Origin of the sequence: Collinsella sp. An268, assembly GCF_002159765.1 — a bacterium.
GTDB lineage: Bacteria > Actinomycetota > Coriobacteriia > Coriobacteriales > Coriobacteriaceae > Coprousia.
On record NZ_NFJH01000014.1, the window covers coordinates 1 to 45488 of the forward strand.

30 protein-coding genes and 4 tRNA genes are annotated in these 45488 nt (G+C 62.1%); 22 read left to right on the forward strand and 12 right to left on the reverse strand.

The features are described from left to right. Window positions 1-60: 60 nt before the first annotated feature. Window positions 61-1221, reverse strand: coding sequence for an IS256 family transposase (locus B5F70_RS09525; RefSeq protein ID WP_087205338.1), 1161 nt, complete (start codon window positions 1219-1221; stop codon window positions 61-63). A gap of 286 nt (window positions 1222-1507) precedes the next feature. After that, a complete protein-coding gene (locus tag B5F70_RS09530) occupies window positions 1508-2767 on the reverse strand; it encodes a hypothetical protein (RefSeq protein WP_143753969.1) in 1260 nt (419 codons plus the stop codon). A gap of 214 nt (window positions 2768-2981) precedes the next feature. Between B5F70_RS09530 and B5F70_RS09535 the strand changes: the two genes are divergently transcribed. The 3 genes from B5F70_RS09535 (at window position 2982) to B5F70_RS09550 (ending at window position 8622) form a co-directional block, all read left to right on the forward strand. Further along, window positions 2982-3776 (forward strand): glycosyltransferase, encoded by a 795-nt coding sequence (locus B5F70_RS09535; protein ID WP_087205340.1) that lies wholly within the window; start codon window positions 2982-2984, stop codon window positions 3774-3776. Between the two features lie 1534 nt (window positions 3777-5310). Then, window positions 5311-6879 (forward strand): DUF2142 domain-containing protein, encoded by a 1569-nt coding sequence (locus B5F70_RS09545; RefSeq protein ID WP_158094981.1) that lies wholly within the window; start codon window positions 5311-5313, stop codon window positions 6877-6879. 582 nt (window positions 6880-7461) lie between these two features. Then, window positions 7462-8622 carry an IS256 family transposase gene (locus tag B5F70_RS09550; RefSeq protein WP_087205343.1) on the forward strand — a complete coding sequence of 387 codons (1161 nt, stop codon included), beginning with the start codon at window positions 7462-7464 and terminating at the stop codon, window positions 8620-8622. A gap of 373 nt (window positions 8623-8995) precedes the next feature. On the opposite strand, the gene B5F70_RS09555 is transcribed toward B5F70_RS09550, so the two are convergent. Further along, a complete protein-coding gene (locus B5F70_RS09555; protein WP_087205344.1) occupies window positions 8996-11419 on the reverse strand; it encodes a glycosyltransferase family 2 protein in 2424 nt (807 codons plus the stop codon). Window positions 11420-11673: 254 nt separating this feature from the next. Here B5F70_RS09555 and rfbA point away from each other — a divergent pair, with 254 nt between their 5' ends. The 4 genes from rfbA (at window position 11674) to B5F70_RS09575 (ending at window position 17373) form a co-directional block, all read left to right on the forward strand. Further along, window positions 11674-12573, forward strand: coding sequence for a glucose-1-phosphate thymidylyltransferase RfbA (rfbA, locus tag B5F70_RS09560; RefSeq protein ID WP_087205345.1), 900 nt, complete (start codon window positions 11674-11676; stop codon window positions 12571-12573). Between the two features lie 220 nt (window positions 12574-12793). Next, window positions 12794-13813, forward strand: a complete 1020-nt coding sequence (gene rfbB, locus B5F70_RS09565) for a dTDP-glucose 4,6-dehydratase (RefSeq protein ID WP_087205346.1) — start codon at window positions 12794-12796, stop codon at window positions 13811-13813. A gap of 116 nt (window positions 13814-13929) precedes the next feature. After that, window positions 13930-15414, forward strand: coding sequence for a sugar nucleotide-binding protein (locus B5F70_RS09570; RefSeq protein WP_087205347.1), 1485 nt, complete (start codon window positions 13930-13932; stop codon window positions 15412-15414). A 66-nt stretch (window positions 15415-15480) separates the two neighbouring features. Next, the gene (locus tag B5F70_RS09575) at window positions 15481-17373 is read left to right on the forward strand and encodes a rhamnan synthesis F family protein (protein WP_087205348.1); all 1893 of its coding nucleotides are present in this window, start codon (window positions 15481-15483) and stop codon (window positions 17371-17373) included. 8 nt (window positions 17374-17381) lie between these two features. Here B5F70_RS09575 and B5F70_RS09580 read toward each other — a convergent pair whose 3' ends face one another. Beyond that, a complete protein-coding gene (locus B5F70_RS09580) occupies window positions 17382-18452 on the reverse strand; it encodes a glycosyltransferase (protein ID WP_206383552.1) in 1071 nt (356 codons plus the stop codon). A gap of 178 nt (window positions 18453-18630) precedes the next feature. Between B5F70_RS09580 and B5F70_RS09585 the strand changes: the two genes are divergently transcribed. From B5F70_RS09585 to B5F70_RS09655, 15 genes are all read left to right on the forward strand, one after another. Further along, window positions 18631-20772: an LTA synthase family protein gene (locus B5F70_RS09585; RefSeq protein WP_087205350.1), complete on the forward strand. Its 2142-nt coding sequence runs from the start codon at window positions 18631-18633 to the stop codon at window positions 20770-20772. Between the two features lie 186 nt (window positions 20773-20958). Next, window positions 20959-21035, forward strand: a tRNA-Arg gene (locus B5F70_RS09590). Between the two features lie 213 nt (window positions 21036-21248). After that, complete coding sequence (locus B5F70_RS09595) at window positions 21249-21512, forward strand: HPr family phosphocarrier protein (RefSeq protein WP_087205351.1); 264 nt, start codon at window positions 21249-21251, stop codon at window positions 21510-21512. Window positions 21513-21638: 126 nt separating this feature from the next. Continuing rightward, window positions 21639-23342 carry a phosphoenolpyruvate--protein phosphotransferase gene (gene ptsP / locus B5F70_RS09600; RefSeq protein ID WP_087205352.1) on the forward strand — a complete coding sequence of 568 codons (1704 nt, stop codon included), beginning with the start codon at window positions 21639-21641 and terminating at the stop codon, window positions 23340-23342. A 159-nt stretch (window positions 23343-23501) separates the two neighbouring features. Then, window positions 23502-24434, forward strand: a complete 933-nt coding sequence (locus B5F70_RS09605; RefSeq protein WP_087205353.1) for a hexose kinase — start codon at window positions 23502-23504, stop codon at window positions 24432-24434. 110 nt (window positions 24435-24544) lie between these two features. Then, a complete protein-coding gene (locus tag B5F70_RS09610) occupies window positions 24545-25960 on the forward strand; it encodes an HD domain-containing protein (protein WP_087205354.1) in 1416 nt (471 codons plus the stop codon). A 420-nt stretch (window positions 25961-26380) separates the two neighbouring features. Then, the gene (locus tag B5F70_RS09615; RefSeq protein WP_087205355.1) at window positions 26381-28069 is read left to right on the forward strand and encodes an ABC transporter substrate-binding protein; all 1689 of its coding nucleotides are present in this window, start codon (window positions 26381-26383) and stop codon (window positions 28067-28069) included. 107 nt (window positions 28070-28176) lie between these two features. Then, entirely contained in the window at window positions 28177-29142 is a 966-nt protein-coding gene (locus B5F70_RS09620; protein ID WP_241145968.1) for an ABC transporter permease, read from the forward strand. Further along, complete coding sequence (locus B5F70_RS09625) at window positions 29129-30031, forward strand: ABC transporter permease (RefSeq protein WP_087205357.1); 903 nt, start codon at window positions 29129-29131, stop codon at window positions 30029-30031. The genes B5F70_RS09620 and B5F70_RS09625 overlap by 14 nt, the downstream gene beginning before the upstream one ends. Further along, window positions 30028-30978, forward strand: a complete 951-nt coding sequence (locus B5F70_RS09630) for an ATP-binding cassette domain-containing protein (RefSeq protein ID WP_087205358.1) — start codon at window positions 30028-30030, stop codon at window positions 30976-30978. The genes B5F70_RS09625 and B5F70_RS09630 overlap by 4 nt, the downstream gene beginning before the upstream one ends. Beyond that, entirely contained in the window at window positions 30975-31643 is a 669-nt protein-coding gene (locus tag B5F70_RS09635) for an ATP-binding cassette domain-containing protein (protein WP_087205359.1), read from the forward strand. Before B5F70_RS09630 ends, B5F70_RS09635 begins: the two co-directional genes overlap by 4 nt. 134 nt (window positions 31644-31777) lie before the next feature. Beyond that, window positions 31778-31854, forward strand: a tRNA-Glu gene (locus tag B5F70_RS09640). 235 nt (window positions 31855-32089) lie between these two features. Continuing rightward, a tRNA-Gln gene (locus tag B5F70_RS09645) sits at window positions 32090-32163 on the forward strand. Between the two features lie 9 nt (window positions 32164-32172). Beyond that, window positions 32173-32249, forward strand: a tRNA-Glu gene (locus B5F70_RS09650). Between the two features lie 601 nt (window positions 32250-32850). Continuing rightward, window positions 32851-34299 (forward strand): lysylphosphatidylglycerol synthase transmembrane domain-containing protein, encoded by a 1449-nt coding sequence (locus B5F70_RS09655; RefSeq protein WP_087205360.1) that lies wholly within the window; start codon window positions 32851-32853, stop codon window positions 34297-34299. A gap of 36 nt (window positions 34300-34335) precedes the next feature. Here the strand turns inward: B5F70_RS09655 and B5F70_RS09660 are convergent, their stop codons facing one another. From B5F70_RS09660 to B5F70_RS09695, 8 genes are all read right to left on the reverse strand, one after another. Then, window positions 34336-35577, reverse strand: a complete 1242-nt coding sequence (locus B5F70_RS09660; RefSeq protein ID WP_087205361.1) for an ABC transporter permease — start codon at window positions 35575-35577, stop codon at window positions 34336-34338. Then, the gene (locus B5F70_RS09665) at window positions 35574-36299 is read right to left on the reverse strand and encodes an ABC transporter ATP-binding protein (RefSeq protein ID WP_087205362.1); all 726 of its coding nucleotides are present in this window, start codon (window positions 36297-36299) and stop codon (window positions 35574-35576) included. Before B5F70_RS09665 ends, B5F70_RS09660 begins: the two co-directional genes overlap by 4 nt. Then, the gene (locus tag B5F70_RS09670) at window positions 36296-37708 is read right to left on the reverse strand and encodes an efflux RND transporter periplasmic adaptor subunit (RefSeq protein WP_087205363.1); all 1413 of its coding nucleotides are present in this window, start codon (window positions 37706-37708) and stop codon (window positions 36296-36298) included. The genes B5F70_RS09665 and B5F70_RS09670 overlap by 4 nt, the downstream gene beginning before the upstream one ends. A 508-nt stretch (window positions 37709-38216) precedes the next feature. After that, window positions 38217-41099: an ABC transporter permease gene (locus tag B5F70_RS09675; RefSeq protein ID WP_087205364.1), complete on the reverse strand. Its 2883-nt coding sequence runs from the start codon at window positions 41097-41099 to the stop codon at window positions 38217-38219. Window position 41100: 1 nt separating this feature from the next. Beyond that, a complete protein-coding gene (locus tag B5F70_RS09680) occupies window positions 41101-41790 on the reverse strand; it encodes an ABC transporter ATP-binding protein (protein ID WP_087205365.1) in 690 nt (229 codons plus the stop codon). 111 nt (window positions 41791-41901) lie between these two features. Further along, complete coding sequence (locus B5F70_RS09685) at window positions 41902-42999, reverse strand: HAMP domain-containing sensor histidine kinase (protein WP_241145969.1); 1098 nt, start codon at window positions 42997-42999, stop codon at window positions 41902-41904. Between the two features lie 6 nt (window positions 43000-43005). After that, the gene (locus B5F70_RS09690; RefSeq protein WP_087205366.1) at window positions 43006-43713 is read right to left on the reverse strand and encodes a response regulator transcription factor; all 708 of its coding nucleotides are present in this window, start codon (window positions 43711-43713) and stop codon (window positions 43006-43008) included. Between the two features lie 32 nt (window positions 43714-43745). After that, a partial coding sequence (locus tag B5F70_RS09695) for a L,D-transpeptidase family protein (protein ID WP_087205367.1) occupies window positions 43746-45488 on the reverse strand: 1743 nt, incomplete at its 5' end.

Genomic DNA, 45488 nt, shown 5'->3' on the forward strand with positions numbered 1-45488 from the left:
GGTACCGTCAAGAATCTTGCGCACTTTCCGACAGTCCCATAGGCCCGCCGTCCGGTGCGGCTACCCCTCCAGCAGAGTCACGTCCAGGTAGCGCCTCGAACCCCACTCGCTCTCGGCTACGTACTTGAGCCTGGCGGTCACGAGCATGAGGGCCGAGTTGCCGTCGGGAAAGGTGCCCACCACCCTCGTCCTGCGGCGGATCTCGCGGTTCAGCCTCTCGATGGCGTTGTTGGTGCGTATGCGCCGCCAGTGCTCGCGGGGGAACCTCGTGTAGGCCAGGGTCTCGGTGTATCCGTCGCGCACGACCTTGGCCGCCTCCTTGAGCTTGGATTTCTCGAGCTCGGATGCGACCTCGAGGGCCTTGGCCTCGGCAGCCTCGCGGGACTCCATGGCGTGGATGGCCTTGAGCATGGCGGCGACCCTCGGCCTCTTCGATTTCGGAACCTTCGAGAGCACGTTGCGGTAGAAGTGCACGGTGCAGCGCTGGTAGGCCGCGCCGGGAAAGACCTCCGCGATGGAGCCGACCATGCCGGCCGCCTTGTCGCCGGTGAACATCCTCACGCCGCGCAGCCCGCGCGACTTGAGCCACGAGAGGAACTCCCGCCAGCACTCCGCCGACTCCGTGAACCCCTCGGCGGCGCCTATGACCTCGCGGTAGCCGTCGTCGTTGACCCCTATGGCGACCATCACGGCCACGTTCTCGTAGGAGCCTCCCCAGGACCTCTTGAGGTATATCCCGTCGACGTAGACGTAGGGGTAGGCGCGCTCGAGGGGTCGGTTACGCCACTCCTCGACCGAAGTGAACGCCTTCTCGTTCAGGTTCGAGACGGTGGCCGCGGACACGCTCGAGCCCCAGAGGATCTCGGAGACGTCCTCGATGCGCCTGGTGGAGACGCCCGCGAGGTACATCTCGATCATGGCCTCCTCGACCGAGGCCTCGCGGCGCCGGTAGCGCTCGATGATCGCCGTGGTGAACCGCATCCCCTTGAGCTTGGGCATGTGCAGCGTGACCTCGCCGGCGCTCGTGGCCAGGCTGCGCTCGTAGTGGCCGGAGCGGTACGCCTCGCGCTCTGCGGTGCGCTCGTACCGCTCGGCGCCGACGAGGTCCCCCGCCTCCTCCTCGAGAAGGCCGTTCAGGGTGTCCTCGACGGTCCTCCTCACCAGCTCGCGCAGGTCGGTCTTCAGCGATTCCTCGTTCAATGTTACGATTGGCTCGGGCATGGTCTACCTCCAGCATGTTTCTTTTCTCGACAATCAGAATCATACCGGGGCGGGCCGTGCCCTCCTTCCTATCTGGACGCTATTCCGCTGTCAAAGTGCGCAAGAAATTGTACGTTACCACTTCATGGGGTACCTGAGGGGGAAGAGCTCGCTGCTCATGTTCGACCGGCCCGCCACGAGTCAAGGGGCTATCGGGCCTGAACGAAAGTTCAGGCCAGGGGCTTGAGCCCCTGGCCTGGGACCCTAGGGTTATACCCTAAGAGCAGACCACGCGCTATGCGGGCGGTCATGATTGCATGTCAGTTTTTTTCCGATTAACTGCAATGAGTGGAAGAGAGCATATCACAGCGATGAGAGAGCCTCCGATTACAGAAAAGTTGATTCCGTTCATGCCGAAATGTTGTGTGAAGGGGAGTGCGAGCAAAAGAGCTGTCACTAGCGCGATAAGATTGCAGACGAGCATCGCCTTCGCTTTGCGTAGGACCACTAGCACATCGTTGGTGTAGAACAATATTCCTACGCATCCCGTTGCGACAAGAACGTAGGGGAATAGGTAGGTGTGTGGAGCGATAGAGGGGCCAAAGACGAGCTGCAGGGCGAAATCTCCAACGATGCTTAACCCAACAATGAACAGAGACAGCACACCTATTATTAGTACGAGAATCTTGATGAACTCTCGCATGAAGGCATGTGCGCCGGAGTCGTTGAGCGTCTTTGCAAGTGAGCCAATCATGGGACTATATAAATAGGTTGCAGATACCTGAATAAGCACCGCGGGAGTTGCCACGCTGGCATAGATGCCAAGAGCCTCACTTCCATACAAGATGCCAAAATACTGTCTCACTAGTGAGACGATTCCGTTTGCGCATAAGCTGCCAATCATCGCCAGAAAGCAGGCTTTTGCAAGTGATAACATTTTATCTTTTTCAAAGTCTGGTCGAATAGATCCAAAGAGCTTGGCGTGCGGTAAGTCATAGAACAGCGTGATGGCAATGCATGATGCTGCCATGCCTAAAATACCAACAACCAAACTGTCGAAAACATACAACGGCACTGCAAATCCAACAAGTGAAAGCACTCCTCGCATAAGTTGTGATTTGCCGATGTAGTCCATTCTATAGGCCTTTTGGTCAATACCGTAAAGGACATCAGAGAAGACCTCATCTGATTTGAAGAGTAAATATGTAATAGAGGCGAGCAGAAGCTGTGAATCAGATGAGCAGGTGAGGGGAAGATAGACAGCGCACCAGAGCAAGCCCAGTCCAATGCTGACAAAACGAAAAGCGATGTAGTTCTGAGGCGAATACTCGTCGTTAAGATCCGAAACCTGGAAGGTACGGATTTTGTAGAGTCCAATGGATGCGAAGATGATACCATTCGCCATTGCGAAGGCGAGTGCGCCAGAGTTCTCGTAGTTTGTTGAGAGTCGAACAACGAGTACCGTTGTGAGCCATTGGCAACCTAAATAAAAGAGGCAGCCAAAGGCATTCCATAGGGCGTTGGCACGTAGCGTCAATGGACGCATATCTTTTGGTAGAGTCTTCATGATTTCAATTCTAAGCTATAGCCAGATTCTTGGCATCAACAATTGATGTCCTCAGAACCATCTTATGCATATTAGTAAGATGCCGCCAATAGACAACATCAGTTTGAGTATGACAATCTGTTTGTTAACGGGTTCTTCAGGTCACCCAGCTGTTCCCAAGGTGTGTCGATTACAATGGCTCTGGTAGTCAAGCAGTCCAAAGGAGCCTTGCATTTTGTTTACCAAAGACGATCATACCTTTGCGGTCTGTGCGTATGGCGAGTCCCCGTACCTCGAGCAGTGCCTTTATTCTTTGCGTGAGCAAGAGTTGCATACTAACGTGATTATCTCCACGTCCACGCCCAATGATGCAATCAGGCGGTTGGCAAAGCGATACAAAGCCCCCCTATTCATTAACGAGGGCGAACCTGGTATCGGACATGATTGGAATTGTGCGATTAGCCATTGTCAAACACCTTTAGTTACCATTGCCCATCAGGATGATATCTATCTTCCTGCTTATGCAAAGATCATGCTGTCGATGATGAATGAGGAGGAGAAGCCGTTAATCTGGTTCTCTGATTATGGAGAGCTTCGTGGCGATGTTCCTTGCGACGACAGTCGATTGCTTGCTATAAAGCGCCTGTTGCTAAACCCGCTAAAGAGAGTTTCTTCTAGACAGTCTGTTTTTGTTCGGCGGAGGGCGTTATCGTTAGGGTCTTCAATATGCTGCCCGGCCGTAACATACTGCAGGCCAAATTTACCGGATCCTGTTTTCCTCGAGAATATGAAATGCGATCTTGATTGGCAGGCGTGGGAACGCTTTTCCCGTCTAGAAGGTTCCTATATTTATGCGCCGCAGGTTCTTATGAGACACCGTATCCATGAGGGCTCAGAGACAACTGCTCTGATAAAAGATGATACACGAACAAAAGAAGACCTTGTTATGCTGAGAAAGTTTTGGCCAGCACCTATCGCTAGGTTTATTAACGGGTTTTACTCAAAAAGCCAAGCGAGCAATCAAGGTTAACTCTCTCGATCTCCGATGGGTATTTCTTGGCTGATTTACGGCATCAGTGAGATCTGAAGATGAATGAGGAGGAGGGGCGCCTGCTTTGGTTTTACACTCTTTTCATCGAGGGGCGGTACCGCTTTTGTAGAAAGCCCGTACAAAACTGCGTGCAGTCATTGGGATAATCGTTTTCTGCATAGGTTGGGAATGAATATGACGTCGGTGTCTATAGTACGGTTGTGGCTTCTATAATAAACAAGCCTACGGGCTTCGAGCATATGACCATATAAACATAGAATTGCATCTATCTTCCCATGTGATCCGGATGACCGGCTGTGATTTGCTCGTGTCAAGGAGACGTCGATCTTGTTGCCGTGAACGCTTTGAGGAAAACCGAAGAAGGGGATCGGTTTATCACGTTCGATCCAATCTATATTTCTTCCGATGACAAGGAGATTCGCCGTGTGACACTGAGGACCGACCCTATTGACTTTTCGCAGATGGTTGAGATGTTTGCGCGTGTATAAAGCGCTCATGAAAGGCTTTGTCATGAAGTAGATGATTGCAAGTGTAAGCTTGTAAGACATCGATATCTTGCAGCTAAGGAAATAATCTCGAATGCTGACACCACAATCATTTGTTAGGGAAACGCTGATTTATTAGTCGATGGCTGCTCGGGGCCTTCCCGCGGGGGCTCTTCGTACCGGTCTCCCCGCCCGACGGCCGCCGCCCCGGGCGGCCGGCAACACCGAAGCCGGCCTCCTCCCGGAGCCTCCTCTCGGCGACGGCGTCGTGCAGGAGCTCAAGCTCACCGGCGGACAGGCCGTCGACGAGCCCCGAGTAGGGGTTCGGGCGTCTCATGGCGGTCTTCCCATCCGCCCGAACGCCCACCCGGAGGGAATGTCGCCAAACATAGATCCGGGTGGGCGCTCGGGCAAATTCTATGCTTGGCTGGGAAGAGGATACCACGGGGCCGGCGGCGGCCCGATTCCATCCTCCAAGTTCTAGACTGTTAGAATTCCTACACTGTTAGAAATCGAAAAAACCAGCTGATTGGAGTCGTTGAGAACGTTGAGCTAGGAATACACATCTGAGTTTAAGGGCGTCGATAGGAGACGCGTATCTCTCAAATCGCTACATCGATGTATAATTAAGACATCCAGAAGACGTAAGGTTCGCATTCCAAGAGCTAGAGTTAGCTTAGCAGCAAGTAAAATACTCTTCGGGATATTCGGGATGACGCTGCAAGCATAATCATCGTACATTTACTGCTCATCCGTAAGTTCGTGGCTAACCTAATTGACTTGACAGGTCCACGGTGAAGGGTATTGCCTGATAACTATTGACATCTCTCAATTTCTATTCAAGTTAATCAAGCAGAGCCGTCGAAGTGCGCACGCCATACGTCTGGGACCAAAAACCTTTCCTAGCACAATTTACTATGAAGCAGCTTGATTCTTATGCTCTGCACGGGTTGTATTAACTCATGGTAGGATATTCAGTTGATGTTTAATCGTTTGCAGAACGACATACACGTTAAAAGGACGGTATGATGGATATACGACAAAAGACTGAGCCGGCGGTTTGGAGCGCGCTACTAATCTCAGTAGCTTTCTTTTGCGTCCTTCTGGTTAACGTCATCTATTGGTATGCAACTTGTGAATCTACGAAATTCTTCGTATTTGGTTTTCTAGCTTGTATTTTACTGGGCATTATTATCTATGCGTTCAAGATGAATATTATTGACAGGATGACTTCAGAGGTTGTTTTCTTGTCTGCGTTAAGCATTTCATGCATCTTCTTCGTATTCCTATTCCCGCCCTTCTCAGTTCCAGATGAGGGGCATCATTTTCTGTCATCGTATTGGTTAGTAGATTGTATCACTGGAGAATCATCATTGACCGATTCTAGCTCCATACCTTTACGACAGGATGACTATCTATTGTGCACAGAATGGGCTTCTAATGAGATTAGTCTTCATAGCTATCAGTCCATCTTGGATCACTTCGAATTGTTCAATCAAAATGACGAGATTGAGGTGATAGCTACTGAAGGCTTCTCAGTTGGATCAGAAAACATCGTGACCAAGATCGGATCCGTTCTAGGAATTATAATAGCACGAATTCTTAACCTAGGTGCATATCCATTGTTCTATCTAGGGAGGTTGCTGAACGCTGCTCAATTTGTAATGCTTTCATACGCCGCATTCAAGATTATCCCCACTGGAAAAACAATTGTAGCTAGTGTATCCTTACTACCAATGACGCTTCATCTTGCCGCTTCGTATTCATACGACGGAGGCATCATTGGTTTGTCGATGCTGCTTATCGCCCTACTTTTGCGCGCTATATCCAATGATAAGCCCTTCTCCATAAAAGAGATGATAAGTATTGGGGCGGTAACTGCTTTACTTGCACCGTGTAAAATACTGTACACATCAATTACGCTTCTACTCTTCCTCATTCCTAAATCGCGTTTTCGCAACGTTCGAGACAAATACATTTTTATCATTTCGTTAATCCTGATTGCAGGCGTCTCTATCATTGGATTCCGACTTGCAGGAATAGCAGGACTTGCGTCTTCATCTACCGAGCTCGATTACAGGGGCATAGAAAGCGGACATTTCTACTCGCTCGGTGATGTTATCAATAATCCCATCGGCACGATAGCACTGTTCTTTAGAACACTCCTTGTAAATGGGGATTTTTATGCATCGACACTTGTTGGCGGTTCTCTAGGCTGGTTTCAAGATTCCATTGCCGCGCCGTATTTCATAGTATTCCTTTACTATCTTCTACTATTAATTGGAGCCCAAAAGTGCCGAAATGATTGTGATGACGTACAGCTTCCAACTAAAGTTGTTATGACAAGTATTTTTGTCCTCTGCATATTTGGATCAATGGTATCGATGTTTCTCGGATGGACCTTCACTTATGAGCCAATTGTGATGGGCGTGCAAGGTAGGTACTTCCTGCCTGTGCTAATAGCTGCGCTTTTTGCCGTGAGATGGAAATCCGTTTATATCAACCAACCTACATATGGCTTAGTACTCTCCGGCGTTTGTACACTAAATATATTCTATGCGGTTGGTTTGGTCGGATCTGCACTATCACTCGTGTAATTTACCTTGATAATTCTGCTCGCACTTGAATAGTTGCGAGCAGAGCACGCCTTATGAGTCGCTACCGAATATAAGTGGACAATATTATTGGTCGACAAAAGATGCTATCAAGTACTTTGCCCGCCTTTCGATAACTTTTTAGACCAATCTAAGGGTATTCCACATCCTCCGGAAGCGTCTCGTCTCAGCCGGGCAGTCGAGCACGCTAGGACCTTCGACATCAAGGTTCGGGCGTGCATGTTAGCACTGCCCGCCTTGAGGCGGTGGAGGAGAGGGGTTGCTGGGCTAACGCCCGGTAACCGAATCATGGACCGTCGGTACCATTTCTCGTGGGGGCCCAGAACCAATCCGAGTTGAACCTCAGGGTGCCAGCGGTTGGGTCCAGGATGCGAGACGAACATGGTCGAGCCACGGCGGCTGCTTGTCCATTACTAAGTACTGCGGATAGTTAGTACTTATGCTCGGTAACGTACAATTTCTTGCGCACTTTGACAGCGGAATAGCGTCCAGATAGGAAGGAGGGCACGGCCCGCCCCGGTATGATTCGAGTTGTCGAGACAAGAAACACGCTGGAGGTAGACCATGCCCGAGCCCATCGTAACATTGAACGAGGAATCGCTGAAGACCGACCTGCGCGAGCTGGTGAGAAGGACCGTCGAGGACACGCTGAACGGCCTGCTCGAGGAGGAGGCCGACGACCTCGTCGGCGCCGAGCGCTACGAGCGCACCGCCGAGCGGGAGGCCTACCGCGCCGGGCACTACGACAGGAGCCTCACCACGTCGTCCGGCGAGGTCACGATCCATATGCCCAAGCTCAAGGGCATGAGGTCCACCACGGCGACCATCGAGCGCTACCGGCGCCGCGAGGCCTCGGTCGAGGAGGCCATGATCGAGATGTACCTGGCGGGCGTCTCGACGCGCAGGATCGAGGACGTCTCCGAGATCCTCTGGGGCTCCAGCGTCTCCGCGGCGACCGTCTCGAACCTTAGCGAGAAGGCCTTCGCCTCGGTCGAGGAGTGGCGCAACCGCCCCCTCGAGCGCGCCTACCCCTACGTCTACGTCGACGGGATCTACCTCAAGCGCAGCTGGGGCGGGAGCTACGAGAACGTGGCCGTGATGGTGGCCATCGGCGTGAACGACGACGGCTACCGCGAGGTCATAGGCGCCGCCGAGGGGTTCACCGAGTCCTCGGAGTGCTGGCGGGAGTTCCTGTCGTGGCTGAAGTCCAGGGGGCTCCGCGGCGTGCGCATGTTCACCGGCGACAAGGCGGCCGGCATGGTCGGCTCCATCGCCGAGGTCTTCCCCGGGGCCGCCTACCAGCGCTGCACCGTGCACTTCTACCGCAGCGTTCTCGCCAGGGTGCCCAAGTCCAGGCGAGCCAAGGTCGCGGCCATGCTCAAGGCGATCCACGCCATGGAGTCCCGCGAGGCCGCCGAGGCCAAGGCGCTGGAGGTGGCCGCCGGCCTCGACGGCATGAAGCTCGGGGAGGCCGCCAAGGCCGTGGGGGACGGCTGCGCGGAGACCCTGACCTACACCAGGTTCCCCCGCGAGCACTGGCGCCGCATACGCACCAGCAACGCCATCGAGCGCCTGAACCGGGAGATCCGACGCAGGACGAGGGTGGTGGGGACGTTCCCCGACGGGAACTCCGCCCTCATGCTCGTCACCGCCAGGCTCAAGTACGTGGCCGAGAGCGAGTGGGGCTCGAGGCGCTACCTGGACGTGACGCTGCTGGACGAGTAGCCGTACCGGAGGGCGGGCCTATGGGCTGTCGGAAAGTGCGCAAGAATCTTGACGGTACCGAGGGCGGGCCTATGGGGCTGTCGGAAAGTGCGCAAGAATCTTGACGGTACCGATGCCAACCGACACGGGCATCGGCCTGCCCTACAGGATCTATTCGGTCGGCCCGAAGTGGGAGGACGGCGGTCCGGAGTGATACGACAGGGCTGCTTGGGAAGGCTACACCGCAATGGTCCATGTCCATTTTGGCTGGAATAAATAGCGTGCCATTTGTTGTCCTATAAACCAAGATCTTGCGAGCGTTAGTGCGGATGTTGCACCACTCAACGTTACTATGCACAGAAGTGCATAGTAACGTGTCTCTTAATAATGATGATTAGAGATGATAATAACAATTGAAAGGTTCGTTTGTAGTGATGTTTACATTGATATATGGATCTCCCTTAACGTAATACTCCGCCCAGCGATAGTTCATATAGGAAGTTTCGCGATGGAATCTTATGCGTTTCTCTACGCTTGTTTCAAAACCTCTAGATATCGACTCATAGTGATAGAGTTCCACTTCAGGCGTGTAGACAATAAGCTTTCCGCTTTCGCGCACCTTTAAACAATAATCAATATCATTAAACGCGACAGCAAGCTCCTCTGTAAAGCCATTGACGGATTCGAAAACCGAGCGTTTTGTCATCAAGCATGCTGCGGTCACGGCACTTAAATCCTGTTCTGCGTCGGCGAGAGCAAAATAGCCCCATTGTCCGCGCGGGAGATTTTTGCCAAGATGGCCTGCGACACCTCCAGTGACGCAAACACCTGCATGCTGGATTGTATCATCGCGATAATAAAGACGTACGCCGACCGCACCAACGTCCTGCCTTGCGCAGATGCCAATCATTCGCTCAATCCAATTCGGGGTGATTAGCTCGGTGTCATTGTTGAGAAGGAGAAGATATTCCCCCTTTGCAGCGCGTGCACCGAAGTTGATAATCTTCGAGAAGTTAAACTCATGCGGCCAAGTGACAATTGTTATCTTATCGGAATGGTTTGATTCGAGCGCAGCGTAATACTCAAATGTCTTTGATTCAGTGCTGTTGTTCTCAACAAGAATTATCTCATAGTTCGGGTAGGTTGTTTTTTCAAGAATCGAATTAAGGCAGTTGTCGAGGACATCAATTAGGTCCTTGGTTGGAATAATGATAGAGACTAGTGGGTGCTTTTCGGGAACGCGATAAGTAATTTTATATGTGAATGGCCTACGCGACTCGCAGACGGTCGCATTGATACCTACGCGATTAAGGTGTGCCTGAACGGCTTTGATGCCTGCTTTGGTTGCATAGGGTTTGTTATCGGCGCTACTTGCCGTTGAGGTTTCACTAATTCGCCAATGATAGAGGACGCGGGGAACATGATGGACATGGCGTGCTTTTTCGCTAGCCAGTAGAGTCAAGTTATGGTCCTGCGCTCCGTCATACTCGGATGTGCTTAACTCTAGTTGATTGAGCAGCGTTCTCCGAATAGTAAGCATATGGCAAATATAGTTATTATTCCTCAGAAGATCGATATTGAAGTCAGGCTTGAAGAACGGCTGCGCAAGCTCTCCGTCTGGCATCAACTTATCTTCATCGCAATACAGTAAATCTGTATGGGGATGTTCATTTATCGCCTTGGCATACTCGAATAACAAATCAGGCTCAATCAGGTCGTCGTGGTCAAAGAAGGCTATGAAGTCGCCTGTTGCTATAGAGATGCCAGCGTTTGTGTTCTCAGCAATCCCTAAATTGCTCTTTAAGGTAAGGGCCTTGATCCGTTTATCGCTATCAGATGCCTGTTGAACTAAATCTGACAACGCGGCATCATCAGGACTAGCATTGACCAATACTAACTCCCATTTTCCATAGCTCTGTTCCCGTACGGACCCTAGCATTTCTAGGAAGAACTCCTTTGGAGTTTTATAAAGGGGGACAATGATGCTAAATCGTGGGCGATTCTCAAAATAGGTCTCCACTTGTTTGGAAAGAACATCGATGGACGCCTTATGTGCGGCAAACCAAGCAGGATACTGTGGGTCGATTTGAGCGTTGAGCATAGCTCGGCCGGTTTCATTAAGTAAGTGAGCTTTAGTTCTGCGGGGCAGGGTATTGAAGCTGTTAAATTGCGGATTATTGTTGTCTTGGAGAATGAAGATGAGGTTTCTATCGTCACTTGGTATGCGTATGGAGACCTGAATCTCGCGGAGAAAGACATCGCTAGAGACTTTTGACTCGACCTTTGTGTTACTAATGAAGACGGGGTTGATTGAAATCTGCTTGAGCTGAGCATCCGTGCAGAGAATAGATATATCGGAGTTGTCACAGTAGGGGAGAGTAATCAACCCTCGGAGTATGCACTCGCTACCATCGGCGATGCATTCCCAAAATTCGAAATTAGCATTTACATAGGTGCTGATTTTATCAAAGCCACGGATATCCTCGCAAAGGCTGGGCCTCATGCGATAGTTAAGTCGAGAAAGCCATTTTGCCCAGAAGAAATCAAGTGTACAAGAGACCTTGTTGGTGGGCATTGCATCTTGGAAGATGGTATATGTGATTTTATTAAGTTTGAGGATAGGAAATACGGCAACGAAGATATCGCCGGAGATTTGGTCGCTATTGTCGAGACTCCTGTAGATATCGCATGGGATGGCCTTTCCGCCGGCAGTATGGGACTCAATTAAAACCGGCATATTAATATCATACTCACGAATAGAGACGCGAATGTAGACCTTTCCGTCCCCTCGGCAAACACCCATCGGTGAAATCTTCATTACTTAGCTCCTCAATGATGTGCCCTACAGCTCTTCCTATGATAATCGACAGCTCTTCTTCTCTAGTATTTTTGATTGAGCAAACATATGTCCATATGACGTTGGTGGGGGGTCCGTTTGCTTCCGAGGACATGATTCAATAAGGGCAGATGCGCAGTGGAGGGATGGCGGAGTTGGTTTGTGCATGGGCGGAAGTCTTGTAATCGTGGCATTATATAACGGTAGAGTATTAGTCTCCTAGAAAGGGGCCTTTTATGAAGGGCATCGTCCTCGCCGGGGGTTCCGGCACCCGGCTCTACCCGCTCACGCTCGTGACCAGCAAGCAGCTCCTGCCGGTCTACGACAAGCCGATGATCTACTACCCGCTCTCCGTCCTCATGATGGCGGGCATCCGCGACATCCTCATCATCTCGACGCCGGCGGACCTGCCGAACTTCGAGAGGCTCCTCGGCGACGGCTCGGACTTCGGGCTCTCGCTCTCCTACGCGGAGCAGCCCTCGCCGGACGGCCTCGCCCAGGCGTTCCTGATCGGCGAGGGTTTCGTCGCGGGGGAGCCCTGCGCCCTCGTGCTCGGGGACAACATCTTCTTCGGCAACGGCCTCTCCCGCCACCTGCGCCGCGCCGTGGCGAACGCGGGGGAGGGGCGCGCCACCGTCTTCGGCTACCACGTGGACGACCCCGAGCGCTTCGGCGTCGTGGAGTTCGACGGGGAGGGGAGGGCGGTCTCCATCGAGGAGAAGCCCGAGCGCCCCAAGAGCTCCTACGCCGTGACGGGCCTCTACTTCTACCCGGGCGACGTGGCGGAGCGCGCCGGCAGGGTGGTCCCCTCCGCCCGCGGCGAGCTCGAGATCACCGACCTCAACCGCATGTACCTCGACGACGGCCTGCTCTCCGTCGTGACGCTCGGCCGCGGCTACGCATGGCTTGACACCGGCACCATGGAGTCCCTCTACGAGGCGGGCGAGTTCGTCCGCGCCGTGGAGCGCGCCCAGGACACCCCCGTGTCCGTCCTGGAGGAGATCGCCTACGAGAACGGCTGGATCGACCGGTCGACCCTCGTCTCCTGCGCGGAGCGGTACGGGAAGAGCGTGTACGGGCAGCACCTGAAGAAAGTCGCCGAAGGCGCTTTCATTAAGGGTGATAGTTCCTATTAACGTGGCTCGTAACAGCATCAACTTGAATGGGCAGGGCGACGGCATGTTTGCTGTCGCCCTTTCATTTTTACGCATGCTCGCATGGGGTTGGTGAGAGATAGAGTGGGTTTTTCCTGCGACTGGGCACTCATGTCAAAGGGCCTTACTCTTTGGTTTAAGCTATTCCTAGAAGTGAGCGGGTAAAGCCTTTGCTACCCGGCTTAAGATTGAGGAGGATTAGATGGCCGACATCTTCGAGCCAAAGAACATCATCGTCACCGGCGGCTGCGGCTTCATCGGCAGCAACTTCGTGCACTACGTGGTGGAGAACTGCCCCGGAGTGCACGTCACCGTGCTGGACAAGCTGACCTACGCCGGCAACCCGGAGAACATAGCGGGGCTCCCCGCCGACCGCGTCGAGCTCGTGGTGGGCGACATCTGCGACGCCGACCTGCTGGAGCGGGTCGTCCCCGGCCACGACGCGATCGTCCACTACGCCGCCGAGTCCCACAACGACAACTCCATCGCCGACCCGGAGCCGTTCCTCAGGACCAACGTGGAGGGCACCTTCCGCCTGCTGGAGGCGTGCCGGAGGTTCGACGTGAGGCTCCACCACGTCTCGACCGACGAGGTTTACGGCGACCTCGCGCTCGACGACCCGGCGCGCTTCACGGAGGAGACCCCGTACCGCCCCTCCAGCCCCTACAGCTCCACCAAGGCCTCCTCGGACATGCTCGTGCGCGCCTGGGCCCGCACCTTCGGCGTGCGCGCCACGATCTCCAACTGCTCGAACAACTACGGGCCCTACCAGCACGTGGAGAAGTTCATCCCCAGGCAGATAACGAACCTCATCGACGGCGTAAGGCCGAAGCTCTACGGCGACGGCCTGAACGTCCGCGACTGGATCCACACGGAGGACCACTCGAGCGCCGTCTGGGCCATCCTCACCCGCGGCCGCATCGGGGAGACGTACCTCATCGGCGCCGACGGAGAGAGGTCGAACATCGACGTGCTCCGGGCCATCCTCGCCGCTTTCGGCCGCGAGCCCGACGACTTCGACTGGGTGCGCGACCGCCCCGGCCACGACCGCCGCTACGCCATCGACCCGACGAAGCTCCGCCGCGAGCTCGGCTGGGAGCCCAGGCACACGGACTTCGCCGAGGGCCTGGCGGAGACCGTCGCCTGGTACCGCGAGAACGAGGCATGGTGGCGCCCCGCTAAGGCTGCTACCGAGGCAAAATACGCATCCCAGGGTCAGTAGGACCTTACTTGGGGCCCGTGCCGCGGCCCCTCCCGGCATCATGGGGATGAGTGACCGGGAGGGGTCGCGGCACGGGCCCCCTTCTGAAACCGCCCGATACGCTAAGGAGCTCCACTATGTCCGATATCCAGTACGAGAAGCCACTCGAGAGCGTAGACACCGGCATCCCCGGCCTCGCCGTCGTCGAGCTGCCCGTCCACGGCGACAGCCGCGGCTGGTTCAAGGAGAACTGGCAGAGGGAGAAGATGGCGGGCGGGCTCGGCCTGCCGGACCGCCGCTGGGTCCAGAACAACGTCAGCTACAACCTCAAGGCCGGCGCCACCCGCGGCATCCACGCCGAGCCCTGGGACAAGTTCGTCTCCGTGGCGACCGGCTCGGTCTTCGGCGCCTGGGTCGACCTCCGCGCCGGCAGCCCCGCGTTCGGCAGGGTCTACACCTGCGTCCTCGACCCCTCGCGGGCGATCTACGTGCCCCGCGGCGTGGGCAACTCCTACCAGGCGCTCGAGGACGGCACGGCATACACCTACCTCGTGGACGCGCACTGGTCCGCGGAGCTCAAGAAGACTTACACCTTCGTGAACCTCGCCGACCCGGACCTCGCGATCCCCTGGCCCATCCCGCTCAGGGAGGCGGAGCTCTCCGAGGCGGACAAACAGCACCCGCTCCTCAGGGACGTCGCCCCCATGGAGCCCAAGCGGACCCTCGTCACCGGCTGCAACGGGCAGCTCGGACGTGCCGTCCGCGCCGCGGCCGAGGCCCGGGGCCTCATGGGCTTCGACTACTGCGACATCGACACGTTCGACATGTCCGACCCCGCGGCCTACGCTGGCGTCGACTGGTCGCTCTACGGGACCGTGATCAACTGCGGGGCCTACACCGCCGTCGACAGGGCGGAGACCCCGGAGGGCCGCGTCCTCGCCTGGAAGGCGAACGCCACGGGCCCCGCGCTGCTCTCCAAGGTGTGCGCCGAGCGCGGCATCACCCTCGTGCACGTGAGCTCCGACTACGTGTTCGACGGCACCCGGGAGGTCCACGGCGAGGACGAGCCACTGAGCCCGCTCTCCGTCTACGGGCAGTCCAAGGCCGCCGGCGACCTCGCCGTGTCGACGTGCCCGTCCCACTACATCCTGCGCAGCTCCTGGGTCATCGGCGACGGAAACAACTTCGTGAAGACCATGGCGCGCCTCTCCGACCGCTGCGCGGACCCCGCCGACGGCCTCGACGGGGTCACCGTGGTGGACGACCAGGTGGGCCGCCTCACCTTCACCGACGAGATGGCCGCCGCCGTCCTGCACCTCCTCGGCTACCGCGACGGGTCCCCGCTGCCTCTCGCGCCCGCGCCCTGCGGCACCTACGACCTGACCTCCTCGGGCGATCCCGCCAGCTGGGCGGACATCGCCCGCAGGGTGTTCGACCTCAGGAACGGCAACGGCTCCGCCGTCAGGCCGGTGACGACTGATGAGTACTACGCCTCCGCGGAGGGGCCCGTCGCCCCGCGCCCGCGGTGGTCGACGCTCGACCTCGCCAAGGTCGAGGAGACGGGCTTCATGCCGCAGGTATGGACAGAATCTCTCGAGCACTATATGGAATCTGCCCTGTAGAATTGAATCGAGTTGCTCATAAGGGCGGCCCCATGCGGTGTCGCCCTTATTCTGTGAGGAGAATTCATGCCCCGCATTGAAACGCGTTCTGCCAATCGTCTCGCCATCTACTGCTTCTACGATGCGAAGGGGCATGCACCCCAGTTCATCCCACAGTTTCTCGATGACCTCATGAAGAACGTGAACGAGCTCGCCGTGGTAGTCAATGGCAAGCTTGATGATGCATCGCGTGAGATGTTTCAACAATATGCCGCGCGCATTGTTGTGAGAGAGAATAGGGGGCTCGATGCGGCTGCCTATAAGGAGGTCATGCTCTCTTATGGGTGGGATGCGCTTGAGGCCTATGATGAGGTGATTTGTCTTAACGACACCATCATGGGCCCCCTGCGTCCGTTCTCCGAGATGTTCAGCGCTATGGATGCAAGGGATGTCGACTTTTGGGGAATTACCGCCTACGCCGGGGAGGCGACCCGCTTCGAGATCATCCCTACGCATATTCAGTCGTACTGGCACGCCTATCGAAAGACGCTCGTCGCATCTCCCGAGTTCCAGTCGTACTGGGAGAACCTCCCCGAATGGGAAACCTATGCTGAGGTCACCCACAAGCACGAGATGACGTTTACCAAGCACTTTGCCGACCTTGGCTTTACTTGGGACACCTATATCGATTATCGCAAGTATCGAGGGCTCACCCCGTATCCTATGCTGTATATGCCTACTGCTCTCGTTAAGAACGATGGGTGCCCCGTATTTAAGCGCCGCGTGTTTTTCTGTGACTACGGCCCGACTTTTACCGAGACCGCCGGTCAGCCTGCAATCGATCTATATGATTATCTCCGTGATGAGACGGATTATAATATCGACCTCATATGGGATGCCGTGCTGCCGGGGCACAACCTTGATGACATTCGTAAGGCGATGCACCTTACCTATGTCCTTCCTACGAGAGCCCTCAATTCCTGTTCTCAGCGGATGCCTCGCGCTGCTTTCATCTATCATGTGTACTTCTTGGATTTGCTAGACGATACCTGCCGCTATCTGTCTGCGCTGCCGGATGACGTTGACGCATTCATTACCACAACAGAAGACAAGATCTCCTCAATCGAGCAATATCTGGTGGCGAAGGGTGTTAATCGCAAGATAACCTTTGTGCCTGTGGTCAACCGTGGGCGTGATGTCTCTGCGCTTTACGTGGCCTGCGCCGACATCGTTCTGCACGGTGGTTATGACGTTGTCGGTTTTGCCCACGATAAAAAGTCAAGCCAAAATCAAGATAACGGCCATCATGGGACAGAGAGCCAAGGCTTCGCTTATAAGCTGTTGGAAAACGTGCTGGCAAGCAAGGAGTATGTGCGTAATATCCTTACGCTCTTCGCTGAGAACCCGAGGCTTGGCCAAGTCGCGCCTCCGCCACCGTATCATGCTCTCTATTTTGCACACACGATTGAGAGCGACTGGGGCGCATGCTTCGATATAACGAAGGAGCTTCTTGAGGAGACTTTGGATATACACGTCCCGCTTCGTAAGGATAAATCGACGGTGTCGGCGCTGGGATCGTGTTTCTGGTTCAGGGTTGATGCTCTCAGACCGCTTTTTGAGCATGGGTGGACATATGAGGACTTCTTGCCTGAGGGCGAGATGAAGGAAGACGGAACCATCTCGCATGCCATTGAGCGCGCAAATGGATATGTCTGCCAATCGCAGGGATATTATCCCGCTTGGGTTCTTTCTGATCGCTATGCACGGATTGAGATCGATTCGCTCTTTTTCTCATCCCAAGTGCTCCTTGGCTCGGTTGGCAGGGGACATCAAGGTGAGTCGCTGCTCAGCAACGCAAGCGGTACTCGAGTTGCTGTATCGCTGCTTCGCTGGCCGCGATGGCTGTGGAGACGGGTATGCCATGCGATTCGTCGCCGTAAGATTCAGCGCCGCCTAAAAAATGAGGGCTATCCTGAGTAGACGGAGTTCTACTTGAGGGACTTTATCTTCTTCGCATAGACTCGCTTCTCAAACAGGCGAATGCGCCTCTTGATTACGGATACGAGATGCTGACGAAACGTGAGTTGCGAGACAAGAGATTTGACCTCAACGAGGTCATGCTTATGCTGTTTCGCGTTAGTCAGCGTGTCAAAGTCAACGGCAGTCGTTTCTTCATGGGAGGCACCCATGATGGTGTAGAAACTGCGCGACGGTGTGATGCCATGCTGCAAACATAGCTTGAAGTTTGTGGTCCCTGCCATGAGGTTGTCCCGAAAATAGCTGAAATATCGCTCGTTATGGGTGACCGATCCAGATGACTGGAGCCAGTGGTATAGCACGAGGTCTACATCCACTACCTTTTGCATGCGAAGGTAGAGCTCTCCCGCGACCATGACATCCTGCGCATACATGCCCTCGGGGAAGCGAATACCGTCCCATAGCTCCGCCTTATAGAGCCGGCACCAATTTGCTTCGTTAAAATAGCGAGCTTCGGTATGGCGTCCCAACTTGTCCCCAAGAATGCGGAGCGTCTTGCAGTACACGGACTGATAGGCGTTGAGCGGGTCGGTGATAATGGTCCTCGTTCCGCTTCCCTCAACGCCCCTGCTCGCCCGCTTGGCTACCTCGTCGAGTCGGGATACGCCAAAATGGCTCCAGCGTGCCTTACTCATGTCTGATCCCGTTTCAATCAGGGCATCGTAGAGAATCTCGAGATTGCGCCGATCAAGTATGTCGTCGTTATCTGCAAAGGCAATATATCCACCATGTGCATGGTCTAGGCCGGCATTTTGCGCCCGGGAGATTCCCCCGTTATCTTGATGGATGACCACGATGCGGGCATCGCGGCTGGCATATTCATCGCAGAGGGCGGGGGAGCCATCTTTCGATCCGTCATCGACCAAGATTATCTCGAGGTTCTGATAGCTCTGGTTCATGATGGACTCAACGCAGTAGGGTAGAAAACGCTCAGCGTTGTAGACGGGGACTATGATGGAAATGAGCGGTGCATTATCGGTCTTCATTTTGCTGCCAAATCTATAGAGATGCGAACGTGCCATGCTGATAGTACCATCGATGGGAAACGCGATGCGAAGCTTGATGCGATTACTCAATTCCTGTTTAGAAGCGACCCATGTTTTCTGTCACTTGAATTGAGGGGGTTAATCATTCGTTCGTATTGGTTGCATATTCTGATACCCTTTACAAAGCCTTAACAAATACTGTGGGGAGCATGACTTGGGTTTTCAGAGATGGTATACGGTGGTCCCTGTTTTGGGTCTTCTCGTATTGGCGCTGTGCTGTGTGCTCTTTGCTCGCATGAAAGCCAACCTCTCTCTGCGGGAAAAGCTTATCGCTTTCTGCCGCGCTATCCCGTTTGCTTGTCTGCTGCTATTCGTATGTGTGTGGTTCGCCCTCGGCAAGGTCTCATGCGGGCCCGTGTTTCTTTCCGGCTTGACCTTCGTCTTCACTTTGCTGGGGTCCCTGTCGATATTTCGCGGTCATTTGCTGAGCACTGTGTCCGTCGTCGTGGGTGAGCATTCAGTGGGCAGCAACGCTTCACCCTCGCATCCCGAGCAGCGGTTTGCTGTGGCTCGCACTTTCTTGCTGCTGATACTTGCCGCCGTTTACTCCTATGTCGCGCTTGATATTCTTTGGAACGACGCTTTCTTCGCCGTTCAAATTGGTTTTGCACTGATGGGCATCGTTGTCCTCTTCATCATCTACCTGTTCCTTTACTTTCTGGGACAGGGAACCTGCGTTGGCGTCTCGCTGGGCGTTGCGTTCTTCACCGTCATCGGGATCGTGCAGTATTTCGTGGTGCTGTATAAAGCTTCTCCGATTCTCCCGAGCGATATCTACGCGCTCGGCACGGCAGCGGCTGTAAGTAGCGGTTATGACCTCGTGTTCACCAAAGAGGTTCTGTGGCTTCTGGTCGCCTGTGCAGCCGTCTTGTTTCTGCTGGAGTTCATGGTTCCCGCGGTGAGCTGTCGTCATGCGAAGGTCGTGCCTGCAGTTGCTGTCAACATGGCCTGCGCTCTCGCGGTCGGAGGGGCTGCGCTTGGATTTTTCAATACTGTTGACCTTGCAGACACCTACGGAACCGACAAGGCCGTTTGGCAGCCCTTGGTCTCTTACAAGACCCAGAGCTTCATGCCCTCATCCCTCACCCTCGCCCAGCAAATGCGTCTTACGGCTCCTGACGGGTACACGCAGGACGGGGCCGAGCAGCTAGAGGACGATTATACTGCGGCGTACGACAGCGCTCGGGGAGATGCGGCGGTGATGGCTGCCGCACAGTTTGAAGAGGTCCGTCCCACCGTTATCGCCATCATGAACGAATCGTTTTCCGACCTGTCGACTATGGATGGTTTGGGCGTTGGCTATCAGGGGCCCACTTACCTCAAGTCCCTTGGTGACGCCGCCATGACGGGTAATCTCGCGGTTTCTGTTCACGCGGGAGGCACGGCAAACTCCGAGTTCGAGTTCCTTACCGGTAACAGCATGTCGCATCTGGGTCTCACAATCTACCCCTACAGCACGTTCAATCTTTCTCGCGTGCAGAGTCTGCCGCGTCAGTTTGCGGGGTTGGGATATAAGACGACGGCGATTCACCCCAATCTGGCAAGCAATTGGAGTCGCGACAAGGCATATGCAGAGCTGGGTTTCGACGAGTTCCTCGATATCGACGACTTCGACGGTGCGGAATGGTTCCATTCTGGTGTGAGCGATGCGGCGACGTACGATAAGGTGCTCAAGTTGCTGCGCGAGGACGATACGCCGCAGTTCATCTTCGACCTGACCATGCAGAATCACGGTGGCTATACGGTCGGCGATATATCGCCGAACCTCCCGCTCTACGACTTCCCGGCGGTGGACGCCACACTCGATGCGCAGATGAATGAGTATCTAACGTGTGTCGAGCGGTCCGACCAAGCGCTCGCCGCGTTTATCGAGGAGCTGCGCACGCTCGACCGGCCCGTGGTGGTGCTGTTCTTCGGCGACCATCAGCCGGGTATCAGCTCCGCCTTTAACGATGCGATGTACCCTGGTGAGGACGAGTTGACCCATGCCGAGCGCATCTACACGACGACGTACGCCATCTGGGCCAACTACGATATCACCGGCAACGATCAGATTTCTCTGCGTGACGACCTGAGCACCAACGCGCTCGGCGCCAAGCTGATGGAGATCATCGGCGCCCCGCTGACCGACTACCAGAAGGCGACGCTCGCGGTGCGCTCGGAGGTCCCCGCCATCAACTCGGTGGGATACCGCGGTGCGGACGGGCTCTGGCGCGATCTTTCGGCGGAGGACCGGCTGCCCGCCGTCGACGACCTCGAATGGCTGCAGTACCTCAACCAGGGTAGCAAGGTGTAGGGGGGCTTCTCGCACGTTACCCTGAGGTTATGTGACTTTCTCGGTGAACAGCGTTATCGCATGGCGGATCATTCAAGACGACATCCCCGATTTTGGTCAAAGAAATTCGCAGCTTTCGAGCGAAGAGTGATGACGGTGAGGATTGCTGAGGGCCTAACCATTTGATTCCTCTATAATCAACCTCGCGCGCCCTTAGCTCAGTTGGATAGAGCAGGAGACTTCTAATCTCAAGGTCGTGGGTTCGAATCCCCCAGGGCGCACCATTGACGCCCCGCGCCCGCCCCCCCCCGGTGGCGGGCGCTTCTTGTGTGTCGCTCGAGCGCGGCCTGAGCCCGCGCATGCTACCGCTCACCGGAGCGTGGGCGCGCCAAAAGCATTTCTCGCAACAAAACCATCGGTATGGGGTAAACTAGACCCGTCGTTGTAACGTGTCCTGTCGCGCGGCGCGCGGCTGGCATGGTCAAAAGGAGTCAAACATGGTTTCTGAGAAGGTTACGCTCGTTAACCCGCAGGGTCTTCACATGCGTCCCGCCGGCCTCTTCGCCTCCACCATGGGCAAGTTCGCCTGCGACGTGACCGTCGTCACCCCGGAGAAGGAGGTCAACGGCAAGAGCCCCATGGCCCTCATGGCTGCTGGCATCCCCTGCGGCACCGAGGTTGAGATCCGCTGCGATGGCGCCGACGAGGCCGATGCCCTCACCGCCGCCGTCGAGCTCATCAAGAGCGGTCTCGGCGAGTAACTCGCGCTTGTTCGTGGGTTAGCCTTGAACAACTGAGTCCAATTTTGGTGCGCAGGCGTCTTGAAAAACGGGACGCCTGCGTTTTTTTATCGGCGGTGGTCGTTGCCGCCGAGGAGAGGAACAGCAATGTACGAGGGAGTTAACGCATCCGAGGGCATCGGTATCGGTACCGTCGTCTTGGCGGTCGAGCCCGATCTCTCCTTCGAGCCCACCACGGTTGAGGACGCCGCGGCGGAGAAGGCCCGCTACAAGGAGGCGCTCGAGGTCTTCTGCAAGAAGACCGAGGCGCAGGCCGAGCGCATGAAGGTCACCGTGGGCGAGAACGAGGCCGAGATCATGAGCGGCCACATCATGCTCGCCCAGGACCCGGGCCTCGTGGACGGCATCAACGCCGCCATCGACGCCGGTACCTGCGCCGAGCAGGCGCTCGTCGAGACCTCGACCATGTTTGAGAACATGTTCCTGAGCATGGACGACGAGATGTTCCGGCTGCGCGCCGCCGACATCGCCGACATCCGCACGGGCATTCTGGCCGAGCTTCTCGGCCGCGAGGTCGTCGACCTCTCCGTCCTGCCCGCCGGCTCCATCGTCGTCGTGCACGACCTCACCCCGTCCATGACGGCGACCATCGACAAGGAGAACGTCGCCGGTGTGGTCACCGAGGTTGGCGGTCGCACCTCGCACTCCGCCATCATCGCCCGCGCGCTCGAGATCCCCGCGGTCCTCTCGGTCCCCAATGCCTGCGGCGCCCTTCACAACGGCATGACCGTCATCGTCGACGGCATCAACGGCCACGTCATCAACGACCCGACCGACGAGCAGCTCTCCGACTACCGGCAGCGCGCCGAGGCCTTCGCCGCCGAGAAGCGCGCGCTCGAGGCCTTCCGCGGCAAGCCCACGGTCACGGCCGACGGCGACAAGAAGGTCCTCGCCTGCAACATCGGCAACCCCGAGGACGCCAAGGGCGCCGTCGACAACGACGCCGAGGCGATCGGTCTTTTCCGCTCCGAGTTCCTGTTCATGGACGCCAAGGAGCTCCCCTCCGAGGAGGAGCAGTTCGAGGCGTACCGCAAGGTGGCCGTCACCCTCAAGGGCGCGCCCGTCATCATCCGCACGCTCGACGTGGGCGGCGACAAGGAGATCCCGTACCTCAAGCTCCAGAAGGAAGACAACCCCTTCATGGGCTACCGCGCCGTCCGCTACTGCCTCGACAACGCCGACGAGTACAAGGTGCAGCTCCGCGCCCTGCTGCGCGCGAGCGCCTTCGGTGACATCAAGATCATGGTCCCGCTCGTCACCTGCGTCGAGGAGCTGCGCCAGGTCAAGGAGCTCGTCGAGGTCTGCAAGAAGGAGCTCGCCGAAGAGGGCTACAAGTTCAACGAGAACATCGAGGTCGGCATCATGATGGAGACGGCTGCCGCCGCCAATATCGCCGACATCCTCGCCGAGGAGGCCGCGTTCTTCTCCATCGGCACCAACGACCTCACCGGGTACACCATGGCGTCCGACCGCGGCAACGACAAGGTGTCCTACCTCTACAGCTGGTACTACCCGGCGGTCCTGCGCGCCATCAAGAACATCATCATCAACGGCGTCAAGGCCGGCATCATGGTGGGCATGTGCGGCGAGGCCGCGGCCGACTCGCTCCTCACCCCGCTCCTCATCAGCTGGGGCATGGAGGAGTTCTCGGTCTCCGCTCCCTCGGTGCTCAAGACCCGCAAGGCCATCAGCCAGTGGACGAAGGCCGACGCCGACGCCCTCGAGGCCAAGGTCATGGAGCTCAAGACGGCTGACGAGGTCAAGGCCGCGCTCGAGGAGGCCGCTCGCTAAGGCGCCTGTCGCGACTGCTTTGCCCCTCGGTTAAAGAAATGTAAGCCCGCCGCCGCTAAGCCTTTCGCTTGGGCGGCGGGCGCGTATAATAAAGTGTGGTCGCATGCTGCATGGCGCCCTCAGGTGTCATGCAGTTTTTCCCGAAGAAAGGACGGGCATATGTTCTATACGCTCACGGCGAACCCCGCGGTCGACATGACCGTGCAGTCGACGCCCCTCATTCCCAACGAGAACGTCCGCACGGGCGGTGCGAGCTACACCCCCAACGGCAAGGGTCTCGACGTCTCGTTCGCCCTGAAGAAGTTTGGCCAGGACTCGTGCGCCCTCGGCTTCTTTGGCGGCTTTACCGGCAAGTTCATCGTCGAGGAGACCATGAACATGGGCGTGTTCTGCCAGCCGGTCTGGATCGACGGCATCACCCGCATCTGCGCCTACATCAACGACGGCGAGAACGAGTACGGCATCCTGAACCCGGGCGCGCCGCTCACCCCGCAGTACGAGCAGGAGCTCTTCAACATCATCGACGGCGCCTCCGAGATGGAGGTCCTCGTCATCTCCGGCTCCGTTCCGCCGAAGGCCTCCGCTGACTTCCTCGATAAGGTCGTCGCGCACGCCAAGGCTAAGGGCGCCGACGTGGTGCTCGACCTCTCGAGCGACAAGCTCAAGACGCTCGCCTCCACCAAGCCGCTTCTCATCAAGCCGAACCATCACGAGATGAAGGCCATCTGGGGCGTTCAGATCGATACCGACGACGACGCCCGTCGCGCGCTCAAGCTCGCGCACGAGTCCGGCGTGCAGAACGTGCTCCTCACCATGGGCAGCCGCGGCAGCGCCTACTTCTCCAACGGCGAGGACATCTGGTACGCCCGCCGCGAGTTCAACATCAAGCTCGTGTCCTCCGTGTGCGCCGGCGACTGCACGCTCGCCGCGTTTTTGCACAAGTGGTACGACGACCGCGACAACGTTGAGGAGGCGCTCAAGCTCGCCCTCGCCACGGGTGCGAACGTCTGCGAGAGCGCGGGCCTCGGCGACTTTGGCCATGTGGACGAGTACAGCAAGCGCATCGCCGTCCGCAAGCTCCCGCGCGCCTAGCATCGCCGCATAGAGTCCGGGTCTTGTGATCTGGTGGGGCGTCCCGCATGAGGCGGGGCGCCCCGTCTGCGTTTCTGGCGGTATACTCTAGGGCGACGAAAGGGGAAGGCATGGCCCACACGCCCGATAGCGCCCACGCGCTCGACAGCTCGCTTGCCGGCGACGCGCTTCTTGCGGCGCGGCCGACCGACGCCGCTCGCGCTGTGCTCCGCACGCTCGAGGCGGCGGGGCTCGAGGCATGGTTTGTGGGCGGCTGGGTGCGCGACGCCCTGATGGGCGCGCCGAGCCACGATATCGACATCTGCTGTTCGGGCGCGTGGCAGGAGAGCGCGCGGGCGCTCGAGGCGGCGGGCATCGGCGTCGTCGAGTCGGGCACGCGCTTTGGCGGCATCACGGCCGTGGCCGCGGGCGTGCGCGTCGAGGTGACCACCTATCGCGTGGACGGGTTCTACACGGACGGCCGCCACCCTGAGAGCGTCCAGCGCGCCGAGCGCGTGGAGGACGATCTCGCCCGGCGCGACTTTACCGTCAACGCTATGGCATGGCATCCCGTGCGGGGGCTGCTCGACCTCTACGACGGGCGCGGCGATATCCGCCGGAGGATCATCCGCGCAGTGGGGGAGCCGCGCCGCCGGTTTGAGGAGGACGCGCTGCGCATGCTGCGTGCGGTGCGCTTTGCCTGCCGGCTCGCCTTCGCCATGGACCCCGCGACCGCCGCCGCGCTCGCTGCCTGCGCGCCGCTCCTCGACCAGGTCGCCCGCGAGCGGGTGGGTACGGAGCTCGACGGGATTCTCGCCACGGGGCGGGGCGGGGAGGCCCTCATGCGCTATCCCGAGGTGATGTGCGCGGCGGTGCCCGAGCTCGCCTTGTGCCGCGGCTTTGACCAGCGGAGCCCCTATCACGTCTACGACGTGTACGAGCACACGGCGCATGTGCTCGCGGCGGCGGGAGCGGCGGGGGCTGCGCCCGAGCTCATGTGGGCAGCGCTGCTGCACGATGTGGGCAAGCCCGCCTCCTTCACCGTGGATGCGCAGGGGCGAGGGCATTTTTACGGGCATCCCGAGCGCGGTGCTAAGATGGCCGCCGCCGCGATGCGCCGGCTCGCGCGGCCGACCGAGATCATACGGGCGGCATGCCTGCTCATCCGCTATCACGACCGGCCACTCGAGGCGGAGCGGACCGATCTGTTGGAGATGCTGCGCTTGCTTTCGGGCGGGGGCGCGGATGCCCCGCGGCTTATGGGGGAGCTTCTCGACCTCAAGCGGGCGGACGCGCTCGGCAAGGCATCGAGCTGCTTTGCCTACGTCGCCGAGATCGAGCGCATGCGCGAGATGGTGCGCGAGCTCGTGGCCAACGGCGAGGCGTACAGCACAGCGACGCTCGCCCTCAAGGGGCGCGACCTCGTGGCGGCGGGCGTGGCGCCGGGGCCGCGCATCGGCGAGCTGCTGGGGCGCGCGCTCGAGGCGACCATGGCGGGCGAGGTGCCCAACCGCGCCGAGGACCTGCTCGCCTACGTGCTGGAATAGCCTTTTCTTATCAATTTGGCTCACCCTCTGTTGGATCACCGTGGTTGCCGTAGGGCACCGAGGGTGGCCCGCAGCACACGAATGCGCGGGGCCGTTCCGCCCGCCCCGCGCGCCGGGAGTTCCCGTGTGCGCATTTGCCACTTATTAGCCCCTTAGGGGCCTTAAAAGCGGCTCACCCGCACACGGGAAAGCGCCCGGTGTGCTCAAGGGCGGCGGGCAACCCTGCGCCTGGCGTATCCTGTGTGGTCTGACAAAGGTTTGGCATCACTCGAGAGTGCCGTTGGCAACATCAGCCCACCCGTCGCTGTGCGGACTGTGGTAAGATGCCGATGTTACAAATACGGACTTACGTAACACTTACGAGACGAAGGGCGGAGGTATGCGATGCCTCCGCCCTCCCGATGCGAGGAGCAGCGGATTATGACCCACAAGAGAGGCGGGGATGTCGCGGTGCCGGGCGCCGTGGACGGATCTGCGGTGTCACGCCGTGCGCTGGTGCGGGGCGCGGCGGCAGCAAGCGGGCTCTGGGCGCTCGCGGGATGCACGGGGGAGAGCGGCTCCTCCGGCTCGGGCACGGGGGGAAGCGCCCCTGCGGACGCGGGCACGGCAGCGCAGGTCATCGTCGCCATGAATACCGAGAGCGAGCCCGCTGCCGGCTTCGACCCGCTCGTGTCCTGGGGCTGCGGCGAGCATGTGCACGAGCCGCTCATCCAGTCCACTCTCATCACCACGGACCAGGACCTCAACTTTGTGAACGACCTCGCGACGGACTACGCCTGCTCGGACGACGGGCTCGTGTGGACGTTCGCGATCCGCGATGACGTCGTCTTCTCCGACGGCGAGGCGCTCACCGCCGCCGACGTCGCCTTTACGGTGAACGGCGCCATCGCCTCCACCACGTTCGAGGCGGACCTCTCCATGGTCGACGAGGCCGTGGCCACCGGCGACTACACCGTTGAGCTCCATCTCAACAAGCCGTACAACGCGCTCCTCTACACGCTCGCGGTCTTGGGCATCGTCCCGGAGCACGCGTACGGCGAGGGGTACGGCGAGGCGCCCATCGGGTCCGGCCGGTACCTCTTGGAGCGCTGGGACCGCGGCCAGCAGGCGATCTTTGTGGCAAACCCCTCCTACTATGGCGAGCGGCCGCAGATGGAGCGCGTAGTGGTCGTCTTTATGGACGAGGATGCCGCGCTCGCTGCGGTGCAGGCGGGCGAGGTCGACATCGCCTACACCTTCGCTACGCACGCACACCAGAGCTTTGACGGCTACGACCTCGTGAGCTATGCCACGGTGGACTCGCGGGGCATCTCGCTTCCCGTTATGGCGGCTGGCGGCACCAAGGATGTCGATGGGGTCGCCTACGCCCAGGGTAACGACGTGACGTGCGACATCGCGGTCCGCCGCGCCATCAACGCCGCCATAGACCGCGATGCCATGATCGACCACGTGCTCTCCGGGTACGGCAAGCCCGCCTATAGCGTGAGCGACGGCATGCCGTGGTCGAGCCCTGACATGGAGGTCGCCTACGACGCCGAGGGCGCGCGGGCGCTGCTCGAGGAGGCCGGCTGGACGGCGGGGGAGGACGGCATCCGCGAGAAGGGCGGCGTGCGCGCGGCGCTCGACGTCTGGTACTCATCCGACGACTCGGTGCGCCAGGCGCTCACCTACGAGCTCGCCAATCAGCTCGCCGAGGTGGGTATCGAGGTGACCCCGCGCGGCGGCAGCTGGGACGAGCTGTACCGGCATCAGTATGAGGCGCCCATCATGTGGGGCTGGGGCTCCAGCTCGCCCATCGAGGTCTACGCCCTCAACTACTCGAGCGGCTGGGGCAACTACGCAGGCTACGAGAGCGCCGCGATCGACGGCCATCTGGACGACGCCCTCGCCCAGCCTAACGTGGCGGACTCCTACGGTCATTGGCAGCTCGCCGCGTGGGACGGCGAGGACGGCTTTGCGCCCGCGGGCGCCGCGACGTGGGCGTGGATCGCCAACGTCGACCATCTGTACTTCAAGCGGGCGGGGCTCGATGTGGCAGAGCAGAAGCCGCACCCCCACGGGCACGGCTGGTCGCTCGTCAACAACGTCGACCGCTGGAGCTGGTCGTAATGCCCCGGGAGGCGGAGCGGGCCGGTGCCCCGGCCGATGCTAGGGCCGGCGGAGCCGGGCTCTCCCGCATGCGCGGCGCATGGCGGCGCGTTCCCTTTGGCGTCCGGATGGCCCTGCGCTTCGCGCTGCTGCTCGCTGCGGTGAGCTTTGTGACGTTCGCCCTCGTATCCGCCTCGCCCATCGACCCCGTCCAGGCAAACGTGGGGCAGACGGCGTATCTCACGATGAGCCCGGAGCGGCGGGCGGCGCTCGCCGAGCGCTGGGGTGCGGGCGCGGGCCTGCTCGAGCGCTACGGGGCGTGGCTCGCCGACGCCCTGCGCGGCGACTTTGGCATGAGCCTGCGCTACAACGCCCCCGTCGTCACCGTGGTGGCGGAGCGCCTCGCCGCGTCCGCCGTGCTGCTCGCCGCCGCGTGGCTCATCTCCGGCGTGCTCGGGTTCGCCCTCGGCGTGGTCGCGGGCGTTTGCCGCGGCTCGCGGGCGGACGCGCTCATCTGCGGCTGGTGCTACCTTCTGGCTGCCACGCCCACGTTTTGGCTCGGCATGCTCGCCCTCATGGTGTTCGCGGTCTACCTCGGCTGGTTCCCCGTCGGGTTTGCCGCCCCCATCGGCGCCGGCGCCGACATCTCGCTCGCCACGCGCCTGCACCACGCGGCGCTGCCCGCCCTCGTGCTCTCGCTCACGGGCGTGGCCAACGTGGCGCTCCACACGCGCGAGAAGGCGTGCGAGGTGATGGAGAGCGACTACGTGCGCTTCGCCCGGTCGCGCGGCGAGCGGCCCTGGTCCATCGTGGTCCGCCACGGGCTCCGCAACCTCGCCCTGCCGGCGCTCACCCTCGAGTGCGCCCAGGTGAGCGAGATCATCGGCGGCTCCGTTCTGGTGGAGCAGGTGTTCTCGTACCCGGGGCTCGGGCAGGCTGCCGTCACGGCGGGCCTCGGCGGCGACGCGCCCCTTCTGGTGGGCATCGCGCTTGCGACGGCTGCCGTCGTGTTTGCCGGCAATCTGGTGGCGAACGTGCTCTACGGGGTCATCGATCCGAGGATGCGCGAGGGGGCGGCCCATGTTGGCGCATAACGGAGCGGCGGCGCGGACCGCCGGGGCGGGGGAGGAGCGTACCGTCTTCCACCGGCCCGCGCCGCTCGGGGCGGGCGGCAGCAGGCGGGGGCTCCTCGTGTGGATCGCGGTCGCCGCCGCGGCGCTCGTCGTCGTGGGGGTTGCGGGCGCCCTGCTCGCGCCCGTCGCCAACGCGTCGGACTTTGCGCAGGCGAACCAGGCTCCCTCGGCCGCGCATCTCTTTGGAACCGATTGGATGGGGCGCGACATGTTCGCCCGCACGCTCGCGGGCCTCGCCACCTCGCTCGCCGTCGGCCTGGTGGCCGCCGGCGCCTCATCGGTCATCGCGCTCGCGCTCGCCGCCGTGGCGGCGCTCGGGGGACCCGCCGCCGACGCCGTCGTCTCGTGGCTCATAGACCTTATCATGGGTATCCCGCACATCGTGCTTTTGGTGCTCGTGAGCTATGCGCTCGGCCGCGGGGCGGCGGGCGTCATGGTGGGGATCGCCCTCACGCACTGGCCGAGCCTTGCGCGCGTGCTGCGGGCCGAGATTCTCCAGCTGCGCGCGCAGCCGTACCTCGCCTGCTCCGAGGCGCTCGGTGTGGGTCCCGTGCGGCTCGCCCTCACTCATATCGTTCCGCACGTGCTGCCCCAGTACCTCGTGGGGCTCGTGCTGCTCTTCCCGCACGCCATCCTGCACGAGGCGTCCATCACGTTTCTGGGGTTCGGGCTCTCGCCCGAGCAACCGGCCATCGGGGTCATCCTCTCCGAGGCCATGGGCTACCTCACGGCGGGCTCCTGGTGGCTCGCGGTGTTTCCGGGGCTCGCGCTTCTTACGGCGGTGCTCTTGTTCGACCGCATCGGGTCGGCCGTGCGCGCGCTCGTAACCCCCGAGGAGGTGCAGCGATGACGGCGGCAGAAAGCCGGACGGCCGCCCATGGGGCCACGCATCGGGACACCGAGTTCCATCATCACCACGCCCATGCGGCGACGTCGCACCATGCGCACGGGCACCATCTGCTCACCGTGGAGGGCCTGAGCGTGGGGTTCGAGATGTACGACCCGCGGGCACCGTTCTTCTGCGCCCCGCGCGCCGTCATGCCCGTCGTGCACGACCTCACGGTCTCCGTCCATGCGGGCGAGGTGCTCGCGGTGGTGGGGGCCAGCGGGTCGGGCAAGAGCGTGCTCGCCGACGCGCTCATGGGCCAGTACGAGCCCAATGCGCTCGTGAGCGGCACCATCTGGTTCGACGGTGCGCGCATGGACGCGGCGCATCTTGCCGCGGTGCGCGGTCACGGCATCGCCCTCGTCCCCCAGAGCGTCGCGAACCTTGATCCCCTCATGCGCGTCGGCACGCAGATGGTGGGACCCTGCGGGCGCGGCGCGCAGGGCCGGTCCCGCTACGAGGAGCGGCGTGCCCGCATGCGCGAGCTCATGGCCGCCTACGGGCTCGCACCCGATGTGGCTGACCTCTACCCGCATGAGATCTCGGGCGGTATGGCGCGCCGGGTGCTCCTCATCTGCGCGCTCATGGAGGACCCGCGCCTCATCATCGCCGACGAGCCCACGCCCGGCCTCGACCTCGACCTTGCCGTGCGCGCTCTAGACGACCTGCGCGCCTTTGCCGATGCGGGCGGCGGCGTCATGCTCATCACCCACGATATCGCGCTCGCTCTGCGCGTGGCCGACCGCATCGCGGTCTTTCACGAGGGGACCATCGTGGAGGAGACGGCGTGCGCGAGCTTCGCCTCGCCTGAGCTCCTGCGTCACCCGTTCTCGCGCGCGCTCTGGCACGCGCTGCCGGACCATGGGTTCCGCGCGTCGGGCGACACTCATGCCGGGGAGGGGTCGCGATGAGCCTTGCGGTGGAGAACGTGAGCTTTGCGTATCCGGGGCGCGCGCCCGTCTTGCGCGATGTGAGCCTCGCCGTGGAGTCGGGGGAGCGCGTGGCCCTCACGGCGCCCTCGGGGACCGGCAAGACGACGCTCTGCCGCGTCATCGCGGGCTACCTTGCGCCCGCTGCGGGCCGCATCGTGGTCGATGGCGTCGAGGCCGGCGGGCGGGCGCGGGCGGGCCTCTGCCGGCGAGCACGCGCCCCTCGGTCCGTGCAGCTCATCTGGCAGCACCCGGAGCAGGCCTTCGACCCGCGCCTCACCCTCGCGGCATCGCTTGCCGAGGGCGTCGCGGGCGGCCGCCGCCTGTCGCGCGGCGAGGCACTCTCTCTCATCGAGTCCTCGGAGCTCGTCGAGCGCTTCGAGGTGCGCCCGGCGTGGCTCGACCGTCTGCCGCACGAGCTCTCGGGGGGCGAGCTCATGCGCCTCGCCATCGTACGGGCGCTCTTGGCGGAGCCGCGCTATCTCATCTGCGACGAGATGACGGCCAGCCTGGATGCGCTCACCCAGGCGCAGATCTGGAGGGAGACGCTTACGCTCGCGGACGAACGCGGCATGGGACTCATCGTCGTGTCGCATTCGCCGGCCCTGCTCGCGCGCGTTTCCACCCGCGCCGTTTCGCTCGCATAGCGGCAGGGTCAGATGCCTCATCTATGAGCGCGCTTCATGAGTTGCCCACAACTGAGGGATTCTCAAAATTAGCTCTTGCACATGGGGCGTGATTCCCGTATATTCTTTCTCGCGCTGAAGCAGCGCCTACATATGGCCCGTTCGTCTAGCGGTTTAGGACGCCGCCCTCTCAAGGCGGAGATCACCAGTTCGAATCTGGTACGGGCTACCAAGACTTTCCAGAACCGGCGCAAGCCGGTTCTTTGCTATCTGTGCGATCACTTGGTCCCATGCCTTATGGTATGTGCCTAGCATCTCATGCGCGCCCTCAACGCCTCAGCCTTTGCCTGCGGCGGCCTTTACACTCCCGTCCCAAAAATCTTAGAAATTGGGGCTTGCGTCCCGGACGCCGGTGCCGTAATATACCTACTTGCGCAAGCGGGAACGCAAGCGTGCGAATGAACCATTGGGATGTCGTCTAATGGCAGGACAGCGGATTCTGGTTCCGTCAATGGGGGTTCGACTCCCTCCATCCCAGCCATTCGTTCATGGCCCGTTCGTCTAGCGGTTTAGGACGCCGCCCTCTCAAGGCGGAGATCACCAGTTCGAATCTGGTACGGGCTACCAAGACTGAGATACCCGGACTGACCCTGCGGTCGGTTCGGGTTTTTGTTTATGGCGAACCCTCGTAGAGGCCGAGTGCGGCCATCTCTTCCTTGACGTATTGTATGTCCACCCGCCGAGGGAAGAATTAGGGCAGATTGTACAGGCAGATTGTATACCTGGCTATATCGGTGGGAAAAGACCAGCTCAACGTGGGGAATAAAGCGGGCGGATTGCATACCGGGGTACAATCCGCTCGTTTTATCCCCTTCAGGCATGCAATCTGCCACTTCTCTCCCTCCCTTTCTTCGGCTATACAATCCACCCGGTTTCTCCCGATGACGTGTGGGCACGCCATCGGGCCTTCAGTTTTTTCCTCATCAGGTTGTGCATGCCGCTCGCGCCCGCTTCTTTGACGGGGCTCCCGCATGCGACGGGTGCGACAGCGCTGCTTTCTTACGTCGGCGCCCTTCGCGCACCGCTCTCATCTGTGGGCATCGTCGCGTCGCTTTGGAGTTTTCGCCGCATGCCAAATTGGCACGGTGAGCTCGCAGGGGTACGGTAGACTAGGAATGTTATCTGTCACGTGCCAGTCGGTAGACCGGCCGTCCTGTAGAGGAGCGCCATGTCGGATTCCTCCAAACATACCGCTCCGGCGCCTTCGGTCGATGCCGCCCCCGCGGGCGGTGACGACCACAAGGGTGCCCGCCGCGGCGCCATCTTTATCGGCCTTGTGCTCGTGGTGTACATCGTCTACCTCGTGGTCACGGGGCAGGTCGCCGATTTCATGGGCGCCATGCGCAACGTGCAGATCCCGTGGCTCGTCGTCGCGTGCCTGTGCATGGTCCTCTACATGCTCTTCGGCGTCGCCGCCTACGCCATCGCCGTATGGCTCGACCCCAACTCTCCCGTCGGCATCCGCGACCTCATCTCCGTCGAGATGAGCGGTATCTTCTTCGGCAACCTCACCCCCATGCAGGTCGGCTCCTCGCCCGCTCAGATCTACCGTCTCACCAAGTGCGGCATGAACGTGGGCGAAGCCGGCGCGACGCAGTTCACGCGCTTTCTGGTGTACCAGTTCGGCCTTGTGGCGTGGGGCGCCATCCTGCTGATCGCCAAGATGCCGTTCTTTGCCGAGAAGTACGGCGACATCACGCTGCTCTGCGTCTTCAGCTTTGGCGGGCATGCGTTGCTGCTGCTCGCCATCATGGCCATCTGCCTCATGCCCAACACCGTCGTGCGTCTGGGCCGCTGGGTCCTCCTCGTTCTCGCGCGTCTCGGGCTGGCGACGAGCAAGATCGACGGCTGGCGCACCTTCCTCGACACAGAGGTCCACGCGTTCTCGGACAAGTTCAAGATCTCCATGGCGCACGGCAGCTCGATGCTCCTCACCGTGGTCATTACCATGGTGCAGCTCGGGTTCTTCTACCTGGTGCCGTACTTCCTCATGCTCTCCTTCGGCCATCACGATGTCGATTTCTTCTCCGTCATGGCCGCCTCCGCCTTTGTGCAGCTGCTGTCCTCCGCCGTGCCGCTTCCCGGCGGTACCGGTGGCGCCGAGGGTGGCTTCGCGCTCTTCTTGGGCCACTTCTACGGCTCCGCGGCGACGGCGGGCTATCTCCTGTGGCGCCTCATCACCTTTATCGCGCCGACCATCATCGCCGCCCCCATGCTCGGGCTCAAGAGCGCGCACCGGGCGACCATCCACGAGCGCTGGGCGCGCTTCTCGGGTCGGTACGCCCCGGTCTCCGCGAAGAAGCGCGCGGCGCGGGACGAGCGGGTGGCGTCCGCGCCTGCCTCCTCTCATGAGGCGCACCATGATGCGGGCACGTCGGGATCGTCCTCTACCTCGCCCGTTGCGGCCGAGGCGCGCGACGTGAAGGCTCCTGCTGCGGCCGCGGTGGCCGTTGCCGATGCGGCCGGGAGCCCCGCCACCGTTCCGGGCGCGCGCACGGCAGCCCCGCGCAAGGCCGCTCCCAAGAAGAAGGCGGCGCCCAAGGCGCGCGTGCGGCGCACGGCGGAGGGCATCACGGTCACGCCCGCACCGCGCCGCAAGAAGCGCCCGCAGGCATAGGGGGACGCCCGAGAGGGCTGCGGTGCCCCGCGGGCGTCACTGGTACCTGAGGCAGCTCACCGGGTCGAGCTTGGCCGCGCGCCGCGCCGGATAGAATCCGAACACCACGCCGATGGCGATGCTCAGCCCCACGGCGATCGCCACCGCCTCCATCGAGACCGTCGGCGTGATCTGCGCGGTATCTCCGCCCATGCCGCCGAGGGCGCCCATGAGCCCGAACGCGCTCACGGCGATGGCGAGCCCCCACGAGACGAGGTAGCCCATGACCGTGCCGATGATGCCGCCGGTCACGCAGAGCGTCGCCGACTCCATGAGGAACTGCCGCGTGATATCGCCCCGCGTGGCGCCGAGCGCGCGCCGGACGCCGATCTCGCGGATGCGCTCCGTAACGTTGGTGAGCATCATGTTCATGATGCCGATGCCGCCCACGACGAGCGAGATCCCCGCCACGGATCCCATGATGAGCGAGAACGCGTTCATGAAGCCGTTCATCGCATCGATCTCGGACTTCATGGAGTAGACGTAGACGTTGTCCTCCACCTGGTCCTCCGGTATATCGAGCAGCTTTCCCACCCGCTCCTGCGTGAGGCTCATCACCTGGTCGATGTCGGCGCCCTCCCGCACGAAGCCGATGACCTGCGAGAGGTATTCGTAGCCGCCGCCAAAGTCGGCGAGAACGGTGGAGAGCGGCATGTAGACGGTGATGTAGGTGCTCCCGCCGCCGCCCGTCTGCGGCATGCCCTCGTCGATGCCGACGATCTGATAGTCGCGCCCGCCCAAGCTGACCGACTTGCCCACCACGTTCGCATCGGAGCTGCCGAACAGGGCCTGCGCGCCGAGGCGATCGATGATCATCACGCGGGCCGCGGTCGCCTCGTCCTCCGCGGTGAAGAGCCTCCCCGAGGCGAGCGATACGGCCCCGGTGAGCGTGAGGAACCGCTCCTCCGCACCGGTGATGCCCACGTCCACGGAGCCGTCGGCGCCCGTCGTCTGCGCGTACCCGTACGCCGAGCCCACGATCTCCTCGTATTCAGGCATGAGGCGCCGCAGGTCGGTGAGGTCGTCTAGGGTCATCTGGTACGAGGGGGAGATGTAGACGGCGCGCGCCGCATTGAGCCCGAGGCCCGCCACGAGGGAGTTGCGCACGCCGCCAATGAGCGAGGTCATGGCGATGACGGCGGCGATGCCGATGACGATGCCGAGGATGGTGAGGAGGCTCCTGCCCCGGTTTGCCTCGAGGGCGTGGAGCGCCTCGTGGATGAGGTCGCGGGCACTCATCGCGGACCTCCTAACAGCACGGCGGGCGGGTTCGGCACCGCGGCGTTCTCGTGATACAGGCGACCGTCGCGAATCGAGACGGCACGGTCTGCCGCCGCGGCGACGCCTGGGTCGTGCGTGATGAGCACGATGGTCTTGCCGGCATCTCTCAGCGCGCGGAAGGTGTCGAGCACGAGCGCGCCGGTGCGCGTGTCGAGGTTGCCGGTCGGCTCGTCGGCAAGAAGGATGGGCGGGTCGTTGACGAGCGCCCGCGCTATGGCCACGCGCTGCATCTGGCCGCCCGAGAGCTCGCTCACCCGGTGGTCGTAATGGTCCACGCCTAAGCCCGCCGCGCGCAGGGCGGCGACGGCGCGGGGCTCGCGGCGGGCGCGGGGCGCGCCGGTGTACGCGAGCGGCAGCATCACGTTCTCGAGCACGGTGAGGCGCGGCAGCAGGTTGAAGCTCTGGAAGACGAAGCCGATGGTCTCGGCGCGGACCTCCGAGAGCTCGTCATCGGTGAGGGCGGATACATCGAGCCCGGCGAGCCGGTAGGTGCCCGCCGTCGGGGTGTCGAGGCAGCCGATGATGTTCATGAGGGTCGACTTGCCCGAGCCCGAGGGGCCCGTGATGGCCACGAACTCGCCGCGGGAGACCGTGAAGTCGATATGGTGCAGGACGTGCGCGAACCCCGCCTCGGACTCAAAGATCCGGTGGATGCCGTGCATCTCGATCACGGGCCTCATAGCGCGGCCCCGTCTGCGGCGGCGCCCCCGCCCGCTGTGCCGGACAGGTCGCCCGCGAAGCCCATGCCCCCCGAGATGACGAGGGTCTCGCCGTCCGTCAGGGGCGCCGGGGGCAGCACCTCCTGCCCCTCGGGCACCGCGGCGCCCTCGATCGCGCCCACCACGGCGAAGTCGGCGTTGCGCGCATAGACCTCTACGTCGCGCCGCTCGGTCTCATGCGTCTCGGGGTCGACCTCGACCTGCACGTAGTACGACGTCCCGTCGTCGGTCATGAGCGCCATGGTGGGGACCATCACCACCTGATCGAGCTTCTCGGTCATAAGCGAGACCTGGGCGGTCATGCCGGGCTTGAGGCGCGGGTCGGGCGCGGGCACGAGGACGTCCACGGCGAAGGTCACCGAGGAGCCGTCTCCGTAGTACGCCATGTCGGACGAGCCCGATGCGATCGACGCGATGGCGTTGACCGTGCCGTCGAGCGTGAGGTTGTCGAACGCGGGGAAGGTGAGGCGCGCCTGCTGCCCGATGGCCACCTGCGCGATATCCTCCTCGCTCACCTGGACGGTCACCTTCATCTGCGAGAGGTCGGCGATCTGCATGAGCGGCCCCGCGCCCGAGGAGCCCGATGACGCCGCGTCGGCGAGATTCGCGCCCACCTGGGCGTTGAGGGTCACCACGCTGCCCCCGATGGGGCTCGTGACGGTGCGCTCCGCCGCCCGGGCGTTCGCCTGATCGAGCGCCGCCTGCGCCGCCTCCACGGAGCGCTGCGCGGCGTTGACCGCGTCCTGTGCAGCAGCGACGTCTACCGGGGAGGTCTCGAGCGCGGCCCCGGTCTCCGGGTCGACGGGCGCGGGGCGCGCGGCCTCCTGCTGCGCCTGTCCGAGGGCGCGGTCCGCCGCGCGCTTCTCCTCCTGCGCCGCGGAGAGGGCACGCGCGGCATCGGCGACGGCGGCGTCGAGCCCCGGGTTGTCGATAACGAGCAGCACATCCCCGGCGTTGACCTGCTGGCCGGCTGATACGCGCACCTCGGCGATCGTGCCATCGACCGTGGGCGCGATGACGGTGGACGAGAGCGGCTCGAGCTTGCCGCGGGCGTCCACCTCGGTGGTGTAGGTGCCCGCGGTGACGAAGTCGACGATGGGCTCGTAGGTCTCCTCGGGCTGGCGGTTAAGGAGCGCTGCGGCGACGGCGCCGATAAGGACGATGGCGAGGATGATTCCGAGGGCGATGCCGCGATGGATGAGTTTGCGGCGCCGGCGCTCGGCCCGGCGCGCCTTGAGGGCGGCGTAGGCCTCAGCGTCCTCGGGGCCGAGGGTGGCGGGGTCGGGGAGCGCGGGCTCCGAGCCCCTGCCTGGGAGCGCGGTGGTGAGGCGTTCGCGCAGGGTACGGGTGTCTTGCGAAGAACGGTTCATAGGGGCTCCTCTGCGAGCGCGGTTGTGCGTGCCGGTATGAGCATACGATAGGGGTCGGCAGAAGCGGGGAGGAAATACTTAAGGTCTGCGAAAGGTTGCAGGGAAGGCCCGGACGTCCCAGCGGCCCTGTCTGTGCCATAGCGAGCGGGGGCGCCTTCCCTTATAGGGAGGGGGTTGAAATAAATAACCCCCTATGGACAAAAAGTGCATCGAAATAATGATCGACCCCCTACACGATCGGCATGTGGATGCCCTATCGTCGTCAATTCACGGTCGCCGGGCGGTCTTGACGGTCTTTTTTGGCGTGAAACGGGCTTATCGAGCAGTATTGCGGCGTGATTTCAGCATACTTCGGGGGGGGGTTCTTTATTATTTCGATGCGGGTTTTGTCCACAGGGGGTTAATTAAAGGACTAAGGAAGACGCATCTGAGCGCAGGGTCGGGTGGGATTGCCCGACTGACGTTGCGGCGGGCGGCGCGACCGTGTCGGCCGCGCCGCCCGGGAGCGCTAGATGGCGTCGGTGCGCAGCGCCTCGACGACGCTCGAGCTCCGGCTCTTGGTGAGGGCGTATACGCAGCTCACCAAGATGATGCCCGCCACCAGGGCAAACGAGAGCGCTACCTGCGCCCACGGCAGCCGGAAGGTATAGGTGGAGTACGAGAGCATCATGGATTGGTAGAGGCCGAAGGAGGCGAGAAGCGCCACGACGAAGCCGATGGCGAAGCCGCGCAGGGCGTAGCTCGCGCACTCGTAGGCGATCATCCGGCGGAAGGCCCGGTTGCCCATGCCGATGGACTTGAGCATGGCGAACTCCCGACGGCGCAGCATGAGGGCGTTCGCGAGCGTGTTGAAGACGTTCGTGACAGCGATGAGTCCGGTGATGACGGCGAAGCAGTAGATGAACGTGTTGACCGTCGTGGCCATGAGGCGGGCTTGCAGCTTGCCTTGGGCGACGTTGGTGTAGGTGATGTCGAGCTCGGGGAAGTCGCGCGCGATGGCGGTGAGGTCCTCCTCTGCATCGGCGGCGCGCTCGGCATCGCCCCCGGCGTCGAACGTCATGGTCGCGCGCAGATAGCCGCAGGTGTCGGAGAGGGCGATCGCGGATGCGGGCAGGACGAGCTTGATGGTGCCGGACGCCGTCGTGCAGGCTGGGGCATGGTCGGCGAGGGCACCGACCTCGATGGTGTCGACGCGTGCGACGGCGTCTGCGAGCGGGAGCAGGTGCTCGGTCCCGTTATCATCGAAATACTGGGCGCACGGGGTGCCGTCCGGGCCGTCCACGATACCGGAGACGAAGCGGCCGTCGAGGTCGGCGTACTCGAGGAACTCAACGGAGCCGGTGGTCGCGAGCGGTCGGTAATTACCGTACGTCTCGCCGTCGTGCACGTCGTAGGAGTTGACGGCGATGGCGCGCGGATGCGCCGGATCGCAGAACGTGTCCTGCGAAAAGCCGAGCTCGTCCACGTAGGCCCGCCAGCTCGCATCGTCGATGAACTCGACGTAGGCGCTCCCGTACCAGCGTCCGTCTGCGAGGGCGGGCGCGCTGCCCTCGAGGCGGGTTACGTCATCGGTGAGCATCGACGCGGGGAAGAGCGCGTCCGCCACATAGCTCGTGGTGTAGCCGCCCGCCTGCGCGCCGTCCAGCGTCTGCGCCTCGGTGTAGAAGCGCTCGAGCGCCTGCTGCATGGCGGGCCCGTCCACCTTGCCGTTGGCGAGCGCAAGGGTCTGGTCGGCCTCGGCGCCGGTGGCGTCGATGTAGAGGATGAGGTCCTGGCCCTCCATCGTGTCGATGGCGGTGCCGCTCGCATAGCTCATGACGTCGGCGATGGATCCCGAGGTGATGAGAAGGGCGACCGAGACGGCGAGCGCGGCGACGGTCACGCGGCCCTTGGAGGAGCTCCGGGTGAGGTTCTTGTGGGCGATGAGGCCGGGGATGCCGAAGAGCCGGCCCGCGATGCCGAGCGGACGGGCGAGAGCGCTCTCGCCGCCGCGGGCGCCCCGACGCTCGGCGCGGCGCTGGGCACGCTGGGCGGCACGGCTCGGCCGCACGTCTTGCGTCTGGCGAATCGCGTCGACGGCGGAGACGCGGCTCGCGCGCCGCGCGGGGAGCCACGCGCTCAAAAGCAGTGTGACGAGGCCGAGCGCCGCGGCGATGGCGAGCGCGCCGGGGCTCACGACCACGGCTGCGGCGGAGCCCCCGGTGACGGCGATTATCCCCTCGCCGAGCAGGCCGAAGACGGTGAAGCAGCCGATGAGCCCGAGGGCAAGGCCGACCGGGACGCCGACGGCCCCGATAAGGAGTGCCTCGGTGAGCACTGTGCGGCGGAGCTGCCGGCGGCTCGCGCCGAGGGAGGAGAGGAGGCCGAACTGGCGCGTGCGCTCCGCGACGGAGATGGCGAAGCTGTTGTAGACGAGCGATACGCCCGCCACGACGACGATGGCGGCGAGGATCGCGGCGATCTGGTAGAGGGTGTTCCAGATGGCGGTGTCCGGCGTGACGCCCATCCAACGCAGCAGCGAGCTGTGCTCGGTGGCGAGCGTCTCGCTTTTACCGGCGTGCGAGAGGTCCTCGGCAACGCCGATTGCCCGAGCGGGGTCATCGGTGCGGATGAGAAGCGAGGCCCAGGTGGCATCGCTCTCATCGGTCGTGACGCGCTCGAGCGCGTCCTCGTCGTACACGTAGGCGCTGTTGCCCTGCATAGCCATGATGCTCGAATACCCTATGGAGCGGTAGAACCCGACGACCTGCGCCGTGAGCGTGCCGAGGTCGGCGGCAAAGCCGTCGCGCTGGGTGTCCGCGTCGAGGTAGGTGCCGTTATACGAGGTGGCCGTAAAGGTGGAGCCGTCATCGAGGTTCGTGACGGTGCGCGTGCCGAGGGCGAGCTCGACCGTGCTACCGAGTGCGATGGCCCCGCCGTCAGCCGTCGCTATGCCGCAGGGTGCGAGGGAGACGTTCTGCAGGTAGTGGGGGAGCACGATCTCGCCGGGAGCCTGAGGGGCCCTGCCGGCGACGAGCTCGGGCGCGGCTACGAGCGGTTCGGCGGAGTCGTCCGTCGCGGGCCACGATTTCGCGTAGAGATAGGAGCCAAAGAGGTCGCTGTTATCCTCCCCGAGGGAGACGGCGCCGAGCTCGGCCACGGCCGTCCAGTCGACGATCTCGGGGTCGTTCTCCGCCGCGGCCACGCCCTCGCCGGTCACATCGATGGCCTCGGCGTACCACCAGCCCTCGTCCGCCGCCGTGCGCTCGATGAGCAGGCGGGAGAGCGATACGACGCTCGTGAGCACGGCGGTGATGAGCGCGACGGAGAGCGCGACACCGATGATGGAGACAACGGTGCGGGTGCGGTTCTTGACGAGCGACTTGATGGTGAAGCGGGTGAAGATGCTCATCTCAGCGCACCTCCCGACGGCGCTCGTCGCGGACGAGCCGGCCATCCTCAATGGCGATGACGCGGTCGGCCATGAGCGCGATGTCCTCGTCGTGCGTGATGACGATGAGTGTCTGCTTGAGCTGGCGGTTGGAGGCGCGCAGGAGCTTCATGATCTCGGTCGAGTTTTTGGAGTCGAGGTTGCCGGTGGGCTCGTCGGCGAGCACGACCGCGGGCGCGTTCATGAGGGCGCGGCCGATGGCGACGCGCTGCTGCTGGCCGCCGGAGAGCTGGTTGGGGAGGGCGTGCTCGCGCCCCGTGAGCTTGAGGGCGCCGAGCAGCATCTTGAGGCGGGCGGCGTTGACCTCGCGGCCGTCCATGAGGACCGGAAGCGTGATGTTCTCGACCACGTCGAGCACGGGGATGAGGTTGTAGAACTGGTAGACGAGGCCCACCTCGCGGCGGCGGAAGACGGCGAGTTCCTCGTCGGTGCGGGCGAAGATATCCTGGCCCTGCAGGCGGACGGTGCCCGAGGTGGGGCGGTCGACGCCGCCCATGAGGTGCAGAAGCGTCGACTTGCCCGAGCCCGAGCTGCCGATGATGGCGATGAACTCGCCGGCCTCAACGGTAAACGAGACGTCGTCGAGCGCGGTCACGGCGGTATCGCCGGTGCCGTACGTACGGGTGAGGTGCTCCACGGAGAGGATGTTCATGGTACGTCCCATCGATCGTGGGTGAATAGGTCACCTACGATACTGGACTCGGCCGCTTGCTGCCACGTGACCGGCGTGTGACAGATCAGTCACCTTGTCGAGGTGTCGGGGCTACACGGCGACGTCTTTGAAGAAGGTGAAGGTGAAGAGCGCTCCCGTTACGGCGCCGGAGGCATCCCGCGCGTTCTCGGCCGTCAGGGTGCCGCCCTGCGCCGTCACGAGCGCCCGGGCGAGCGAGAGGCCGATGCCGACGCCCGCCGGTATGACGAGGGCGGCACCGTCTGGCGCGGGGCTGCCGCCGGATCGCTTCTCCCCACGGTCCGCTGATGCGGCGCTGCCCCGGTAGAACCGCTCGAAGATATGGGGAAGGTCCGCCTCGGCGATGCCAGGCCCCGTATCCGTTACGCGGATACGGCAGGCGATGAGGTCCTCGCGGGCGCTCACCGTCACGCGCCCGCCCGCGGGGGTGTGCTCGAGGCAGTTCTTGAGGACGTTGCCGAGGGCCTCGGTCGTCCACGCCGCGTCGCCCGCAAAGCTCGCTCCGTCCTCGATGTCTTGCACGAGCTCCACATCGGCGAGGTCGAAGGCGATGGCGAGAGGCGCGGCGGCGCGTTCGGTGAGCGAGGCGACCGCCACGGGCTCGCGGGCGAAGGCAAGGGCGCCCGCGTCGAGCTGCGCCAGGCGAAGCAGGGTGGAGACCAGGTCCTCGACCCGCATCTCGAGCGCCTCGATCTGACGGAGCCTCTCGACGGTCTGGGGGCGGGCGCCGTCGGCGGAGAGGTCCTTGCGCACCAGCTCGGTGGTGAGCGAGAGCGCAGTAAGCGGAGTTTTGAGCTGGTGCGAGATGTCGGCGAGCGCGTCAGCGAGGCGGGTGCGCTCGGCGGCGAGGTCATCTGCGGTGAGGGTGAGGCGGAGGACCATCTTGTCGAGCTCGCTCGCGAGCACGGCGATCTCGCCCTCGTCCATACGGTCGAACGAGAGCTCGCGCTCGCCGTGGAGCACGGCGTCGAGGTTTCCCGCCATCGTGCGGAGTGCCCGGTAGCGCCGATAGGTGAGAATGAGAAAGGGAGCCGCCGCCGCCATAGCGGCCCCGATGCCGAGGGCCGCCCCGCGGAGGCCGGCGAGGGCGTTTCCTGCCAGGGCGGCGCCGATGGCGAGGGCGAGCCAGAGGGCGAGCGTGCGCGCGAGCTCGCGGTTGCGGGCGATCACCGGGGCCTACCCTAGGGCTTTGTAGCCGAGGCCGCGCACCGTGGTGATGAGGGCGGGGTGCGCGGGGTCGTCTTCGATCTTGTCGCGCAGGCGCTTGATGTAGACCGTGAGGGTGTTCTCCTCGATGTAGGTCCCCGCATCGTCCCACAGCGCGTCGCGGATCTGCTCGCGGGTGATGAGCTTGCCCGCGTGTGTCGCGAAGAGCAGGAGCAGCCGGTACTCCAGCGCGGAGAGGACGATCTCGGCGCCGGCGCGGGTGACCTGCGCGCGGTCGGGGTCGATGGTGAGCTCACCCAGGCTGAGAAGCCGGCGAGCCGGCGGCTGCGCGCGCCGCAGCGTCGCGGCGATGCGCGCGAGGAGCTCCCGCGGGCGGAATGGCTTGGCGATGTAGTCGTCCGCCCCGAGCTCGAGGCCGGTGACGGTGGTGAACTCGTCGCTCGATGCCGTGAGGAAGATGACAGGAAGCGCCGGAGCGGCATGCTTGAGGGCGCCGCATACGGCGAGGCCGTTGCCCTGCGCAAGCGTGACGTCGAGCAGTACGAGGTCGTAGGGGGCGCGCCCGGTCGCGACGCCGGAAGCCCCGGGAAGGGCGCGGGCGAGGGCTTCGTCCTGGGCGGAGGCGATGTCGACGGCATAGCCCTCGGCACGGAGGAGCTCGGTGAGGGCGGAGACGATCGCCGGATCGTCCTCCACAAGCAGGATGCGCGCTGACATACGGTGGTCCTTCGGGCCTCGGGCCGCGGCCATCAGTAGTGGACGACGACGCAGTCGCCCTCTTGTAGCAGGTCGTAGAGCTGCTGCACCTTGTCGTAGGGCGTGTTGATGCAGCCGTGGCTGCCGTAGGTGTGGTAGGCGCTCGGATCGCTGAAGACCCAATCGGGCTGCCAGCTCGCGTCGTGGAAGCCCCATGCGTTGCCCTTCCAGGCGATCCAGTACTCCACGGGGCTGATGTACTCGGGCTCGCCGGTCTCGGGGTCCTTGTCGGGGCTCACGAGGTTGATGTTGCGCGCCTTGTAGTTGACCTTGTACACACCGGTGGGGGTGTCGTCCGACCCGTTGTCGAGACCGGTCACCACGCCGGTCTCCCAGATGAGGTTGCCGTTCTCGTCGTAGAGGCGCGCGTGCTGCTCGGTGATGTCGACGTCGACGTACTTCTTCCAGTCGGGCTGGCCGGCCCCGGCGTAGGTGTCGCCCTCAGACGATGCGGGAACGGCGATCTCGCCCGTCTGATGGTTGGCGACGGCGTCCTGCACCGATTGGACGAGCGCCGCCTCGTCGACGGACCAGCCGAACGTGCCCCCGCTCACGGTGACGGTCTTGCCGTCCGGACGGGTGTAGGTGCGCTCGGTGCCCACCGTGTTCATCTGCGCGGCGAGGTTGTGCGCCCACTGGGTCACGGCGTCCTGGTTCAAGGTGGGCTCCGTCTGGGCGTCGAAGGTGATCCACGGGCCTATGACGCTCGCGTCGAGCGTGGCTGCCACGGAATCTCCCAGCTTGAACGTGACGTTGGTGCCCAAGAAGGCGTTTGCGGCGTCGCAGTCGGCCTGCATGTCCTCGGGCGCGGGTTCCCCGTCGAGCGGCAGGTAGAGGTCCTCGCCGAGCTCGGCGAGCTCAAAGGTCGCCTCGAGGTCGCCAAGCGCCGTGAGCGCCCCGGTGATGATGGCGTCGCGGTTGAGACGGCGCGACTCGTAGGCCTTCTCGGGCACGAAGAGCCCCTGCTCGGCGTCCCAGGCGGTCTGCGCGGTAAACGCCCCGCCGCGGCCCGCGTTGAAGGTGTCGATGGCCTCGCCGAGGCTCGTCTCGAAGGCGGTGCGATCGAAGGCGGCTCCCAGAAGCGAGAGGTCGGGCTCGCCCGCCTCTTCTGCGGTCGCGGCAGCTGCGGCGGGGGTATCGGTCAGCGCCTGGTAGAGGCGGACGGGCCAGGCCCACGGCTCGTTTTGCGCCAAGCGGCGCTGAGCGGCGGCCTCGACATTGAAGATGTTCCGGCCGTCCTCGGGGGTGTACGTCCACGTAAAGCCGAGGTCCTCGTCGGCGACGGTGAGCGTGTAGCCCGCCACGGCGCCCTCGAGCTTTTCGGCCGCCGCGCCGCTCGTCTGCCAGGAGATGTCGACGCCGGCGAGGCTCGTGTGGGGATAGAACAGGAAGGTGAACGCAATCACGCCGCCCGCATAGGCGATGACGAGGAGCAGGGCGAGCGCGATGACGACGTTGCGCGCCACATGGCCCTTCCCGCGGCGCGGCTTCTTCTCGCTGCCGTGCGCTCCCTCGGGATTGCCGGGGGCGGGCGCGCCCGCAGGCGTCGTCATGCCCGCCGCGCGCTGCGTGCCCGCGCCGTGCGCCCCACCGGGGCGGCGATGGGCGCCGTGCGCCACCTGCATCGGGGCGACGACCGTCGGCTGCGCGGCAGCGTTCTGGGGGATAAAGGTGGTTGCGTCGGCCCCGGTGCCGCCGGAGGCCTGCGCCCTGGGGGTCTGGGGCCCTTGCGGGGC

What these genes read in the sequence shown, in the direction of transcription:
- B5F70_RS09630 (WP_087205358.1), top strand. Translation starts at nt 30,028, where the DNA reads ATGACGGCGGCAGAAAGCCGGACGGCCGCCCATGGGGCCACGCATCGG.
- rfbA (WP_087205345.1), top strand. Translation starts at nt 11,674, where the DNA reads ATGAAGGGCATCGTCCTCGCCGGGGGTTCCGGCACCCGGCTCTACCCG.
- B5F70_RS09530 (WP_143753969.1), bottom strand. Translation starts at nt 2,767, where the DNA reads ATGAAGACTCTACCAAAAGATATGCGTCCATTGACGCTACGTGCCAAC.
- B5F70_RS09555 (WP_087205344.1), bottom strand. Translation starts at nt 11,419, where the DNA reads ATGAAGATTTCACCGATGGGTGTTTGCCGAGGGGACGGAAAGGTCTAC.
- B5F70_RS09545 (WP_158094981.1), top strand. Translation starts at nt 5,311, where the DNA reads ATGGATATACGACAAAAGACTGAGCCGGCGGTTTGGAGCGCGCTACTA.
- B5F70_RS09570 (WP_087205347.1), top strand. Translation starts at nt 13,930, where the DNA reads ATGTCCGATATCCAGTACGAGAAGCCACTCGAGAGCGTAGACACCGGC.
- B5F70_RS09660 (WP_087205361.1), bottom strand. Translation starts at nt 35,577, where the DNA reads ATGAGTGCCCGCGACCTCATCCACGAGGCGCTCCACGCCCTCGAGGCA.
- B5F70_RS09620 (WP_241145968.1), top strand. Translation starts at nt 28,177, where the DNA reads ATGGCCCTGCGCTTCGCGCTGCTGCTCGCTGCGGTGAGCTTTGTGACG.
- B5F70_RS09655 (WP_087205360.1), top strand. Translation starts at nt 32,851, where the DNA reads ATGTCGGATTCCTCCAAACATACCGCTCCGGCGCCTTCGGTCGATGCC.
- B5F70_RS09605 (WP_087205353.1), top strand. Translation starts at nt 23,502, where the DNA reads ATGTTCTATACGCTCACGGCGAACCCCGCGGTCGACATGACCGTGCAG.
- B5F70_RS09680 (WP_087205365.1), bottom strand. Translation starts at nt 41,790, where the DNA reads ATGAACATCCTCTCCGTGGAGCACCTCACCCGTACGTACGGCACCGGC.
- B5F70_RS09550 (WP_087205343.1), top strand. Translation starts at nt 7,462, where the DNA reads ATGCCCGAGCCCATCGTAACATTGAACGAGGAATCGCTGAAGACCGAC.
- B5F70_RS09625 (WP_087205357.1), top strand. Translation starts at nt 29,129, where the DNA reads ATGTTGGCGCATAACGGAGCGGCGGCGCGGACCGCCGGGGCGGGGGAG.
- B5F70_RS09575 (WP_087205348.1), top strand. Translation starts at nt 15,481, where the DNA reads ATGCCCCGCATTGAAACGCGTTCTGCCAATCGTCTCGCCATCTACTGC.
- B5F70_RS09690 (WP_087205366.1), bottom strand. Translation starts at nt 43,713, where the DNA reads ATGTCAGCGCGCATCCTGCTTGTGGAGGACGATCCGGCGATCGTCTCC.
- B5F70_RS09670 (WP_087205363.1), bottom strand. Translation starts at nt 37,708, where the DNA reads ATGAACCGTTCTTCGCAAGACACCCGTACCCTGCGCGAACGCCTCACC.
- B5F70_RS09615 (WP_087205355.1), top strand. Translation starts at nt 26,381, where the DNA reads ATGACCCACAAGAGAGGCGGGGATGTCGCGGTGCCGGGCGCCGTGGAC.
- B5F70_RS09580 (WP_206383552.1), bottom strand. Translation starts at nt 18,452, where the DNA reads ATGGCACGTTCGCATCTCTATAGATTTGGCAGCAAAATGAAGACCGAT.
- ptsP (WP_087205352.1), top strand. Translation starts at nt 21,639, where the DNA reads ATGTACGAGGGAGTTAACGCATCCGAGGGCATCGGTATCGGTACCGTC.
- B5F70_RS09675 (WP_087205364.1), bottom strand. Translation starts at nt 41,099, where the DNA reads ATGAGCATCTTCACCCGCTTCACCATCAAGTCGCTCGTCAAGAACCGC.
- B5F70_RS09665 (WP_087205362.1), bottom strand. Translation starts at nt 36,299, where the DNA reads ATGAGGCCCGTGATCGAGATGCACGGCATCCACCGGATCTTTGAGTCC.
- rfbB (WP_087205346.1), top strand. Translation starts at nt 12,794, where the DNA reads ATGGCCGACATCTTCGAGCCAAAGAACATCATCGTCACCGGCGGCTGC.
- B5F70_RS09525 (WP_087205338.1), bottom strand. Translation starts at nt 1,221, where the DNA reads ATGCCCGAGCCAATCGTAACATTGAACGAGGAATCGCTGAAGACCGAC.
- B5F70_RS09595 (WP_087205351.1), top strand. Translation starts at nt 21,249, where the DNA reads ATGGTTTCTGAGAAGGTTACGCTCGTTAACCCGCAGGGTCTTCACATG.
- B5F70_RS09610 (WP_087205354.1), top strand. Translation starts at nt 24,545, where the DNA reads ATGGCCCACACGCCCGATAGCGCCCACGCGCTCGACAGCTCGCTTGCC.
- B5F70_RS09635 (WP_087205359.1), top strand. Translation starts at nt 30,975, where the DNA reads ATGAGCCTTGCGGTGGAGAACGTGAGCTTTGCGTATCCGGGGCGCGCG.